51 protein-coding genes, 1 pseudogene and 1 riboswitch (1 of these 53 only partly in view) are annotated in these 57000 nt (G+C 62.2%); of the genes and pseudogenes, 29 read left to right on the forward strand and 23 right to left on the reverse strand.

Features of this window, described 5'->3' with window-relative positions:
- The 10 genes from ACODSJ_RS09220 to yccS all read left to right on the forward strand — a co-directional run.
- The coding region (locus tag ACODSJ_RS09220; protein ID WP_489101426.1) for an ATP-binding cassette domain-containing protein at nt 1–479 on the forward strand (479 nt) is incomplete at its 5' end.
- A 240-nt stretch (nt 480–719) separates the two neighbouring features.
- A complete protein-coding gene (gene betI / locus ACODSJ_RS09225; protein ID WP_489101427.1) occupies nt 720–1340 on the forward strand; it encodes a transcriptional regulator BetI in 621 nt (206 codons plus the stop codon).
- 81 nt (nt 1341–1421) lie between these two features.
- On the forward strand, nt 1422–2894 hold the full coding sequence (betB, locus tag ACODSJ_RS09230; RefSeq protein WP_489101428.1) for a betaine-aldehyde dehydrogenase: 1473 nt from the start codon (nt 1422–1424) through the stop codon (nt 2892–2894).
- 220 nt (nt 2895–3114) lie between these two features.
- Nucleotides 3115–4815 carry a choline dehydrogenase gene (gene betA / locus ACODSJ_RS09235; RefSeq protein ID WP_489101429.1) on the forward strand — a complete coding sequence of 567 codons (1701 nt, stop codon included), beginning with the start codon at nt 3115–3117 and terminating at the stop codon, nt 4813–4815.
- Between the two features lie 250 nt (nt 4816–5065).
- Entirely contained in the window at nt 5066–6508 is a 1443-nt protein-coding gene (locus ACODSJ_RS09240) for a TldD/PmbA family protein (RefSeq protein WP_489101430.1), read from the forward strand.
- Nucleotides 6508–7848, forward strand: a complete 1341-nt coding sequence (locus tag ACODSJ_RS09245; protein WP_489101431.1) for a TldD/PmbA family protein — start codon at nt 6508–6510, stop codon at nt 7846–7848. The genes ACODSJ_RS09240 and ACODSJ_RS09245 overlap by 1 nt, the downstream gene beginning before the upstream one ends.
- 68 nt (nt 7849–7916) lie before the next feature.
- Nucleotides 7917–9383, forward strand: coding sequence for a multidrug transporter subunit MdtD (gene mdtD, locus ACODSJ_RS09250; RefSeq protein WP_489101432.1), 1467 nt, complete (start codon nt 7917–7919; stop codon nt 9381–9383).
- Nucleotides 9384–9656: 273 nt separating this feature from the next.
- Nucleotides 9657–10994, forward strand: coding sequence for an ATP-dependent RNA helicase DbpA (gene dbpA / locus ACODSJ_RS09255; protein ID WP_489101555.1), 1338 nt, complete (start codon nt 9657–9659; stop codon nt 10992–10994).
- 193 nt (nt 10995–11187) lie between these two features.
- On the forward strand, nt 11188–12366 hold the full coding sequence (locus ACODSJ_RS09260; protein ID WP_489101433.1) for a BaiN/RdsA family NAD(P)/FAD-dependent oxidoreductase: 1179 nt from the start codon (nt 11188–11190) through the stop codon (nt 12364–12366).
- A gap of 247 nt (nt 12367–12613) precedes the next feature.
- Nucleotides 12614–14797 (forward strand): YccS family putative transporter, encoded by a 2184-nt coding sequence (yccS, locus tag ACODSJ_RS09265; protein WP_489101434.1) that lies wholly within the window; start codon nt 12614–12616, stop codon nt 14795–14797.
- 57 nt (nt 14798–14854) lie between these two features.
- Here yccS and ACODSJ_RS09270 read toward each other — a convergent pair whose 3' ends face one another.
- On the reverse strand, nt 14855–15592 hold the full coding sequence (locus ACODSJ_RS09270) for a substrate-binding periplasmic protein (protein ID WP_489101435.1): 738 nt from the start codon (nt 15590–15592) through the stop codon (nt 14855–14857).
- A 258-nt stretch (nt 15593–15850) separates the two neighbouring features.
- Here ACODSJ_RS09270 and ACODSJ_RS09275 point away from each other — a divergent pair, with 258 nt between their 5' ends.
- Nucleotides 15851–16303 (forward strand): GNAT family N-acetyltransferase, encoded by a 453-nt coding sequence (locus ACODSJ_RS09275; protein WP_489101436.1) that lies wholly within the window; start codon nt 15851–15853, stop codon nt 16301–16303.
- A gap of 55 nt (nt 16304–16358) precedes the next feature.
- Here ACODSJ_RS09275 and ACODSJ_RS09280 read toward each other — a convergent pair whose 3' ends face one another.
- From ACODSJ_RS09280 to ACODSJ_RS09290, 3 genes are read right to left on the reverse strand one after another with little or no spacing between them, the layout of a single operon-like run.
- The gene (locus tag ACODSJ_RS09280) at nt 16359–16655 is read right to left on the reverse strand and encodes a winged helix-turn-helix domain-containing protein (protein WP_489101437.1); all 297 of its coding nucleotides are present in this window, start codon (nt 16653–16655) and stop codon (nt 16359–16361) included.
- 4 nt (nt 16656–16659) lie between these two features.
- A complete protein-coding gene (locus ACODSJ_RS09285) occupies nt 16660–17163 on the reverse strand; it encodes a M48 metallopeptidase family protein (protein ID WP_489101438.1) in 504 nt (167 codons plus the stop codon).
- Nucleotides 17164–17205: 42 nt separating this feature from the next.
- Nucleotides 17206–19329, reverse strand: coding sequence for a putative bifunctional diguanylate cyclase/phosphodiesterase (locus tag ACODSJ_RS09290; protein ID WP_489101439.1), 2124 nt, complete (start codon nt 19327–19329; stop codon nt 17206–17208).
- A gap of 311 nt (nt 19330–19640) precedes the next feature.
- On the opposite strand from ACODSJ_RS09290, the gene ACODSJ_RS09295 reads away from it, so the two are divergent.
- The 5 genes from ACODSJ_RS09295 to ACODSJ_RS09315 all read left to right on the forward strand — a co-directional run bounded on the left by ACODSJ_RS09295 (nt 19641) and on the right by ACODSJ_RS09315 (nt 22797).
- Entirely contained in the window at nt 19641–20312 is a 672-nt protein-coding gene (locus ACODSJ_RS09295; RefSeq protein WP_489101440.1) for a polysaccharide lyase family 7 protein, read from the forward strand.
- A 301-nt stretch (nt 20313–20613) separates the two neighbouring features.
- Nucleotides 20614–21282 (forward strand): polysaccharide lyase family 7 protein, encoded by a 669-nt coding sequence (locus ACODSJ_RS09300; RefSeq protein WP_489101441.1) that lies wholly within the window; start codon nt 20614–20616, stop codon nt 21280–21282.
- Nucleotides 21283–21738: 456 nt separating this feature from the next.
- Nucleotides 21739–22023 (forward strand): fructose-bisphosphate aldolase, encoded by a 285-nt coding sequence (locus ACODSJ_RS09305; protein WP_489101442.1) that lies wholly within the window; start codon nt 21739–21741, stop codon nt 22021–22023.
- Between the two features lie 180 nt (nt 22024–22203).
- Nucleotides 22204–22482, forward strand: coding sequence for a ribbon-helix-helix domain-containing protein (locus ACODSJ_RS09310; RefSeq protein ID WP_489101443.1), 279 nt, complete (start codon nt 22204–22206; stop codon nt 22480–22482).
- Nucleotides 22483–22797 carry a type II toxin-antitoxin system RelE/ParE family toxin gene (locus ACODSJ_RS09315; RefSeq protein ID WP_489101444.1) on the forward strand — a complete coding sequence of 105 codons (315 nt, stop codon included), beginning with the start codon at nt 22483–22485 and terminating at the stop codon, nt 22795–22797.
- A gap of 172 nt (nt 22798–22969) precedes the next feature.
- Here the strand turns inward: ACODSJ_RS09315 and fba are convergent, their stop codons facing one another.
- The 6 genes from fba to tkt form a co-directional block, all read right to left on the reverse strand.
- The gene (gene fba / locus ACODSJ_RS09320) at nt 22970–24034 is read right to left on the reverse strand and encodes a class II fructose-bisphosphate aldolase (protein WP_003177554.1); all 1065 of its coding nucleotides are present in this window, start codon (nt 24032–24034) and stop codon (nt 22970–22972) included.
- Nucleotides 24035–24293: 259 nt separating this feature from the next.
- Nucleotides 24294–24629, reverse strand: a complete 336-nt coding sequence (locus ACODSJ_RS09325; protein WP_489101445.1) for an MliC family protein — start codon at nt 24627–24629, stop codon at nt 24294–24296.
- Between the two features lie 56 nt (nt 24630–24685).
- Nucleotides 24686–24907 carry a hypothetical protein gene (locus ACODSJ_RS09330; RefSeq protein ID WP_489101446.1) on the reverse strand — a complete coding sequence of 74 codons (222 nt, stop codon included), beginning with the start codon at nt 24905–24907 and terminating at the stop codon, nt 24686–24688.
- Between the two features lie 31 nt (nt 24908–24938).
- Complete coding sequence (locus ACODSJ_RS09335; RefSeq protein WP_489101447.1) at nt 24939–26102, reverse strand: phosphoglycerate kinase; 1164 nt, start codon at nt 26100–26102, stop codon at nt 24939–24941.
- A 24-nt stretch (nt 26103–26126) separates the two neighbouring features.
- A complete protein-coding gene (gene epd / locus ACODSJ_RS09340) occupies nt 26127–27197 on the reverse strand; it encodes an erythrose-4-phosphate dehydrogenase (RefSeq protein WP_489101448.1) in 1071 nt (356 codons plus the stop codon).
- Nucleotides 27198–27365: 168 nt separating this feature from the next.
- Nucleotides 27366–29363, reverse strand: a complete 1998-nt coding sequence (gene tkt / locus ACODSJ_RS09345) for a transketolase (protein WP_489101449.1) — start codon at nt 29361–29363, stop codon at nt 27366–27368.
- Between the two features lie 270 nt (nt 29364–29633).
- Here tkt and ACODSJ_RS09350 point away from each other — a divergent pair, with 270 nt between their 5' ends.
- Nucleotides 29634–30629 (forward strand): ArsR/SmtB family transcription factor, encoded by a 996-nt coding sequence (locus ACODSJ_RS09350; protein WP_489101450.1) that lies wholly within the window; start codon nt 29634–29636, stop codon nt 30627–30629.
- Between the two features lie 19 nt (nt 30630–30648).
- Nucleotides 30649–31839: a methionine adenosyltransferase gene (gene metK, locus ACODSJ_RS09355; protein ID WP_489101451.1), complete on the forward strand. Its 1191-nt coding sequence runs from the start codon at nt 30649–30651 to the stop codon at nt 31837–31839.
- Between the two features lie 198 nt (nt 31840–32037).
- Here metK and ACODSJ_RS09360 read toward each other — a convergent pair whose 3' ends face one another.
- Complete coding sequence (locus tag ACODSJ_RS09360; RefSeq protein WP_489101452.1) at nt 32038–32658, reverse strand: LysE family translocator; 621 nt, start codon at nt 32656–32658, stop codon at nt 32038–32040.
- A 206-nt stretch (nt 32659–32864) separates the two neighbouring features.
- Between ACODSJ_RS09360 and ligB the strand changes: the two genes are divergently transcribed.
- Both ligB and ACODSJ_RS09370 read left to right on the forward strand, forming a co-directional pair.
- Complete coding sequence (ligB, locus tag ACODSJ_RS09365; protein ID WP_489101453.1) at nt 32865–34535, forward strand: NAD-dependent DNA ligase LigB; 1671 nt, start codon at nt 32865–32867, stop codon at nt 34533–34535.
- Nucleotides 34536–34627: 92 nt separating this feature from the next.
- Complete coding sequence (locus ACODSJ_RS09370) at nt 34628–35023, forward strand: DUF1090 domain-containing protein (RefSeq protein ID WP_489101454.1); 396 nt, start codon at nt 34628–34630, stop codon at nt 35021–35023.
- Nucleotides 35024–35062: 39 nt separating this feature from the next.
- On the opposite strand, the gene ACODSJ_RS09375 is transcribed toward ACODSJ_RS09370, so the two are convergent.
- Nucleotides 35063–35512 (reverse strand): c-type cytochrome, encoded by a 450-nt coding sequence (locus ACODSJ_RS09375; RefSeq protein ID WP_489101455.1) that lies wholly within the window; start codon nt 35510–35512, stop codon nt 35063–35065.
- 125 nt (nt 35513–35637) lie between these two features.
- Here ACODSJ_RS09375 and mltA point away from each other — a divergent pair, with 125 nt between their 5' ends.
- Nucleotides 35638–36825, forward strand: a complete 1188-nt coding sequence (gene mltA, locus ACODSJ_RS09380) for a murein transglycosylase A (protein ID WP_489101456.1) — start codon at nt 35638–35640, stop codon at nt 36823–36825.
- Between the two features lie 66 nt (nt 36826–36891).
- Here the strand turns inward: mltA and ACODSJ_RS09385 are convergent, their stop codons facing one another.
- Together ACODSJ_RS09385 and ACODSJ_RS09390 are read right to left on the reverse strand one after the other, a co-directional pair.
- Nucleotides 36892–37275: an MAPEG family protein gene (locus ACODSJ_RS09385; protein WP_489101457.1), complete on the reverse strand. Its 384-nt coding sequence runs from the start codon at nt 37273–37275 to the stop codon at nt 36892–36894.
- Between the two features lie 51 nt (nt 37276–37326).
- The gene (locus ACODSJ_RS09390) at nt 37327–38160 is read right to left on the reverse strand and encodes an EamA family transporter (RefSeq protein WP_489101458.1); all 834 of its coding nucleotides are present in this window, start codon (nt 38158–38160) and stop codon (nt 37327–37329) included.
- A gap of 255 nt (nt 38161–38415) precedes the next feature.
- Here ACODSJ_RS09390 and ACODSJ_RS09395 point away from each other — a divergent pair, with 255 nt between their 5' ends.
- Nucleotides 38416–40377: a patatin-like phospholipase family protein gene (locus tag ACODSJ_RS09395; RefSeq protein ID WP_489101459.1), complete on the forward strand. Its 1962-nt coding sequence runs from the start codon at nt 38416–38418 to the stop codon at nt 40375–40377.
- 10 nt (nt 40378–40387) lie between these two features.
- Here ACODSJ_RS09395 and ACODSJ_RS09400 read toward each other — a convergent pair whose 3' ends face one another.
- Entirely contained in the window at nt 40388–40789 is a 402-nt protein-coding gene (locus tag ACODSJ_RS09400; protein ID WP_489101460.1) for an acyl-CoA thioesterase, read from the reverse strand.
- 193 nt (nt 40790–40982) lie between these two features.
- Nucleotides 40983–41089: riboswitch (S-adenosyl-L-homocysteine riboswitch) on the forward strand.
- Nucleotides 41090–41112: 23 nt separating this feature from the next.
- Between ACODSJ_RS09400 and ahcY the strand changes: the two genes are divergently transcribed.
- From ahcY to rhlE2, 4 genes and pseudogenes are all read left to right on the forward strand, one after another.
- The gene (gene ahcY / locus ACODSJ_RS09405; protein ID WP_489101461.1) at nt 41113–42522 is read left to right on the forward strand and encodes an adenosylhomocysteinase; all 1410 of its coding nucleotides are present in this window, start codon (nt 41113–41115) and stop codon (nt 42520–42522) included.
- 183 nt (nt 42523–42705) lie between these two features.
- Entirely contained in the window at nt 42706–43551 is an 846-nt protein-coding gene (metF, locus tag ACODSJ_RS09410; RefSeq protein ID WP_489101462.1) for a methylenetetrahydrofolate reductase [NAD(P)H], read from the forward strand.
- A gap of 183 nt (nt 43552–43734) precedes the next feature.
- Nucleotides 43735–44546, forward strand: a pseudogene (locus ACODSJ_RS09415) (substrate-binding periplasmic protein); the annotation flags it as partial.
- 231 nt (nt 44547–44777) lie between these two features.
- Nucleotides 44778–46628 (forward strand): RNA helicase RhlE2, encoded by a 1851-nt coding sequence (rhlE2, locus tag ACODSJ_RS09420; RefSeq protein ID WP_489101463.1) that lies wholly within the window; start codon nt 44778–44780, stop codon nt 46626–46628.
- Nucleotides 46629–46797: 169 nt separating this feature from the next.
- On the opposite strand, the gene ACODSJ_RS09425 is transcribed toward rhlE2, so the two are convergent.
- The 3 genes from ACODSJ_RS09425 to ACODSJ_RS09435 form a co-directional block, all read right to left on the reverse strand.
- Nucleotides 46798–47394, reverse strand: coding sequence for a YceI family protein (locus ACODSJ_RS09425; protein ID WP_489101464.1), 597 nt, complete (start codon nt 47392–47394; stop codon nt 46798–46800).
- Nucleotides 47395–47426: 32 nt separating this feature from the next.
- Nucleotides 47427–47978, reverse strand: a complete 552-nt coding sequence (locus ACODSJ_RS09430) for a cytochrome b (protein ID WP_489101465.1) — start codon at nt 47976–47978, stop codon at nt 47427–47429.
- A gap of 238 nt (nt 47979–48216) precedes the next feature.
- Nucleotides 48217–49968: a flavin monoamine oxidase family protein gene (locus ACODSJ_RS09435; RefSeq protein ID WP_489101466.1), complete on the reverse strand. Its 1752-nt coding sequence runs from the start codon at nt 49966–49968 to the stop codon at nt 48217–48219.
- A 247-nt stretch (nt 49969–50215) separates the two neighbouring features.
- Between ACODSJ_RS09435 and ACODSJ_RS09440 the strand changes: the two genes are divergently transcribed.
- Entirely contained in the window at nt 50216–51622 is a 1407-nt protein-coding gene (locus ACODSJ_RS09440) for an adenosylmethionine--8-amino-7-oxononanoate transaminase (protein WP_489101467.1), read from the forward strand.
- A gap of 122 nt (nt 51623–51744) precedes the next feature.
- The gene (locus tag ACODSJ_RS09445; RefSeq protein ID WP_489101468.1) at nt 51745–52464 is read left to right on the forward strand and encodes a 16S rRNA (uracil(1498)-N(3))-methyltransferase; all 720 of its coding nucleotides are present in this window, start codon (nt 51745–51747) and stop codon (nt 52462–52464) included.
- 52 nt (nt 52465–52516) lie between these two features.
- On the opposite strand, the gene trhA is transcribed toward ACODSJ_RS09445, so the two are convergent.
- Nucleotides 52517–53134, reverse strand: coding sequence for a PAQR family membrane homeostasis protein TrhA (trhA, locus tag ACODSJ_RS09450; RefSeq protein ID WP_489101469.1), 618 nt, complete (start codon nt 53132–53134; stop codon nt 52517–52519).
- Between the two features lie 268 nt (nt 53135–53402).
- Between trhA and ACODSJ_RS09455 the strand changes: the two genes are divergently transcribed.
- Nucleotides 53403–54317 carry a LysR family transcriptional regulator gene (locus tag ACODSJ_RS09455; protein WP_489101470.1) on the forward strand — a complete coding sequence of 305 codons (915 nt, stop codon included), beginning with the start codon at nt 53403–53405 and terminating at the stop codon, nt 54315–54317.
- 117 nt (nt 54318–54434) lie between these two features.
- On the opposite strand, the gene madM is transcribed toward ACODSJ_RS09455, so the two are convergent.
- The 4 genes from madM to ACODSJ_RS09475 form a co-directional block, all read right to left on the reverse strand.
- Complete coding sequence (gene madM / locus ACODSJ_RS09460) at nt 54435–55199, reverse strand: malonate transporter subunit MadM (RefSeq protein WP_489101471.1); 765 nt, start codon at nt 55197–55199, stop codon at nt 54435–54437.
- Between the two features lies 1 nt (nt 55200).
- The gene (gene madL, locus ACODSJ_RS09465; RefSeq protein ID WP_489101472.1) at nt 55201–55617 is read right to left on the reverse strand and encodes a malonate transporter subunit MadL; all 417 of its coding nucleotides are present in this window, start codon (nt 55615–55617) and stop codon (nt 55201–55203) included.
- A gap of 67 nt (nt 55618–55684) precedes the next feature.
- On the reverse strand, nt 55685–56602 hold the full coding sequence (gene mdcH / locus ACODSJ_RS09470; RefSeq protein WP_489101473.1) for a malonate decarboxylase subunit epsilon: 918 nt from the start codon (nt 56600–56602) through the stop codon (nt 55685–55687).
- Nucleotides 56599–57000, reverse strand: partial view of a malonate decarboxylase holo-ACP synthase gene (locus ACODSJ_RS09475; protein WP_489101474.1) — the 3' portion only. 222 nt of this gene lie beyond the right edge of the window; 402 of the gene's 624 nt are visible here — the last part of the coding sequence; its start codon lies beyond the right edge, outside the window; it ends in the stop codon at nt 56599–56601. Before ACODSJ_RS09475 ends, mdcH begins: the two co-directional genes overlap by 4 nt.

Raw genomic sequence — 57000 nt, forward strand, 5'->3', positions numbered from 1 at the left:
TGGGCAGCCGTATCGCGATCATGAAGGACGGCAAGATCATCCAGTACAGCAAGCCGGAAGAGATCGTACTGAACCCGGCGGACGACTATGTGCGCACCTTCGTAGCCCACACCAACCCGCTCAACGTGCTCTGCGGCCGCAGCCTGATGCGCACCCTGGACAACTGCAAGCGCATCAACGGTTCGGTGTGCCTGGACCCGGGCGGCGACTCGTGGCTCGACCTGGCCGAAGGCAACACCATCAAGGGCGCCCGGCAGAACGGCGCGGCACTGGACCTGCAGAACTGGGCACCGGGCCAGGCCGTCGAAGACTTGGGCCGTCGTCCAACCCTGGTGGATTCCAACATCGGCATGCGCGAAGCCTTGCAGATCCGCTACCAGACCGGCAACAAACTGGTGCTCCACGACAACCAGAAGGTCGTCGGGATCCTCGGCGACAGCGAGCTGTACCACGCATTGCTTGGCAAGAACCTGGGCTGATCCGCAACCCTGTGTGAGCGAGCCTGCTCGCGATAGCGTCGCCTCAGTCGACATCAGATTGACTGACCTACCGCCATCGCGAGCAGGCTCGCTCCCACAGGGTTTTACTTTGGGAAACAGGTGCTTTTAGGCCTTGGAATACGGCTCCTTTTTTATTGATTGAATGTTCAATTAAAACAAAATAGACTGCGTTCACGAAGCCGGCGCCTGTCTGCCGGAGGATCCAAGGAGATGTACCCGATGCCCAAGGTCGGTATGCAACCCATCCGCCGCCAGCAATTGATCGACGCCACGCTGCAAGCCGTCGACCAGGTCGGCATGGGGGACGCCAGCATTGCGCTGATTGCCCGTTTGGCCGGTGTTTCCAACGGCATCATCAGTCACTACTTCCAGGACAAGAACGGCCTGATCGCAGCGACGGCCCAGTACCTGATGACGGTCCTGAGCGAGAACATCACCGCGCGCCGCCTGGCCTTGGTGGACACGAGCCCGCGGGCTCACTTGAAGGTCATCATCGAAGGCAACTTCGACGCCAGCCAGGTCAGTGGCCCGGCAAGGAAAACCTGGTTGGCTTTCTGGGCCACCAGCATGCATCACCCGTCTTTGCACAGGTTGCAGCGGATCAACGATCACCGCCTGTATTCCAACCTGTGTTGCCAGTTCCGCCGCGTGTTGCCCCTGGACGAGGCACGCAACGCGGCACGGGGCCTGGCCGCCCTGATTGACGGTTTGTGGCTGCGCGGGGCGCTGTCGGGCGATGCGTTCGACACCACCCAGGCGCACCGCATCGCTTACGAATACATGGATTTCCAACTGGCCAAGGCAGGGGCGCCAGAGCACACAGAATCGCTCGACTCCTGAACCGCCACCGAGCCGCACAGTCAGCTATAGACGACACGCCCGGTGGCAAGCCAACCACTCAAATGCACTTGCGAGGACTTTATGGCCCGTTTCGAACTGCAAAAACTCTACATCGATGGCGCGTACACCGATGCCAGCGGCGACGCCACTTTCGAAGCCATCAACCCAGCCAACGGTGAAGTGCTCGCCCAGGTGCAGCGCGCGACGTTCGCCGACGTCGAGCGGGCTGTAGTCAGCGCCGAAAAAGGCCAGAAAGTCTGGGCTGCCATGACCGCCATGCAGCGTTCGCGCATCCTGCGTCGCGCCGTGGACATCCTGCGCGAACGCAACGACGAGTTGGCGGCCCTGGAAACCCTGGACACCGGCAAGGCCTACTCCGAAACCCGCTACGTCGACATCGTCACCGGCGCCGACGTGCTCGAATACTACGCCGGCCTGGTGCCCGCCATCGAAGGCGAGCAGATCCCGTTGCGCGACACCTCGTTCGTCTACACCCGCCGCGAGCCCCTGGGCGTTGTGGCCGGTATCGGCGCGTGGAACTACCCGATCCAGATCGCCCTGTGGAAATCCGCACCGGCCCTGGCGGCGGGTAACGCGATGATTTTCAAGCCCAGCGAAGTCACCTCGCTGACCACCCTGAAGCTGGCCGAGATCTACACCGAAGCCGGTGTTCCAGCAGGCGTCTTCAACGTGTTGACCGGCAGCGGCCGCGAAGTCGGCACCTGGCTGACCGAGCACCCGCGCATCGAAAAAGTGTCCTTCACCGGCGGCACCGACACCGGCAAGAAAGTCATGGCCAGCGCTTCGAGTTCTTCGCTCAAGGACGTGACCATGGAACTGGGCGGCAAGTCGCCGCTGATCATCTGCGACGACGCCGACCTGGATCGTGCCGCCGACACCGCGATGATGGCCAACTTCTACAGCTCCGGCCAGGTCTGCACCAACGGCACCCGCGTGTTCGTGCCGAGCCACCTCAAGGCGGCCTTCGAAGCCAAGATCGTCGAGCGCGTGGCGCGCATTCGCGTCGGCAATCCCCAGGACGAGAACACCAACTTCGGTCCGCTGGTCAGCTTCGCCCACATGGAAAGCGTGTTGGGCTACATCGAGAAAGGCAAGGCCGAAGGCGCACGACTGCTGTGCGGCGGCGCTCGCTTGACCGAGGGCGAATTCGCCAAGGGCGCGTTCGTGGCCCCGACTGTGTTCACCGACTGCACCGACGAGATGACCATCGTGCGCGAAGAAATCTTCGGCCCGGTGATGAGCATCCTCACCTATGAAACCGAAGAGCAAGTGATCCGCCGCGCCAACGACACCGACTTCGGCCTGGCCGCCGGCGTCGTGACCCGCGACCTGAACCGCGCCCACCGCATCATCCATCAGCTGGAAGCTGGTATCTGCTGGATCAACGCCTGGGGCGAGTCCGACGCCAAGATGCCGGTCGGCGGCTACAAGCAATCGGGCGTGGGCCGTGAGAACGGCATCAGCTCGCTGAACAACTTCACGCGCATCAAATCGGTACAGGTCGAGTTGGGCGAATACACGTCGGTGTTCTGATCTGAAATGAGGCCTTGAGTGAACGCCGTTGTGGCGAGGGAGCTTGCTCCCGCTGGGCCGCGAAGCGGCCCCACTTCAGGCACCCAGGCCATTCAGACAGAACATGGTCGCCGTGTTTACGACTGCTGCGCAGTCGAGCGCGAGCAAGCTCCCTCGCCACAGGGAATGCGGCACCCGGCAGACCACGACCTGAACCCAATTCAAAAAGAGGGTGCATTTCATGTCCCAAGAATTCGACTACATCATCATCGGTGCCGGCTCGGCCGGTAACACCCTGGCCACCCGCCTCACCGAAGACGAGGGCGTCACCGTCCTGCTTCTCGAAGCCGGCGGCCCGGACTATCGCCTGGATTTTCGCACGCAGATGCCCGCTGCCCTCGCCTTCCCGTTGCAGGGCCGGCGCTACAACTGGGCCTACGAGACCGACCCGGAGCCGCACATGGACGGCCGCCGCATGGAGTGTGGTCGCGGCAAGGGCCTGGGCGGTTCGTCGCTGATCAACGGCATGTGCTACATCCGCGGCAACGCCCTGGACTATGACAACTGGGCGAAACTGCCAGGCCTGGAAGACTGGACCTACCTCGACTGCCTGCCCTACTTTCGCAAGGCCGAAACCCGCGACATCGGCCCGAACGACTACCACGGCGGCGACGGTCCGGTCAGCGTGACCACGCCCAAGGCCGGCAATAACCCGCTGTTCCACGCCATGGTCGAAGCCGGTGTGCAGGCCGGTTACCCAAAAACCTGCGACCTCAACGGCTACCAGCAGGAAGGTTTCGGCCCGATGGACCGCACCGTCACGCCAAACGGTCGTCGCTCCAGCACCGCTCGCGGTTACCTGGACATCGCCAAGAAGCGCTCGACCCTGACCATCATCACCCACGCGCTGACCGACAAGATTCTCTTCGAAGGCAAGCGTGCGGTTGGCGTGCGCTACCTGGTGGGCGCCGCCGAGGAACGCGTCGAAGCCCGCGCCCGCAAGGAAGTGCTGCTGTGCTCCGGCGCCATCGCCTCGCCGCAAATCCTCCAGCGCTCTGGCGTCGGCCCGGCCAAGTTGTTGCAAAGCCTCGACATTCCGGTGGTCCACGACCTGCCGGGCGTCGGTGAAAACCTGCAGGATCACCTTGAGCTGTACCTGCAATACGCCTGCACCCAACCGGTCTCGCTGTACCCTTCGCTGCTCTGGTACAACCAGCCGGCCATCGGTGCCGAGTGGCTGTTCAACGGCACCGGGATTGGCGCCAGCAACCAGTTCGAGGCCGGCGGTTTCATCCGCACCCGCCCGGAATTCGAGTGGCCGAACATCCAGTATCACTTCCTGCCGGTGGCGATTAACTACAACGGCAGCAACGGTGTGAAAGAGCACGGATTCCAGGCGCACATGGGCTCCATGCGCTCGCCAAGCCGTGGCCGGATCCAGGCGAAATCCAAGGACCCGCGCCAGCACCCGAGCATCCTCTTCAACTACATGGCCACCGAGCAGGACTGGCAGGAGTTCCGTGACGGCATCCGCCTGACCCGCGAGATCATGCAGCAGCCGGCGCTCGATGCGTTCCGGGGGCGCGAGATCAGCCCGGGCATCGAGGTGCAGACCGACGCACAGTTGGACAAATTCATCCGCGAGCACGCCGAAACCGCGTTCCACCCGTCCTGCTCGTGCAAGATGGGCACCGATAACATGGCGGTGGTCGATGGCGAAGGCCGTGTGCATGGCATGCAGGGCCTGCGTGTGGTCGACGCCTCGATCATGCCGATCATCACCACCGGTAACCTGAACGCGCCGACGATCATGATGGCCGAAAAAATCGCCGACAAGATCCGCGGCCGCAAGCCCCTACCCCGCAGCACCGCGCCGTACTATGTGGCCGGCGATGCGTCGGTGAAGGGCAAGCCGCTGCGTGAAGTAGCGCCAACCGCGTAGTAAGACCGCGGCGCGACAATCGCGAGCAGGCTCGCTCCCACAGGGATCCCGTTGTGAGCACATATGTTGTGCCCAACACAGATCCCATGTGGGAGCGAGCCTGCTCCGGGCGGCGATCCGACGATGGCGTCCAGCCTGACACCCCAAATGCCCATCTGTCTTGATCCCTCCCCCGCCCAGGCCTACTCTAGAGCCGCCGCGTCAATGCGCCGCACCTGGCAGCAATCGCCACTCCAGACAAGGAGGTTCCATGTTCGACTTCCACCCCCAGCTCAAGCAGCGTTTTGCTGCCTTGCGCACGGGCGCCGAATTCTTTTCCCTGCGTTACGTGCGCGAGTCCGGCCAGCATCTGTCGGTACGCAAGAACGTCGCCGAGCCACCGAGCCTGGGCCGTGACGAAGGTGCGATGCTCACCGTGCGGGTCAATGGCGTCGAGGCCTATGCCTCCACCAACGACCTGTCCCAGGCCGGCCTGCAAGCGGCGCTGGAACGAGCGGAGCAGCAAGCCCGCCGTCTCAAGCCCCATGCGCTGCTGGATCTGCGCGAGCAAGCGGTGTCCAGCGACCGCGCCGATTACTTCTCGCCGCATTTCGACCAAGCCTTCCCTGCTCTGAGCGATTGCTATGAGTTGCTCGGCACCGAATCCGCCGCGGTGCCTGCGGACGAGCGCCTGGTGAACTGGCAGGCCAGTATCGGCCTGACCCAGGTCGAACAGATCTACCTCAACAGTGCCGGCGCCGAACTGCGCCAGGCCCAGCGCTTTGTCTACCCGGCACTGGAGGTCACCGCCTTCGATGGTCACGACAGCCAGACCCGCACCCTGGGCCGCGAGAACTTCGGCCAGCAGGGCGGCTTCGATGTCATCAGCCGCTGCGGCCTGATCGGTGCCGGACCGAAAATCGCCGACCAGGCCCTGCAACTGCTGCTGGCCCCGAACACCCCGCAAGGTCCGCGCGACCTGCTGCTGATGCCCGATCAGATGATGCTGCAGATCCATGAATCCATCGGCCATCCGCTGGAACTGGACCGCATCCTGGGGGACGAGCGCAATTACGCCGGCACCAGCTTCGTCAAGGCCAGCGACTTCGGGCACCTGCAATACGGCTCCAGCCTGTTGAACGTGACCTTCGATCCGGACATTCCCGAAGAACTGGCCAGCTACAGCCACGATGACGACGGCAGCGCCGCCCACAAACAGTTCCTGATCCGTGAAGGCTTGCTGCTGCGCCCATTGGGCGGCGCGCTGTCGCAGTTTCGCGCCGGGCTCGACGGCGTCGCCAACAGCCGCGCCTGTGGCTGGAACCGCCCGCCCATCGACCGCATGGCGAACCTGAACATCGAGCCGGGCGATCAATCCCTCGCCCAGTTGATCCAAGGCATCGAGCATGGCGTGCTGATGCGCACCAACCGTTCCTGGTCCATCGACGACGCCCGCAACAAATTCCAGTTCGGCTGCGAATGGGGCCAATTGATCGAAAACGGCGAGCTCAAGGGCGTGGTGAAGAACCCCAACTACCGGGGCATTTCCGCGCAATTCTGGAAGAGCCTGCGCGCGGTCGGCGATGCCAGTACCCGCCAGGTACTGGGCACGCCCAACTGCGGCAAGGGGGAGCCGAACCAGGTCATTCGCGTCGGGCACGCGTCGCCGGCCTGCGTATTCAGCAACGTTGATGTGTTTGGGGGGGATGCCTGATGAGCACCGTCAACGATAATCAAGCCGCAGCGTTCAAAGCCCTGGTCGACTGGCTGCGCGGTGCATTGCATGCGCCTGAACAGTTCACCCTCGGCTACGCCGCCGAATCCTCGGCCTTCGTGCGCTTCAACCACGCCAAGGTCCGCCAGGCCGGGCACGTGCAACAGGCCAACGTCAGTTTCAAACTGATCGACGACGGTCGTCACGCCGACTTGCAGATCACCTTGTCCGGCGACACCGAGACCGACCTGCAGCGCCTGCGCGAAGGCCTGCAACAGCTGCGTGAAACCCTGCCGCTGCTGCCCCGTGATCCGTATCTGCTGCTCAACCATAACCATTGGCAGAGCAGCAACGTGCAGGAGCATCCGCTGCCGGACACCGAGCAGGCCGTGGCTGAAATCATCCGCGCCGCCGAAGGCCTGGACCTGGTCGGTTTCTACGCCGCCGGGCCTATCAGCCGTGGTTTCGCCAGTTCTTCGGGAGCGTTCGGCTGGCACCAGGCCAACAGCTTCAACTTCGATTTCAGCCTGTTCCATGAGAACGGCCAGGCGGTCAAAGCCAGTTACGCCGGCCAGCAGTGGAGCAGCGACGGATTTGCCCGACGCTTCGAACAGGCCCGCCAGCAGCTGGAGTTCCTGGGGCGCCCGCTGCGCACGCTGGCGCCTGGCGAATACCGCGCCTACCTGGCGCCGGCTGCCCTGGAAGAGATCATGGGCATGCTCAGTTGGGGCGGGTTCTCGGCCCGGGCGATCGCCAGCAAGCAGAGCCCGCTGCAAAAGTTCTACGCCGACGAGGCCAGCTTCAGCCCGGCAGTGTGGTTGAGCGAGCAGGTCAGCGGCTCCTTGAGCCCGGCGTTTTCCGACGAAGGTTATCCCCGCGATGACCTGGCGCTGATCGCCAAGGGCACCGCCAACGCCCGACTGGTCAACTCACGCAGCGCGGCCGAGTACGGCCTCACCGCCAACGGTTCGAGCAGCTACGAATACCCCACGGCGCTGGTCATGAAAGAGGGGCAACTGGAGCAAGCCGAACTCCTCGAACGCCTCGGCACCGGGCTGTACATCAGTAACCTCTGGTACCTGAACTATTCCGACCAGCCGGCCGCGCGCCTGACGGGCATGACCCGCTTCGCCACGTTCTGGGTCGAGAACGGCCAGATCGTGGCGCCGGTCAGCACCATGCGCTTCGACGACAGTGCCTACAGCCTGCTGGGCTCGCAGCTCGAAGGCCTGACCCGGGAGCGGGAACTTCTGCTCTCGGCCAGCACCTACAGCCAACGCGCCACGGCCTCAATGCTGCTGCCGGGGGCACTGGTCAAGCGGTTGACCCTGACCCTGTAAAAGCATCGCGGGCAAGCCTTGCTCCCACAGGATGTGCGCCATACATGTGGGAGCAAGGCTTGCCCGCGATGAAGCCAACAGACACCCGAACACAAACAAGAGGCCCCATGCCCAACCGCGCACCGCTCGACGCCGTCACCGCTCGCTGGCTTCCGTGGGTGGTGGCGATTGCTTTCTTCATGCAATCGCTGGACGGAACCATCCTCAACACCGCGCTGCCCGCCATGGCCAGCGACCTGGCGGAAAACCCGCTGCGCATGCAGGGCGTGATCATCGCCTACATGCTCACCGTGGCCCTGCTGATCCCGGCCTCGGGCTGGATCGCCGATCGCTTCGGCACCAAGAAGATCTTCTTCGGGGCGATCCTGCTGTTCAGCTTCGGCTCGTTGCTGTGCGCCCTGTCCAGTTCGCTGAGCATGCTGGTGGGTGCACGGGTGATCCAGGGCCTGGGCGGTGCGCTGATGTTGCCGGTGGGCAGGCTGGTGGTGCTGCGCGCGTATCCGCGTTCGGAACTGGTGCGAATCATGGGCTTCATCACGATCCCCGGGCTGCTCGGCCCGCTGATCGGCCCGACCATGGGCGGTTGGATGGTGCAATACCTGACCTGGCACTGGATCTTCATCATCAACCTGCCCGTGGGTGTGATCGGCTGCTATGCCGTGTGGAAGTTCATCCCCGACCTGCGCGGCAGCGAGCGCACCCGCTTCGATGGCCTGGGCTTCTTGCTGTTCGGTGCGGCGATGGTGTTGATCACCATCGCCATGGAGGGCCTGGGTGAACTGCACCTGCCGCACCTGCGGGTGATGTTGCTGCTGTTCGGCGGCATGGCCTGCCTGGCGGCCTATTGGTTGCGGGCCGGACACGTCGAGAACGCGCTGTTCCCGCCTTCGCTGTTCAAGACCCGGACCTTCGCCGTGGGCATCCTCGGCAACCTGTTCGCTCGCCTGGGCAGCGGCGCCCTGCCGTTCCTGGTGCCGTTGCTGCTGCAAGTCGCCCTGGGCTATTCCCCGTCCCAGGCGGGGATGAGCATGCTGCCCCTGGCGGCCGCGGCGATGGTCGCCAAGTCCGTGGCCCGGCCGCTGATCGAGCGCCTGGGCTATCGCATCGTCCTGACCGGCAACACCCTGGCCCTGGGCCTGATGCTGGCGAGCATGGGCCTGGTCAGCGAACAGACACCGTACTGGCTGCTGCTGGCGCAACTGGCGGTGCTGGGGGCGATCAACTCGCTGCAATTCACCGCAATGAACACCGTGACCCTCATCGACCTCGACGACGCCAGCGCCAGCAGCGGCAACAGCCTGCTGTCGGTGGTCGCGCAACTGTCCCTGAGCCTCGGCGTGGCCTGCGCCGGCGCCCTGCTCGGCGGCTTCACTGCCCAAGTGGGCAACGACGGCGTGGAGACGGTGCTGGGGGCTTTCCAGCTGACGTTCGTGACGGTGGGGATCATGGCGATGCTGGCGGCGACGATTTTTTCGCAGCTGTCGAAGCAGGATGGGCGGCGGGACAAGCGGCCGGATGAGCATATCGAGCACTAGACCCCAATCTCAATGGCGAGCAAGGCATCTGTGGGAGCAAGGCTTGCCCGCGATGCAGGCAACGCGGTTTTCCTGAAGACCGCACTGCCTGCATCGCGAGCAAGCTTTGCTCCCACAAAAAAGAAACCAAGGCGAACGCTCTACCTTCACAGCTCGTCCAGATCTTTCGAGTAAGTGGCACGAGGCTGCTACACTGCGCGACATTTTGTTTTGCAGGCCTGTCCCGTGACCACCATTGCCACCGCTTTCAACACTTTGCCGCTGTCCGCCGCCATGCTGGCCAACCTCGAATCGCTCGGGTACGCCCAGATGACGCCGATCCAGGCGCAGAGCTTGCCGGTGATCCTCAAGGGCATGGACCTGATCGCCCAGGCCAAGACCGGCAGCGGCAAGACCGCCGCCTTCGGCATCGGCCTGCTGAACCCGATCAACCCACGTTTCTTCGGTTGCCAGGCCCTGGTGATGTGCCCGACCCGCGAACTGGCCGACCAGGTCGCCAAGGAAATCCGCCGCCTGGCCCGCGCCGAAGACAACATCAAGGTCCTGACCCTGTGCGGTGGCGTGTCCTTCGGCCCGCAGATCGCCTCGCTGGAACACGGCGCCCACATCATCGTCGGCACGCCGGGGCGCATCCAGCAGCACCTGCGCAAGGGTTCGCTGGTGCTCGACGGCCTCAACACACTGATCCTCGACGAAGCCGACCGCATGCTCGACATGGGCTTCTACGACGCCATCGAAGACATCATCCAGCAGACCCCGGAACGCCGCCAGACGCTGCTGTTCTCCGCCACCTACCCGGTGGGCATCAAGCAGTTGTCGTCCAAGTTCATGCGCAACCCACAGCAGGTCAAGGTCGAAGCACTGCATTGCGACACGCAGATCGAGCAGCGTTTCTACGAGATCGCCCCCGAGCAGCGCATGGACGCGGTGGGCAAGGTCCTGGCGCATTTCCGTCCAGCCTCCTGCGTGGCGTTCTGCTTCACCAAGCAACAGGTCCAGGAGACCGTCGATCATCTGGTGTCCAAGGGTATCTCGGCCGTCGGCCTGCACGGTGATCTGGAACAGCGTGACCGCGACCAGGTGCTGGCGATGTTCGCCAACCGCAGCACCTCGGTGCTGGTGGCCACCGACGTGGCGGCCCGCGGCCTGGACATCGACGCCCTGGACATGGTGATCAACGTCGAACTGGCACGGGACTCGGAAATTCACATCCACCGCGTCGGCCGTACCGGTCGTGCCGGTGAGAAAGGCCTCGCCATCAGCCTGGTGGCGCCGTCCGAAGCCCATCGCGCCCAGGCCATCGAGCAATTGCAGAAAGCGCCCCTGAACTGGGACCAGTTGGACACACTCAAGCCCCAGGCCGGCGGCCCGCTGCTGCCGGCCATGAGCACCCTGTGCATCGCCGCCGGACGCAAAGACAAAGTCCGCCCCGGCGACATCCTCGGCGCCCTGACCGGCGACGCTGGCATCCCGGGTACCCAGGTCGGCAAGATCGCGATCTTCGACTTCCAGGCCTACGTGGCGGTGGAGCGCGGCATTGCCAAGCAGGCGCTCAAGCGCTTGAACGAGGGCAAGATCAAGGGGCGTTCGTTGCGGGTGCGGATCCTCTGATCATTATTGACTCACCCTGTGGCGAGGGAGCTTGCTCCCGCTGGGCTGCGCAGCAGCCCTAAAAGCTATAAACGCGTTTCTTCAGACATTTCGCGTTCGTTGGTTTTGCGACCGCTTCGCGCTCGAGCGGGAGCAAGCTCCCTCGCCACAAGAGCAAATTCCTGCCGGCCCCAGACATTTAGAGGACACCGTTTTGCGCTCTACCGAAGTCGTGATCATTGGCGCTGGCGCCGCTGGGCTGATGTGCGGGCTGACTGCCGCCGGGCGTGGGCGACAGGTGATGTTGCTCGACCATGCCAACAAGGCCGGCAAGAAAATCCTCATGTCGGGCGGCGGGCGCTGCAATTTCACCAATATGTACACCGAGCCGGCCAACTTCCTCTCGCAGAACCCGCACTTTTGCAAATCGGCCCTGGCCCGCTACACCCAATGGGACTTCATCGCCCTGGTGGCCAAGCACGGCGTGCCGTATCACGAAAAAAAGCTCGGCCAGTTGTTCTGCGATAACAAGTCCAGCGACATCCTGGGCATCCTGCTGGATGAATGCGAGCAAGCCGGCGTCGATCTGCGCCTGGACACCTCGATCACCCACATCGAAAAGACCGAAGACGGCTACCTGCTGCAAACCACCCTCGGCACCGTAGCCTGCCAATCGCTGGTGATCGCCACTGGCGGGCTGTCGATCCCGACCTTGGGCGCCACCGGTTTCGGCTACCAAGTGGCCAAACAATTCGGCCATCAATTGCTGCCCACCCGCGCCGGGCTGGTGCCGTTCACCATTACCGACCAGCTCAAGGCCTTGTGCACCGAGCTCTCGGGCACCTCGGTCGATTGCCTGGTGAGCTGCAACGAGCAGAGTTTTCGCGAGAACATCCTGTTCACCCACCGCGGCCTGAGCGGTCCGGCGATCTTGCAGATCTCCTCGTTCTGGGAACCGGGGGACACGGTGCAGATCAACCTGCTGCCCGATCACGACGTGCCGCAATGGCTGGCACAACAACAGGCCGAACGCCCCAACAGTGAGCTCAAGACCCTGCTGGGGGAGCTGTTCACCAAGAAAATGGCCAACCTGCTGGCCGACACCTGGTTCGTCTCCAAGCCCATGAAGCAATACACCCACGCGGAGCTGGCAGACATCGCCGAAAAATTGGCGAACTGGAACGTCGTCCCGGCCGGCACCGAAGGCTACCGCACCGCCGAAGTCACCCTGGGCGGCGTCGACACCCGGGAAGTCTCCTCCAAGACCATGCAATCGCTGAAAAGCCCCGGGCTGTATTTCATCGGCGAAGTGCTGGACGTCACCGGCCACCTGGGCGGCTTCAACTTCCAGTGGGCGTGGGCATCGGGCTATGCCGCCGCGCAATACGTCTGACACACACCCCCCCTGTGGGAGCGGGCTGTGTGGGAGCAAGGCTTGCCCGCGATGAAAACGCCGCGGTCTCTTGAGGACCGCAGCGCCTGGATCGCGAGCAAGCTTTGCTCCCACACAGCCCGCTCCCACACAGGGTCGAGTAGCGGGGCTGCGGAACACTTTTTGCTGTCAGATGTGATCGCCGCCATTGCGTCGGCGTCATTACTGCCTCAATTTAGTGTCATCGCCCGTCAGGCCCGCGCATTTCATGTCATCGACCTCATTCAGCCAGTCTCTGCGTCGCCTTTGGGCGTTGGATAAGTTCAGCTACAGCGTACGGGTGTTCATCGCCCTGACCGGCAGCATGGCGCTGTGCTGGTACCTGGATCAGATGGTGCTGCTGATCCCCTTGTTCCTGGGGATTATCGCCAGCGCCCTGGCCGAGACCGACGACACCTGGCAAGGCCGCCTCAATGCGCTGGCCGTGACCCTGGTGTGCTTCACCATCGCCGCGCTGTCGGTGGAGTTGCTGTTCCCCTATCCCTGGCTGTTCATCATCGCCCTGGCCCTGGCGGCCTTCGGCCTGACCATGCTCGGCGCCCTGGGCGAACGTTATGGCGCGATTGCCTCGGCCACGCTGATTCTTTCGGTCTACACCGTGATCGGCGTGGACCAGCGCGGTGGCACGGTCAACGACTTCTGGCACGAGCCCGTGCTGCTGGTGGCCGGTGCCGCGTGGTACGGCTTGCTCTCGGTGCTTTGGCAGGCGCTGTTTTCCAACCAGCCGGTGCAGCAAAGCCTGGCGCGGTTGTTCCGCGAACTGGGGAGCTACCTGAAGCTCAAATCGACGCTGCTCGAGCCGATCCGCCAACTGGACATCGAAGCCCGACGCCTGGAGCTGGCCCAGCAGAACGGTCGCGTAGTGGCCGCCCTCAACGCGGCGAAGGAAATCATCCTGCACCGCGTGGGCAACGGCCGACCGGGCTCGAAAGTCAGCCGCTACCTCAAGCTCTACTTCCTCGCCCAGGACATCCACGAGCGCGCCAGTTCCTCCCACTACCCCTACAACGCATTGGCCGAAGCCTTCTTCCACAGCGACGTACTGTTTCGCTGCCAGCGCCTGTTGCGCCAGCAAGGCAAGGCCTGCCAGGCGCTTGGCGAATCGATCCAGATGCGCCAGCCATTCGTCTACGACGACAGCTTCGCCGAGGCGCTGAACGATCTGCACGCTTCCCTGGAACACTTGCGCATCCAGAGCAACCCAGCCTGGCGCGGCTTGCTGCGCTCACTGCGGGCCCTGTCGGTGAACCTGGCCACCATGGACCGCCTGCTCAGCGACGCGAGCAACCCCGATGCCCTGGCCGACGCCACCGACAGCAGCCTGCTGGACCGCTCGCCGCGCAACCTCAAGGACATCTGGCTGCGCCTGCGCACGCAGCTCACGCCGACCTCGCTGCTGTTCCGCCATGCCCTGCGCCTGCCCCTAGCCCTGAGCGTGGGTTACGCCCTGGTGCACGTGATCCACCCGTCCCAGGGTTACTGGATCATCCTCACCACGCTGTTCGTCTGCCAGCCAAGCTACGGCGCCACCCGGCGCAAACTCGGCCAGCGGATCGTCGGCACCGCCATCGGCCTGACGGTGGCCTGGGCGCTGTTCGACCTGTTCCCCAACCCGCTGGTGCAATCGTGCTTCGCCATCGCCGCCGGCGTGCTGTTCTTCACCAACCGCACAACGCGCTACACCTTGGCGACGGCGGCGATCACCGTCATGGTGCTGTTCTGCTTCAACCAGGTGGGCGACGGCTACGGGCTGCTGCTACCACGGCTGTTCGATACCTTGCTCGGCAGCCTGATCGCCGGGGTCGCGGTGTTCCTGTTCCTGCCAGACTGGCAAGGCCGCCGGTTGAACAAGGTGCTGGCCAACACGCTGACCTGCAACAGCATCTACCTGCGCCAGATCATGCAGCAGTACGCCGCCGGCAAAAGTGACGACCTGGCCTACCGCCTGGCCCGGCGCAACGCCCACAACGCCGACGCCGCGCTGTCCACCACGTTGGCGAACATGCTGATGGAGCCGGGGCATTTCCGTAAGGAGGCCGATGTCGGGTTCCGCTTCCTGGTGCTCTCCCATACCCTGCTCAGCTACCTGTCAGGCCTGGGCGCCCACCGGGGCACCGAACTGCCGGCGCAGGTGCGTGAGCAACTGATCGAGGGTGCGGGGGTGAAACTGGCCACGAGCATCGACGAAATCGCCCTGGGCCTGGCGAGCAAAGCGCCGATCGACATCCAGAGCGACGCGGAGGAAACCCTCGCCAGTGAGCTGGAGCAGATGCCCGATGAAATCGATGAAGGCCAGCGGCTGGTGCAGACGCAACTGGCGCTGATCTGTCGTCAGTTGGGGCCGTTGCGCACGTTGGCAGCGCATTTGATCAAGGACACCAGTGAGGCTTGAGGGCTGTGGTGTTCTCGAGGCCCTATCGCGAGCAGGCTCGCGATAGGGCCACAGGCGCTACATCCCATGCGCCTTCAACAACTGTTCATAACTCCCGTCCGCCTTCATCGCCGCAATCTCCCGATCGAACCCCGCCACAATCTGCTCATGCTCGGGGTTCTTCAGGCTGACCAGGATGTGCAGGCTGTTCTCGCCCAAGGGCTTGGGCACGAACTCCACGGCATTGCGCACCTTGGGGGATTCGCGGGCCAGGTAATAGCGCGCGACATACTCGTCTTCCAGCGTCAGCTTCACGCGGTCGGCCGCCAGCATCCGCACGGCCATCGCGAAGTTATGCACAGGGACTTTCTGCATTTGCTGGTCGTCATCGAATTCCTTGGTGTAGGCATAACCGCGCACCACGGCGATGGGATAGGCTCGCAATTGCTCCAGGCTGTCGAACTGGATCGTCTCGTCCTTGCGCTTGAGGAAGCACACGCGATTGAGCAGGTATTCGGCCGAGAACTGGCCTATGCGAGTGCGTTCCTCGGCATACCAGGCATTGACCAGCACGTCATAACGGCCCTCGCCGATGCCCAGCATCGCCCGGGCCCAGGGCACCTGTTCGAATTCACTGGCATAACCGGCACGGGCCAGGGCGGTGCTGACGATATCGGTCGCCAGGCCACCATTGACCAACGTGGAGTCGGTGAACGGCGGCCAACCATCGGCCACCAGCCGTAACTTCTGCGCACAGGCGTTGTGGCTCAACAACAGCAACCCGACCAAAGCAAGAGCTCGATGCAATCGCGGCATGCCAAACATCCTTGACGGGTTCATAGCCCGGTTGGTTTTTAGCCGTCACTCAAAAGACATCCTTGGGTGTCCGGTCCTAACATTAGCTCATTGAAACCGCTGCGCAGCCCTGGAACGAAGATTACACAAAGAGGACACGGCTGCGACAGCGGGGTGATGGCATTTTGTCTTTTCCAGACGATTCATCCGCCCGACCGAAAAGAGACTTCCACCCACAGCACGCTTAATATCGGCATCAGGTTCTCGAGGAAATTCAAAATGGACATCGAATGGGTCTGCAAACACCACAGTGACCTGAGCAAGGAGCAGCTGTACGCCATCCTCAAGTTGCGCGCCGAAGTATTCGTCGTCGAGCAGAACTGCGCCTACCAGGACGTTGACGGTCTCGATCTGGAAGGGGACACCTGCCATCTGATGGCCTGGCAGGACAATCACCTGGTGGCCTATCTGCGCCTGCTCGACCCGCACTCGCGCAACAGCGACGTGGTGATCGGCCGGGTGATCATCGCCCCCCAGGTCCGCGGCCAGGGGTTGGGTCACACCCTGATGGAACAAGCCCTCAAGCAGGCCGAACTGCATTGGCCCGGCACGCCGGTTTCATTGTCGGCCCAGGCGCATCTTCAGGGGTACTACGGACGGTATGGGTTTGCGGTGGTGGGTGTGGAATACCTGGAGGATGGGATTCCACACATTGGCATGCATCGGCCTTGAGGGCCTGCTCCGGGCGGCGTTCCGACGATGAGGCCAGCCCAGACACCCCCAATATTCAGGGATACTCAAGCACCGCCTTGATCCGCTGCAGATTCCCCTCGATCCACCCCCGATCGATCGCCCCCCAATCGCGAATCCGATACCGCCCGGCATGGTTACGGGCGCCCTCTTGCTGCTCGAACTCACAAACGATATCCAGGTCCGCCAGGGCCGCCACGGTGTCCTGGGCTGTGCGCCGTGGCATGCCGGTGGCTTCGGTGAGGGCCGGGACGTTGCAGGCCATGCCGCTGTCGATCAGGTAAGCCACGTACAAACGTCGGTAGAAACTGCTTTTGGTCTTGCTGACGTCCATTCAGTCATTCCTTGTGTTGTTGCAAGTCCCGCCAGGTCAGGTACACCCGCAGGTCGAATTCCAATTGGTGATAGCCGGGCAGCATGTGCTCACAGAGCTGGTAGAACGCCTTGTTGTGGTCCGATTCCTTGAAGTGCGCCAGCTCGTGCACCACGATCATCTTCAGGAACTGCGGGGCAGCGTCCTTGAACAGCGCGGCGATGCGAATTTCCTTCTTGGCCTTGAGCTTGCCGCCCTGCACTCGCGAAACCGTGCTGTGCAGGCCGAGGGCGCGATGGGTCAGGTCGAGGCGGTTGTCGAACAGCACCTTGTCGATGGCCGGTGCGTTGCGCAGGTATTGCTGCTTGAGTTCCAGCGCATAGCCGTACAAGGCCTTGTCGCTCTGGATCGAATGCCGCTGCGGATAACGCTGCTGCAGGTAATCGCCCAGCCGATCCTGGGCAATCAATTGCTGCACTTGGGCTTGCAGGGTGGCGGGATAGGCCTGGAGGTACTTAAGCGCGGTCATCGGGCAGCCACACAGTCACGAAAGGCTGCCAGTGTAGCGAATTCAGGCCTGCACCGCGCTCCAGTCAAAGGGCTTGGCAAAGGTGCCGGTATCGTCGGCCATCAACGGCCGCGCCACCAGGAAGCCTTGCACGTACTCACAGCCGTGGGCTTGCAGCCACTGATATTGCTCCAGAGTCTCCACGCCTTCGGCGATCACCCGCAAACCCAGTTGCGTACACAGGTCGATCACGGCGGCGGCCAACGCGGCATCCCGGGGTGAAGCCGGCAGGCGCGCGATCAAATGTCGGTCGAGCTTGAGCGTATCGAGTTCGAGGTCGCGCAGATGCGCCAATGAACACGGCCCCGAACCGAAATCATCCAGGGCCACCCGAACCCCAAGGTGACGCAAGAGTTGCAGTTGCTTCTGGGTTTCTTCGGGGTTGCGCATCAGCGCATCCTCGGTCACCTCGACCTCCAACTGCCGGGGCTGCAAGGCGTGGCGCTCCAATACCTGGCGCAACTCGGTCACCAGGTTGGGCATGCCGAACTGAGTGCTGCTCAGGCTCACCGCCAACACCAGGTCGTCGGAGAAAATCTGCTCCCATATTTTGCGCTGGGCCGCGCTGCGATGGTAAATCCAGCTGCCCAGTTGGCTGATCAACCGCGCCTCCTCCAGCAACGGCAGGAACAGCCCCGGCGGTACATCGCCGACGCTCGGATGCTGCCAGCGCAACAACGCCTCGAACCCACGGATCCTTCCGTCGAAGATGCCCACCTGGGGCTGATAGACCATGTTGAAGTCACGGTTCTCGATGGCCGAGCGCACGCTTTCTTCAAGCATCAGCCGCGAACGGGCCCGGCCGTTCATTTCATGATCGTAAAAGCGGTATTGCTGGCGGCCGGCACGCTTGGCCTCGTACATGGCAATGTCGGAGGCACGCAGCAGACCGTCGAGATTGGCACCGCAATCGGGATACGTCGCAATCCCGATACTGGCCCCCAGCGCCACGTCCATGCCTTCGATCTGCTGGCAGATCGCGACCCGCTCGATCAGCTTCTCGGCGATCTTGGCCGCTTGCTCGGGGAACTCCAGATCCAGCAACGCCGTGAATTCGTCACCGCCAAGGCGCGCCAGGATGTCGAACGGACGCAGGCAGGCCTTCAGCTGCTCCGACACCCAGCGTAACACCCGGTCACCGGCATCGTGGCCCAGGGAGTCATTGACGCGCTTGAAGCCGTCGAGGTCCAGGTACAGCAGCACCCAATTGCTTTCCAGCCGTTCGCTGCGCATCAGCAGGTTTTCCGCCGTCTGGTAAAAGCCCCGGCGGTTGAGCAAACCGGTCAGCGGGTCGGTGACGGCCTGGTATTCGAGTTGCTGGTGCAGGTGCCGTATCACCGACATGTCCTGCAAGGTCACCACCATGGCCTTCTGCTCCAACGGCAGCGGCGCAGAGGACAACGCCACCGACACCGGCTGGCCGGGCGCGGTCCGCAACACCGCATCGTGCAAGCGCAGGATCTCGCCACGGCGATAGGCCTGCAGGATCGTGGAGTCGGTCCAATCGGGGATGTGAGGGCTTTGCAGGTAATCCAGGAACGGCATCCCTTGCAACTGCTCGGCCGTGGCGTTGAGCAGGCGGCAGGTCGACGGGTTGGCGAAGCGGATCGAGCCGTCCTCATTCACCACGACAATCCCCTCGGCGGCGTTGTCCAGCACCGAGGCGTTGAAGGCCCTGGCGGCTTCCAGGTCATGGCTCAGGCGCTGCAAGGCCCGGCGATTACGCTGGTGCTCCAGCAACGCCTGGACCTTGGGCTTGAGGATTTGTGGATCGAAGGGTTTGAACAGGTAATCCACCGCGCCGTTGGCGTAGCCCTTGATCACCGCATCCTGGGATTGTTCGTTGGCGGTCAGGAAAATGATCGGTGTCAGCCGCGTGCGCTGGCTGCCGCGCATCAGGCGCGCCACCTCGAAACCGTCCATTTCAGGCATCTGAACGTCCAGCAGAACCAGGTCGATTTCATGCTCGAGCAGCAGGTTGAGGGCCTCGAAACCCGAGGACGCGGTCATCACCCGCCAATCCTGACGCTGCAACAACGCTCGCATGCTGAGCAGGTTTTCAGGGTAATCATCAACGATCAATAGGACGGAGCTTTGTTCATCAAGCTTAGGCTGCGCGCATTCCATGCTGCTTCTCTTATCGGGTCGCCCTGTCCGTTTTATGTACTGGAACGGACAAAATACTGTGATCTCACTCTAGACCGGGATTTTGAAAAGCAGTAGCTGTCATCAAGCCATCATCCGGACAAAGCCCGAAATAGCCGACTAACGGTCACCCCTCTCAGGCACAAAAGCTGCAACAGCCCTGACTGACGATCACTTGACGTCAATCATCCGCCGGACGGTGACCCATCCTGCGGGATCAGACCCTTCCAAATGCCCGGAGTAGAGCCTCCCGCTTTGGTTAGACATTTACACCCGTAACGCAGGATCTCACCATGATCGATCTCAATACCTGGAACTTGAGCGTCCCCGAAGGCACCCCGGCAGTCACCATCGAAACGCCTCGGCTGGCACAAGGATTCAAGGATCAATACTTCCATTCCGACACCGGCACGCTGTTCTTCTGGGCACCGGTGACCGGCACCAAGACCGCCAACGCGATCTATCCGCGCAGCGAACTGCGCGAGACCTACAGCGACGGCACCCTGCGCAACTGGCTGTACCCGGCGGCGGACAACATCCTGCGCGCGACCCTGGCGGTCAACCAGGTGCCCAGCAGCGGCAAGATCGTGATCGGCCAGATCCACACCAAGGACAGCACCAGCCCCATGGTGAAGCTGGAATACCAGTACAAGGCCTACAGCGCCACCGGCAACATCGTCGCCAAGGTGCGCATGCACCCCGACGATGAATCAGGCCAGGTCATCACCATCGCGACGGGCGTGACGCTCAATAGCAAGTTTTCGTACATGATCCACCTCAGCCCGGGCGGCGCATTGGGCATCACCGCAGCCGGCTACAACTGGCGGAGCAGCATCAATCCGGCCTGGAAGGTCAAGCCGTTGTACTTCAAGGCCGGCGTCTATGTGCAAGACAACACCGGCTATACCACCGAAGGGGGTCAAGTGACGTTCAGCCTCTTGGAGATCAACCACAACACACTCTGATCGGGGCCAATCGCCGCGGCAGCACGGATGGCTGCTGGTCCTTGTCTGGCGCATCCCGTGGGGGGAGCAGCCAAGGACATTGCGGGTTTTGTTCAAAGAAAATAGCCAATTAGTCGACCAACGGTCGTCCCTCTCGGGCACAAAATCCGTCGAGGCCACTCTGACGGACAGTTGACGCCAACCATCCGCCGATCAAGCACGGGAAATGTTCATCTCCCTGCCCCCTCAAGAACAACAAGAACGCGGGATAAGAACCTCCGGATGAGGCTTTGAGTTTTTTCACTCCGAGTAAGGATCACCCATGGTCGATTTAGCCACCTGGAACTTGAGCATCCCCGAGGGAAGCCCGCCCAAAACCATCGAAACGCCTCGATTGGTGGACGGTTTCCAAGACAAATATTTCAATTCCAAAGGCAGCACAGTGTACTTCTGGTCGCCGGTCACCGGTACCAAGACGGAAAATGCGATCTACCCCCGCAGCGAGTTACGCGAAACCTACCGCGACGGCACCCTGCGCAACTGGGTGTACCCCGACGCCGACAACCAGCTGCGGGCAACTCTCACGGTCAACCAGGTACCCAGCAGCGGCAAGGTGGTGATCGGCCAGATCCATGCCAAGGACAGCAGCAAACCCATGGTCAAGCTGGAGTACCAGTACAAGGACGACAGCGGTGTCGGCAACATCGTCGCCAAGGTGCGCATGCGTCCCGACGATACCAAGGGCCGGGTCATCACGGTCGCCACGGGGGTGCAGCTGAACCGGTCCTTCTCCTACCGCATTCATCTGGATCGCACCGGCGACCTGGGCATCACCGCCGCCGGCAATAGCTGGTACACCACCATCAGTGCGACCTGGCGCGACAAGCCGCTGTATTTCAAGGCGGGGGTGTATGTGCAAGACAACACGGGCTATACCAGCGAAGGTGGGAAGGTGACGTTCAGCGTGCTGGATATCGATCACAACACCTGAGATTTCGCTTCCGAAAATCTCGTAGGAATTTGCCCTTTGTGGCGAGGGGATTCATCCCCGCTGGGCTGCGAAGCAGCCCCCTCTTTTCGTCAGCCCTTGCGCATGCGCCGGTTTACGGCGGCTGCGCCACCGAGCGGGAGCAAGCTCCCTCGCCACAGGGGCTGTGGGCGTCCTACAGGTCGGTTTTGGCCTTGGAAATCTGCTCTATAGTTCGGTTCGTCTGCTGGCTTTGGTCAGTGGCGAGGGTTTCGCAGCCCTGGTGAGTTAGAATCACGACCGTCAAAAATCAGCATGGGCATATCCTGCCTGCGTTCGGTTTTCTATGGCGGCTGTGTGTGGGAGATCTTCGGGTCTGCCGGGTGCTAACTCCTCGGTCTGCGAACCCGCACATGGCTGCCACCTCATTTGTTTCGCAGCAAACGGTGGCAAATACCTTTCTTGAGTTAGAGGTTGTTTATGAAAGCCGAACAATTGCTTAGCCGTTTCACCCCGCTCACTGCAATCGCCACCACCCATCCCGTTCTGTTCATCGACCGCACGGTCCCACTGACCGAACTCCACGCCTGCGCCAGCGAACGCCTGCACGCCACGCTCGATTATTTGACGCTCATGGCCTGTGCTTCCCTGCGCGACTCGGCTGCCAGCGATTTCAATACCCTCACCAATGTTGCCCGCATCCTGGTCCAGGACGTGACTGACGTGTTCGGAGTCATCGAACAGCGCGGTCTCGACGACCAATAAAAATCCCTGTGGGAGCGAGCTTGCTCACGATGCGGCGGACCATCAGCATGGATGTCCACTGACACAGCGCGGGCAAGCTCCTCTAATCCCTCTGCAAAGTCATCGAGGATGACAGGAGGTCATGTGCATATTCTTTTGAGCAGAGTAGGATTGAATCCCATCGCATTCAGGAGGCCTATCATGCGTAGCACTCAACAGTTCAGCATCACGCTGCCCAACCAGATGGCTGACGTAGTAAAAGCCAAGGTCGCTGCCGGTGAGTACGCCACTGAAAGTGAGGTCATTCGTGATGGCCTCCGGGCACTGCTGGCTCGTGATCGTGCTTTGGAAAACTGGCTCGTAGGCCAAGTAGCCCCGGCTTACGACGCTTTGAAAGCCGACCCCTCGCGCGCACTTAACATTGATGAAGTGCGCGCCCGATTGGCGGCTGAGCACCAGAACGCCACTGTAAAATCGTAAATGGCCTATACCGTCGAGTTTGCACCGCAAGCCCTTGAGCAGTTAGCTGCGCTCTATCGCTACATTGCCACAGAGACTTCGCCGGAAATTGCCCATCGGTATACCGACGCCATCGTGACCTACTGTGAAGAGCTACAGACGTTCCCGCACAGAGGGAACCAAAGGGACGATATACGCCCGGGTTTGCGCATCACAAACTACCGTAAACGGACCGTGATCGCCTTTGCCGTTGAAGCCGAGCAGGTTTCCATTTTGGGTGTTTTTTACGGCGGACAAGACTTTGAGGTCTCTTTGCAGAGCGAACTGGAAGAGTGACGCGAGCTCGCTTCCACAAGAGGCGCACGTTTGCCTGGGCCGGCATTCCGACTCTTCCGCCGCCGTAAGAGCGGAACCCTAAGCAGCCGTTACCGAAGAAACGGGATATGTACACAATTCCCATGCATAAAAAAACCCGCATCACTGCGGGTTTTTTTATGACGCTTGAGGTTTAGTTAACCTTGGCGTTCAACTCACCTTTCAGGTAACGCTGGTACATAGCTTCCAGGGAGATCGGCTTGATCTTCGAAGCATTGCCGGCAGTGCCGAACGCCTCATAACGCGCAATACACACGTCACGCATGGCCGTCACGGTCGCGCCAAAGAATTTACGCGGGTCGAACTCGCTCGGGTTGGTCGCCATCAGGCGACGCATGGCACCGGTGGACGCCAGGCGCAGGTCGGTGTCGATGTTGACCTTGCGCACGCCGTACTTGATGCCTTCGACGATTTCTTCAACCGGCACGCCGTAGGTTTCCTTGATGTCGCCGCCGTACTGGTTGATGATCGCCAGCCACTCCTGCGGTACCGAGGAAGAACCGTGCATCACCAGGTGGGTGTTGGGGATGCGCTTGTGGATTTCCTTGATGCGGTCGATCGCCAGCACGTCGCCGGTAGGCGGCTTGGTGAACTTGTAGGCGCCGTGGCTGGTGCCGATGGCGATGGCCAGGGCGTCGACCTGGGTCTTCTTGACGAAGTCGGCGGCTTCTTCCGGGTCGGTCAGCATCTGGCTGTGATCCAGCACACCTTCGGCGCCGATGCCGTCTTCTTCACCGGCCATGCCGGTTTCCAGCGAACCCAGGCAACCCAGCTCACCCTCTACCGACACACCGCAGGCGTGGGCCATGGCGACGGTCTGCTGAGTAACGCGCACGTTGTACTCGTAGTCGGTCGGGGTCTTGCCGTCTTCGCCCAGGGAGCCGTCCATCATCACCGAGCTGAAGCCCAGCTGGATGGAACGCTGGCAGACGTCCGGGCTGGTGCCGTGGTCCTGGTGCATGCACACAGGGATGTGCGGGAATTCTTCAATCGCAGCCAGGATCAGGTGACGCAGGAACGGCGCGCCAGCGTATTTGCGGGCACCGGCCGAAGCCTGGACGATCACCGGAGAGTCAGTCTTGTCAGCGGCTTCCATGATGGCGCGCATCTGCTCAAGGTTGTTGACGTTAAAGGCTGGGACGCCGTAGCCGAACTCGGCTGCGTGGTCCAGCATCTGACGCATGCTGATAAGTGCCATGGGTGTATCTCTCCCGGTCGAGGGTCGTTAATCGTGCCAGCCTGCCGGAGCGGCGGCGGCTATTCAAGTCATTGCGGATCGGGGGTCGGCCCCGGCCTGCGTGTTCAATGAAACAAAATCTCGCTACCCATACGAAACCCTGTGGGAGCGAGCCTGCTCGCGATGAGGGTCTTACAGTCAACATCTCTGCCGCCTGAGACACCGCCATCGTCGGATCGCCGCCCGGAGCAGGCTCGCTCCCACATTGGATCTCAGTGAGTCATTCAGCCTTGCAGCCACGCCCAATCAAATCATTGGTGGCGACCCAGTACACCAGGCCTTCCTCACCGTTGACGTGAAACGCCAGCATGTCATCGCCGTACAACGAACCCGACGCGCCTGGCTCCTGTTTCAGGTGGTAAACCTGGTCAGCACCGCCCAGGCGCACGTCGACAGCCTTGCGAGCCGCATCGCTGTAGCGCCACAGCACTTTGGCCTCGCTGTCGCAAGTCCAGGTTGTCCAGCCTTGCGCGGCAGGTTCGGAAGAACGCAACAGGTCAAACTGCGCACACCCTGCCAGCAACGCCAGCAACGCAACGGCGATAAAGCCTTTCATCCACATTCCTCGGCTGACGGCACACGCTGCCAGCCCTGAGTTAAGAGTCAGACCCGTCAAGGGCATCCATGTTCCTTGTCCGGGGTTTGCGTCTCGTATTTGTCCAGGCCGTCCGGTCCGGAGCGCTTGTTGAGCACCGGGTTGGTTTCGGCCTGCCAGTCCGCCTGGTAGCAACCTGCCTGCGGCTCACTGGGCGCCGACTCCTGCGCAGTTTTCGGGGTACTCCCGCAAGCCGCCAGGCAGCCGGTCAACAACAAAAGCGCGAACGTCTTGACCATCAGAACACTCCTTTGCCCGGTCAACGCAGTCTCAGGCCTTGGCCCGGCTTTCCAGGACTTCCACGGCAGGCAGCACTTTGCCTTCGACGAATTCGAGGAACGCGCCGCCACCGGTAGAAATGTAGGAGATCTGCTCGGCCACGCCATATTTGTCGATGGCCGCCAGGGTGTCGCCACCGCCGGCGATGGAGAAGGCCGCACTCTGGGCGATCGCCTGGGCCAGCACCTTGGTGCCGTTGCCGAACTGGTCGAACTCGAACACACCCACCGGGCCGTTCCACAGGATCGTCTGGGAGGACTTCAGCAGTTCGGCAAAGTTGGCCGCGGTTTGCGGGCCGATGTCGAGGATCATGTCGTCTTCGGCCACGTCAGCGATCAGCTTGACGGTGGCCACGGCGCTTTGGGCAAATTCCTTGGCGACCACGACATCAACCGGCAACGGCACGCTGACCTTGGCGGCGATTTCCCGGGCGGTGCCCAACAGGTCCGGCTCGTACAGGGACTTGCCGACTGGATGGCCGGCAGCGGCCAGGAAGGTGTTGGCGATGCCGCCGCCGACGATCAACTGGTCGCAGATCTGGCTCAGGCTGTTCAACACGTCCAGCTTGGTGGACACCTTGGAGCCCGCGACGATGGCGGCCATCGGCTTGGCCGGGGCACCCAGGGCCTTGCCCAGTGCGTCCAGCTCGGCAGCCAGCAACGGGCCAGCAGCGGCGATCTTGGCGAACTTGGCCACGCCATGGGTCGAACCTTCGGCGCGGTGCGCGGTACCGAAAGCGTCCATCACGAACACATCGCACAAGGCGGCGTATTGCTGCGCCAACTCGTCGGCGTTCTTTTTCTCGCCCTTGTTGAAGCGCACGTTTTCGAACAGCACGACGTCGCCGGCCTTCACATCGACGCCGCCCAGGTAGTCAGCCACCAGCGGCACTTCACGACCCAGGGCACGGCTCAGGTAGTCGGCCACGGGCTTGAGGCTGTTTTCGGCCGAGAACTCGCCTTCGGTCGGACGACCCAGGTGGGAGCAGACCATCACGGCCGCGCCTTTTTCCAGGGCCAGCTTGATGGTCGGCAGCGAAGCCAGGATACGCGCGTCGCTGGTGACAACACCGTCCTTGACGGGGACGTTGAGGTCTTCGCGAATCAGTACGCGCTTACCTTGCAGATCGAGGTCGGACATCTTCAACACGGTCATGGGTCGCAATTCCTGAGTAACGGTTTAGAGAGCAGGCTTTTTGGAAATGGAAAGCGACGTCGCTGTTTGCAGGTAATGCTCAGCAACGTCCAGCATTCGGTTGGCAAAACCCCATTCGTTGTCGAACCAGGCCAGGATGTTCACAAGCCGCGGCCCGGAAACACGGGTCTGGCTGGCATCGACAATGGCCGAATGCGGGTCATGGTTAAAATCACAACTGGCATGAGGCAACTCGGTGTAGGCCAAGAGGCCTTTGAGCGGGCCGCTGGTGGCGGCTTCGCGCAGGATCCGGTTGATCTCGGCGGCGTCGGTATCGCTCACGGTCTGCATCGTTATATCGAGGCAGGACACGTTGACCGTCGGCACCCGCACGGCTTTGGCCTGAATTCTCCCGGCAAGTTCCGGTAGCAGCCGTTCAATACCGCGCGCCAGACCAGTGGACACCGGAATCACCGACTGGAACGCCGAACGGGTGCGGCGCAAGTCTTCATGGTGGTAGGCGTCGATCACCGGCTGATCGTTCATCGCCGAGTGGATCGTGGTGATCGACACGTACTCCAGGCCGACGGCCTGGTCCAGCAGGCGCAACAGCGGCACGCCGCAGTTGGTGGTGCACGACGCGTTGGACACCAGCAGCTCTTCGCCGGTCAGGCAATCCTGGTTCACGCCGTAGACGATGGTGGCGTCCACATCCGCTTCACTGGCCATCGGCTGGGAAAACAGCACCCGCGGCGCGCCGGCGGCGAGGAAACGCTGGCCGTCTTCACGGGTGTGGTAGGCACCGGAACATTCAAGCACCAGGTCGACGCCCAGGGACGCCCAATCGATGCCTTCGGGGGTGGCACTGCGCAGGACCTTCACGCAGTCGCCATTGATATGCAGACAATCGCCCTCGACCCGCACTTCGCCGGGAAACCGGCCGTGGGTGGAGTCAAAGCGTGTCAGGTATTCGACACTGGCCATGTCGGCCAGATCGTTGATGGCCACGATTTCGAAACCGGCCCGTGCCCCTCGCTCGAACAACGCACGCAAGACGCAACGACCAATCCGGCCGTAGCCGTTGAGTGCAACTTTGTAGGGACGCGGTTGGGGCATGGTGGGTCTCTGACCTGGTTGATTCCATGAAGATGGCGCTGAACATTCCATTGTCATCGCGGGCAAGCCTTGCTCCCACAGGTTGGCATTTCCCTGTGGGGGCGTGCACATCCTGTGGGAGCAAGGCTTGCCCGCGATAGCGTCAGAACAGGCAATACATTCCCTGAATCAGTCTTCCAGCAGTTCTTCAGCCTGCCCCAGGATGTTTTCCAGGGTGAAGCCGAACTCTTCGAACAGGGCGGCGGCAGGTGCCGATTCGCCGTAGGTGGTCATGCCGATCACGCGGCCTTCCAGGCCCACGTACTTGTACCAGTAGTCGGCATGGGCAGCCTCGATGGCGATCCGGGCGCTGACTTGCAGCGGCAATACCGACTGCTTGTAGCCGGCGTCCTGGGCATCGAACACGCTGATGCACGGCATGGACACGACACGCACGTTGTGGCCCTGCTCGGTCAGCTTGTCGTAGGCCTGCACGGCCAGGCCGACTTCGGAACCGGTGGCGATCAGGATCAGCTCAGGCTCGCCGACGCAATCCTTGAGCACATAGCCACCGCGGGCGATGTCGTCGATCTGGCCGGCGTCACGGGCCTGATGCGGCAGGTTCTGGCGGGAGAAGATCAGCGCCGAAGGACCGTCGTTACGCTCGATGGCGAATTTCCAGGCCACGGCCGATTCCACGGCGTCGCATGGGCGCCAGGTGTCCAGGTTCGGCGTGCAGCGCAGGCTCGCCAGTTGCTCGATCGGCTGGTGAGTCGGGCCGTCTTCGCCCAGGCCGATGGAGTCGTGGGTGAACACATACAGCACGCGTTTTTTCATCAGCGCCGACATGCGCACTGCGTTGCGGGCGTACTCCATGAACATCAGGAAGGTCGCGCCGTAAGGCACCAGGCCGCCGTGCAGGGCCACGCCGTTCATGATCGCGCTCATGCCGAACTCGCGAACGCCGTAGTACATGTAGTTGCCGCTGGCATCTTCGGCGCTCACACCCTTGCAACCTTTCCACAGGGTCAGGTTGGAACCGGCCAGGTCGGCCGAACCGCCCAGCAGTTCCGGCAGCAGCGGACCGAAGGCGTTCAGGGTGTTCTGGCTGGCCTTGCGGCTGGCGATGGTTTCGCCCTTGGCCGCGACTTCGGCGATGTAGGCCGAGGCTTTTTCGGCGAAATCGGCCGGCAGTTCGCCGCTCAGGCGACGCACCAGTTCGTTGGCCAGCTCAGGGAATTCGGCGGAGTAAGCGGCGAAACGCTGGTCCCAGTCGGCTTCAAGCGCACGACCTTTTTCCTTGGCATCCCACTCGGCATAAATGTTGGCCGGGATTTCGAACGGACCATGCTCCCACTTCAGCGCGGCGCGAGTCAGGGCGATTTCCTCGGCACCCAATGGCGCACCGTGGCAGTCTTCCTTGCCTTGCTTGTTCGGCGAGCCGAAACCGATGGTGGTCTTGCAGCAGATCAGGGTCGGCTGGGTGCTCTTGCGGGCGGTCTCGATGGCGGTCTTGATTTCTTCCGGATCGTGGCCGTCGACGTTGCGAATCACCAGCCAGTTGTAGGCTTCGAAGCGCTTGGGCGTGTCATCGGTGAACCAGCCTTCGACTTCGCCGTCGATGGAGATGCCGTTGTCATCGTAGAAAGCGACCAGCTTGTCCAAGCCCAGGGTGCCGGCCAGGGACGCGACTTCATGGGAAATGCCTTCCATCATGCAGCCATCACCCAGGAACACGTAGGTGTGGTGATCCACGACGTTGTGGCCCGGACGGTTGAACTGCGCCGCCAGCACTTTTTCCGCCAGGGCAAAGCCCACGGCGTTGGCCAGACCTTGGCCCAGCGGGCCGGTGGTGGTTTCCACGCCTGGGGTGTAGCCGTATTCCGGGTGGCCCGGGGTGCGACTGTGCAGTTGGCGGAAGTTCTTCAGGTCATCGATCGACAGGTCATAGCCGGTCAGGTGCAGCAGCGAATAGATCAACATCGAGCCATGGCCGTTGGACAGCACGAAGCGGTCACGGTCGGCGAACGACGGGTTGCTCGGGCTGTGCTTGAGGTAATCGCGCCAAAGCACCTCGGCAATATCCGCCATACCCATAGGGGCACCGGGATGGCCGCTGTTGGCTTTCTGCACGGCATCCATGCTGAGGGCACGAATGGCATTGGCACGCTCACGACGGCTGGGCATCGCTGATCTCCTGCGGGTATTGAATCGAAAGTGAATAAAACGAAATTGAAAAAGGCGTGCATTTTCCCTCACCCACCCGCCTGGGGCAATGACAGATAATCATCCGGAAGGGTTTTTTGCGGTGGATCAAGGGCGCCTTCGCCCGATGAAACCTTTCCGCCCGCGGTTTGTGATGTCGACACGCCTGGAAAGTGCCGCCCATCAATCAATATCAAAATTTTTTGATATTGAACTTGCGGTGTTCCGCCCCCCTCACTAGACTGCCGCTCTATGAACTTACCTGCGCCCACGCTGCGTCACGACGATTGCGATGACCTGGCGGCCCTTTGCAAGGCCGGCGGCGATCCTTTGCGGCTCAATGTGCTGCGCGCCCTGGCCAATGATTCGTTCGGCGTACTGGAACTGGCGCAGATCTTCGATATCGGCCAGTCCGGCATGAGTCACCACCTCAAGGTACTGGCCCAGGCCGACCTGGTGGCGACCCGTCGGGAAGGCAATGCCATTTTCTACCGCCGCGCCCTGCCCCATACCGATCTTCCGGGCGGCCGGCTGCACGCAGCGCTCCTGGACGAAGTCGATCAGTTGAGCCTGCCGGCGGCCGTACAGGCACGTATCGCCCAGGTGCACCGGCAACGAGCCGCCGCCAGCCAGGACTTCTTCGCGCGGGTGGCGGAGAAATTCCGCGCCCAGCAAGACCTGATCGCAGGGCTGCCGCAGTACCGAGAAAGCGTGGTGGCGCTGCTGGACAAGCTAGGCTTCGAACCCGATGCCACCGCCATCGAAGTCGGCCCCGGCGACGGCGCGTTCCTGCCGGAACTGGCACGACGCTTCAGCCAGGTGACGGCCTTGGACAACAGCCCGGCGATGCTCGAACTGGCCCGCCAGGTGTGCGAACGCGAAGCACTGGCCAACGTCAGCCTGCAATTGGCCGATGCCTTGAACGGCATGAATCACCAGGCCGATTGCGTGGTATTGAACATGGTGCTTCATCATTTCGCCGCTCCGGCTGATGCACTCAAACACATGGCCGGCCTGTTGCAACCGGGCGGCAGCCTGCTGGTGACGGAGTTATGCAGCCACAACCAGAGCTGGGCCAGAGAAGCCTGCGGGGATCTCTGGCTGGGCTTTGAACAGGACGACTTGGCCCGTTGGGCCACCGCTGCGGGTCTCGCACCCGGAGAAAGCCTCTATTTAGGCTTACGCAATGGTTTCCAGATCCAGGTTCGCCATTTTCAGCGACCGACTGGCGACACTCACCAACGGTAACTTGCAGGAAAACATCGAGATGAGCGAATACTCCCTTTTCACCTCCGAGTCCGTGTCTGAAGGGCATCCGGACAAAATCGCCGACCAGATTTCTGATGCGGTGCTGGACGCCATCATTGCTGAAGACAAGTTCGCCCGCGTGGCGTGCGAGACACTGGTGAAAACGGGCGTGGCGATCATCGCCGGCGAAGTCACCACCTCGGCCTGGGTCGACCTGGAACAGATCGTCCGCGACGTGATCCTGGGCATTGGCTACAACAGCTCCGACGTTGGTTTCGACGGCGCGACCTGCGGCGTGATGAACATCATCGGCAAGCAGTCTCCCGACATCAACCAAGGCGTCGATCGTGCCAAGCCTGAAGACCAGGGCGCAGGCGACCAGGGCCTGATGTTCGGCTACGCCAGCAACGAAACCGACGTGCTGATGCCAGCACCGATCACCTTCTCCCACCAACTGGTTCAACGCCAGGCCGAAGCCCGCAAATCCGGCTTGCTGCCTTGGCTGCGCCCGGACGCCAAGTCCCAGGTGACGTGCCGTTACGAAGGCGGCAAGGTGGTCGGCATCGACGCCGTCGTCCTGTCGACCCAGCACAACCCCGACGTGTCCTACAAAGACCTGCGCGAAGGCGTGATGGAGCTGATCGTCAAGCACGTGTTGCCTGCCGAGCTGCTGTCCAAGGACACCCAGTTCCACATCAACCCGACCGGCCAGTTCATCATCGGTGGCCCGGTGGGCGACTGCGGCCTGACCGGTCGCAAGATCATCGTCGACAGCTACGGCGGCATGGCCCGTCACGGCGGCGGCGCGTTCTCCGGCAAGGACCCATCCAAGGTTGACCGTTCGGCGGCCTACGCCGGTCGCTATGTCGCCAAGAACATCGTTGCCGCTGGCCTGGCCGAGCGTTGCGAGATCCAGGTTTCCTACGCCATCGGCGTCGCCCAGCCTACGTCGATCTCGCTGAACACCTTCGGCACTGGCAAGATCAGCGATGACAAGATCATCAACCTGGTTCGTGAAGTGTTCGACCTGCGTCCTTACGCCATCACCACCATGCTCGACCTGCTGCACCCGATGTACCAGGACACCGCAGCCTATGGTCACTTCGGTCGTACGCCACAAACCAAGACGGTCGCCGGCGACACCTTCACCACCTTCACCTGGGAAAAAACCGACCGCGCCGACGCCCTGCGCGCCGCTGCCGGCCTGTAATACCCGCGTGTAAAGAAAAGCCCCTGGCGACTGGGTCGCCAGGGGCTTTTTTATGCTCGCCATTGTGGTGATGGACTGGGTGGGAGCAAAGCTTGCTCGCGATGCAGGCGCCTCGGTTCCTTGAGAGTCCGCGTCAACTTTATCGCGGGCGAGCCTTGCTCCCACAGAAGCTCCCCCAACCAGGGGGGGGCAATGAATCTAAGCTCGTCGTGCCACCAGCAAAAACGAAGCCGCACTGGCCAGCAGCCCTGCACACATGCGATTGAACAGGCGCTTGCCACTGGGCCGGGCGAACAACCGCCGCGCATAAATGCCCATGTAGCAATACAGCCCGATGGCGATGCACTCCAGCGCCAGGAACAAGCCGCCCAGTACCGCGAATTGCTGTGCGACGGTGCCTGTCCGGTCGACGAATTGCGGCAGGAACGCCGTAAACAGCAGGATCGCCTTCGGATTCCCGATCGCCACCCAGAACTCCTGGCGCGCCAGACTGCTGCGGCTCATCGACGCGACCGCAGCCTCGTCACCCACCTCAGGCTGGGCGCGCCACAGTTGCACGGCCAGATAGAACAGGTAACCGGCACCGAGCAGCTTGATCCCCAGGAACAACAACTCCGAGGTATGCAGCACGGCAGTGAGCCCCACTGCGGCCAAGGCAATCATGATCGCAAACGCCAGCAGCCGACCGGCGCCGCCGCTGGACGCCCGGACGAAGCCGTAGCGCGAGGCGTTGCTGATGGACAGCAGGTTGTTGGGCCCCGGCGCCATGTTCAGCGCGAAGCAGGCCGGAATGAAAACAGCAAGGGTCGGCAGGTCCATCCGCAGGCTCCTGGTACGGGACGGTCGGAGGCCCATTCTGCACCGACCAGGGCACGGTTCAAGGGACAGTTACACGGCTAAATCGTACCGGACTGTACCGCCGCGACTTTGCCATCAGGCCCCGTAAAATCCGGTAACGCTCCAGGCCGCGCGACTGGCGCAACGGTGACTAGCCTTCAGGGACTCAACTTGGCAAGGATGCTTCGATGTCACCGTTTTTGTATGTACTCGCGCTTGTTCTCATCGCACCGACCGTCAGTGCGGCGCCCTGCCCCTCCTGGCCCACCGAGCGTGCCCAGGCAGAAATCGCGGCCTTGCAACAGCAAGTCGACGCCTGGGACGACAGCTATCATCGTCTAGGCCAATCCGAGGTGGCCGACGCGCTTTACGACCAATCCCGCGCGCAACTGGGCCAATGGCGCCGCTGCTTCAACCTCGAAGCGCCAGACGATCCCCTGCGCACGGCCGGCGGCAAGGTGCAACACCCTGTTGCTCAAACCGGGCTGGACAAGCTCAAGGATGTTGACGCGGTGCAGGCGTGGCTGCAGGGGCGAAAAGATGTCTGGGTCCAGCCGAAAATCGACGGTGTGGCGGTGACGCTGGTCTATCGCGAGGGGCGCCTGTATCAGGCGATCAGCCGTGGCGACGGCATTCATGGGCACGACTGGACCTTGAACGCGCGCAAAATCAAGGCCATCCCCCAGCAACTGCGCCGGCCTTCGGACCTGGTGGTCCAAGGCGAGCTGTACTGGCAGCTGAACACCCATGTCCAGGCCAGCAGCGGCAGCCTTAACGCCCGGGGCACCGTGGCCGGCCTGATGGCGCGTTCGAACCTGACGGCGCAGGAGGCGGCCGACATCGGCCTGTTTGTCTGGGACTGGCCCGAAGGACCACAAACCCTGCCCGAACGAGAGCGCGAGCTGGCGGACCTGGGCTTCGCCGCCCCCGGCAGCTTCAGCCAGCCAGTCCACAGCCTCGCCGATGCCCAGCACTGGCGCGACCATTGGTACCGAACGCCGCTGCCATTCGCCAGTGACGGAATCGTCCTGCGCCAGAGTCGCCGCCCCCCTGCGGCTCGCTGGCAGGCCCGGGCGCCCTTCTGGAGCGTGGCCTGGAAATACCCCTATGCCCAGGCGTTGGCCGAGGTGCGCAAGGTGCATTTCAAGGTCGGTCGAACCGGACGCATCACGCCCATCCTGGAGCTGGAACCCACGATGCTCGACGATCGACGCATCCGCAGGGTGAGCGTCAGCTCCCTTGAACGCTGGGCAACCCTGGACATCCGCCCCGGCGACCAGGTCGCCATCAGCCTGGCCGGACTGACCATTCCACGCCTCGACGCCGTTGTGCTGCGCAGCACCGAGCGCCCGGACGTCAGCGCCCCGGCGACGGCGGATTACCACTTCTTGAGTTGCTGGCAACCGACACCCGGTTGCGAAAGCCAGTTCCTGGCACGAATGACCTGGCTCAGCGGCAAGCAAGGGCTGGCCCTGCCCCATGTGGGGCCGGGCACCTGGCAGAAGCTTCTAGCCGCCGGGCGGCTCGACACAATGCTGGATTGGTTGACCCTCGATGCCGCCGAGCTTGCTACCATTGCCGGCTTCGGCGAGCGCAGCAGCGTCCGCCTGCTCGACAGTCTGCACAGCGCCCGGCAACGCCCTTTCCGGCAATGGCTCAAGGCCCTGGGCTTGCCACCCACGGGTGAAGCCCGGCTGGACGGGCCTTGGCAGGTACTGGCCGAGCGCAGTACCGAACAGTGGCAAGCCGAAGCCGGCATAGGACCGGGACGCGCCGCGCAATTGAGCGCGTTCTTTCGCGACCCGCAGGTGCTGGCTTTGAGTGAACAGTTACGCGCCGCCGGGGTCGATGGTTTTTGACGCAAGCCCCGCGCAGTTGAACCCAAGGGGCGAACATGCGTTCCAACAGCGCATCTGCACCGACCGCTCGCGAGTCATTTTACGGAGTTGCTATGAATTTCCTGTCCCCCGCTGCCCTGCTGATCCTGTGCAGTGTCATGGCCACACCTTTGCTGGCGGATGAGCAGGCGCCGGAGCTCACCGGCTGCGCAGCCAAGCGCCAAGGCATCATCAACCAGATCGAACTGGCCAAGTCCCGTGGCAACCCGGACCAGCAGGCAGGTCTTGAAACCGCACTGAACGACGTCACCAGCCATTGCACCGACGCCTCCTTGCGCAAGGAACGTGAAAACAAGGTGCTCGATGCCAAGCATGAAGTCAGCCGGCGTCAGGCCGACCTGGAAAAAGCCATGAAGAAGGGCGATGCGGAGCGGATCAACAAGCGCAAGGACAAGCTGGCAGCTTCCCGCAAGGAATTGCAGGAAGCGGTGGAGGAATTGGACAAATAAGCGGCAAGCTCGAAACTTGCCGTGTGCAGTGGCTCTGGATCAATGGTCCCGGAACTCTTTATGACAGGCACTGCAGGCATCCTCGACCTTCTGCACCGCCGGCCCCAGGTTGCTTGCCTGGTAGGGTTGGACCTTGCTGACGGTCACCAACTCGCCAGTGGCCGCCTCAAGGCTTCGAGCCAGCTCCTGGAAGCGTGCCTGTTTTTGCCAGACTTCATCCCGGGCGCTGGTGTGGCTTTCTTCGCGCACTTGCGGGAAATGCTTCCACGGCTCATGGGACAGTTGGTCCAGTTGCACCGCACCTTCGGCGAAACGTGTTCCGTCGAACGGAACGCGGCCACGCAGCATGCCGCCCAACTCTTCGTTGGTCTTGAGCATCTGCTTGAAGATCGCCTTGCGCTGGCCCAAGGGAGAATTGGGATCGACACCGCCGCAGGCGGAAAGCATCAGGCAGGCCAGCACTGCCATGGAAAGTCGTTTTACAAACATCTTGGCCTCGGGGCAGGAAACGGCGGTTAGTATCCTCGGATCGTCGGAAAAGACCAATGGCCCTATCAACAATACGGATTGTTCAAACACCTGACTGCGTTTGAATGATCGCGAAGGAAATTTTCATGAACAGCCGCTCCAAGCCTTGGTACACAGGCCTTGCATTGACCCTACCGCTGATTGCCCTGCTGGCCGGCTGCAACCTGGGGGACAAGACCGAGAAGCCTGAAACCCACGCCGTCGCCACTTATGTCAACGCGCCATGGGACGCCCTGCCATCGGTTTCCGATGAAGACTTGCTGGCCGGCTTCGCTTCTTGGCGTAGCGCGTGCGTCCGGCTCAAGGCTGACGCCACCTGGGGCCCGACCTGCGCGGCCGCAGCCAGCGTGCCGCAGAACCCGACGGATATCCGCCATTTCCTGAAGCAGAACCTGGACGTCTATGGCCTGCGCTCGGGGGACAACAGCCCCAACGGCCTGATCACCGGCTACTACGAGCCGGTCTATCCCGGCAGCCTCACCCAGACCAGCCGCGCGAACATTCCGGTGTATGGCGTGCCGGACGACATGATCATCGTCTCGCTGGAGAGCATCTACCCCGAGCTCAAGGGCAAGCGCCTGCGCGGTCGTCTCGAAGGTCGGGTACTCAAGCCCTACGACGACGCTGCCAGCATCGAAACCAACGGGGTGAAGGCGCCCGTGATCGCCTGGTTGACGGACCCGATGAACCTGCAATTCCTGCAAATCCAGGGTTCGGGCCGGATTCGACTCGATGACGGCCGGCAGTTGCGCATCGGCTATGCCGATCAGAACGGCCACCCTTACCGTCCCATCGGGCGCTGGCTGGTCGAACAGGGCGAGCTGAAAAAAGAAGACGTAACCATGGGTGCCATCAGCGCCTGGGCCAAAGCCAACCCGAATCGGATCCCCGAGTTGCTTGGCAGCAACCCCAGCTATGTGTTCTTCAACCGCAACCCCGACAGCAATGAAGGCCCGCGTGGTTCGCTGAACGTGCCCCTGACCGCCGGCTACAGCGTGGCGGTGGATCGCAAGGTGATCCCCCTGGGCAGCCTGCTCTGGCTCTCCACCACGCGTCCCGATGGCAGCCCCTTGAATCGCCCCGTTGCCGCCCAGGACACGGGCGGCGCCATCGCCGGCGAGGTACGGGCCGACCTGTTCTGGGGCACGGGTGAAGTGGCCGGGCAACTGGCCGGGGACATGAAGCAACAGGGACAGATCTGGATGCTTTGGCCCAAGGGCATGGCGTTGCCGCAAGTGCCGCAGGTGAGCAATGCCGTTACCGCCAATCCCTGAGGGAATGCGGTGACTGTGCCTGCTCCCGATGAGGGCGGCACAGTCACCAAAACTCAACAGCCAGGCTCAGATCGAAACAAAGAAGAAACTCGCGATCAACCCCAGCCCCACGAGCCACACCAGCGAACGCAGGATCGCCCAATCCGCCAGGTAGCAAATGATGTACAGCAGGCGACTGGTGATGAACAACACCGCCAGCACGTTGATGGTCACCAGCTCGGCGTTGCCGGCCAGGTGCGCGACGATCACCGCGGCGGCGAAAAATGGCGAGATCTCAAAGCTGTTCAGGTGTGCGGCATAGGCACGCCGGGGAACGCCGTCGAGGGATTCGAGGAAATCGCGGGGGTCGTGGTTGTCGCGCAACCTGAATCTCCCGCCGATCTTGGCGATTGCAATGCATGCATAAGGCAGCAAAAAGGCAATCAAAATACACCACAGGGCAACCGTCATGACGCAGTTCCTTCTTTGAGTTTCATGGGGAATCGAGAATCCGGGCGCCGGTCAGAACTTCATCACCAGCATGCCAATCAGCACCAGCCCGCAGGCTAAGAGCCGCGGCAAGCCGAAAGGTTCTCTGAGGTAGCGCATGCCGAACAGCACCACCAGGATCACACTGATCTCGCGCAGCGCCGCCGCCTCGGCGATCGAACCCAGCTGCATGGCCCACAGCACCAGAGCGTAGCTCAGCAGTACACAGAATCCGACCGCAAATCCCAGCGACCATTGCTCACGCCAGAACAACATGAACGCCGGCCGCTTGCCCAGCAGCGCCAGCAGCGGGAACGGCCAGGCACTGAGCAGCGTGACCCAGACCAGGTAATCCAGCGGATGGGGCCAGCGGCGCAGGGCATGACCGTCAATGAAGGTGTAGCCGCCGATGCACAGCCCGATCAGCGCCACCACCGGCAACATCGACCAGGGCAACCGCTCGCCACCACCGCCTCGCCACAACAGGCAAAGCATGCCGAAGGGGATCAGCAGGATCCCAACGACCTGCTGCGTCGTCAGCGCCTCGCCGGCAAAGACAAACGTCAGCGCCAACACCACCAGCGGAGAGAGGCCGCGCATCAGCGGATAGACCAGGCCCAGGTCGCCCACCCGATAAGCCTGGATCAGCAGATACCGGTACAACAACTCAAGCGCCGCCGACGCCACGATCCACGGCCAGATCCCTGGCGGTGGAAACGCCACGAAACCCAGGGCCAACGCGGCGAAGAGCAAGGCTACGCTGTCCATGCACGCCACCACCAGCAAACGCTCGCCGCTGAACTTGATCAGCGTATTCCATGCCGCATGCAGCACGGCGGCGATCAGTACCAAGGCCGTTGCCAGCACTCCGAGCTCCCTATTGTCGAGAAAACTGCCCGCACCGCCAGCGAATAGGCGACGCGCTCAGCAAGACTTTATTCCCATCCATGTGGGCCGTTTTACCTGCCTTCCCAAAGTCGCGTTCCAGAGCGCTTTCCTGGAAGTCCGCCGAGCGCTGCTTGCAGCCGGAGGATGTTTGTCCAATTGAGTCACAACGCCTTAAGCCCACAGAACTTGCTTACAGTTCGGTCCCTCACTCCTGGGTACACGGAACGAACCGGAATGCCAACCATCTCGTCGCACACCTTCCCTCTTCGCGCTTTTGAACATATGGGCCAGACCGCAAGAACAACGAGCCCTGAAGAGGGCCGCCGATTGATCGCCGACGCGACAGACCGATCGATATCCATCATTCGATATGAGGACGGCAGCGTCAAAGTCAGTCTGAATCGTCCCCCCATCACAGATCTGATCCTGAGTGGCGGTGGCGCCAAGGGAGTGGCCTATTCCGGGTTCGTCGATACGCTCGAAGCCACAGGCGTCATGGAACAGGTCCGGACGATTTCAGGTTCCTCCGCAGGGGCCATATCCGCCGCGTTACTGGCCAGCGGCATGGATCACGCGGGTTTCGACAGGATCTCTGACGACATCTCCCTCATTTCCCTGCTCAATAGCGCCGAGCCTGACGCCTCATCCAGGCAGGACGGATGGTCGAAGTTGGGCGAGAAGCTGAAAAAAATCCCGCTGGCGCAATTGCTGTGTGATCTGCTGCCGCGCCTGGGTTCCAAGGGGATGCCGCTGGAGGATCTGATCCGCAAGGAATCCTGCGCGGCGCTTCTGGAACGTTGCAATGAACACAGGAATCTCTACGAGAATGGACAGAGGAAGGCTCTTTCCGAGAAGGCGCAACTAACGGTTGCCCACGTGGAAGAGACACAGCGCGTCACGTTTCGCGACCTAGCCATCCTGAGCGCCGAGATCCCGCAGATCAAGACCGTGGAAATCACCGGCACCGCCATGTTCGAGGAAGGTTCGCAATTGGTGGTCTTCAGCGCAGACCTGACGCCGGAGATGGACATTGCCGTGGCGGCGCATATTTCCGCGTCGCTGCCAGTCGTCTTCAGCAAACCGACCCAACAGGAACTGCCCTTCCAACAGAACGACGAGCACCGCACTGAGACCACGGCATTTGCCGATGGTGGCATCCTGAACAACACGCCAATAACGGCTCTCTACAACCCGCGCCCCTCCATGAGTCCGATTCCGCAGGGTGAGCATTTGATCCTGGTGTTCGACGCTGAGGACTCGGGCGGACAAAGCCCGCGAGGTACGGGCCTGTCGGCGCTGACCGACAGATTCCTCAAGGCACCCCATACGGCTCTTTCTGCGCTGAATGCCGAAAAAATGAAGCACTTTGCCGACCAGATCGTCACCGTACCGCTGAAAACCGCTAAAGGCGACTTTCGTGGGCTGCTGAATGGGACGGTCAACTTCAGCATGTCCAGGGACATCAAGAATCATCTCCAGGAAGAACTGCGCGAGGTTGTCCAAAACCATCTGGACAAGCGTAACGCCACGCCGCAAGCCTTCCGGTTTGCCTCGATCGAAGACGCTCTGCTGGCATTGAGCGACGAAGCGCTCGCACAGCTAGGTCCAGCGCTGGAGCACGACGAAACCTGTGCCGAGGTGATCGACTTCAGGCAACAGGCGCAACAGGCCTTGGCGCAACTGAAACAAGCGATCCGGGAGGTCAACGAAACATCCACCCGGCTTGAGCCAAGCCCACCCATGCGCGAGGCCATCTGGGCCCTCGATCAGCTGGCCGATCAGCCCGTCACACTGCAATGGTTGGCAAAATGTCTCAATCACGGCAATGACCCGGACTTCATGCAGTTTCTGCAAGCAGCCGCCCGCTGGGACGAAGGCGTGTCCACCGGCGTCTGCGAGGTGATCCACCACGCCATCGAGGAAATGAACCTGCGCGACCTTGCCACGCGCGCCGATAACGTCCTGCGCTACGTGCTCTACCCCTCGCTGTTTCGCGGCGGCCAACCAGAATCGAACATCAAGCTGATCAACGGAGCCATCAGGGATCTGAACGAAGTACGCAACCCAAAGGCGTTCAACGATGTACTCGATCGGGTCATCGCGAACTACAAGTCGCGCTACACGGGGCTGCCTGATCCTGAGTCAACAACCCGCAACAGTCTGCTCGCCATGCAGTATCCAAAACAGAAAGCCTGATACGCCGATCTCACTCGACGACGTCATCCTTGAACTGATCCTTGACGTACTTGATCTCGGTCCGTCCGTGTGGCGCGGGCAGGCCGTCTTCGCCGAGGTTGACGAAAACCATCTTGTCCACGGTGAGGATGCTCTTGCGGGTGATTTTGTTGCGCACTTCGCAGGTCAGGGTGATGGAGGTGCGACCGAATTCGGTGGCGGTGATGCCCAGCTCGATGATGTCGCCCTGGCGCGAGGCACTGACGAAGTTGATTTCCGAGATGTACTTGGTGACCACACGCTGGTTGCCGAGTTGGACAATGGCGTAGATCGCCGCCTCCTCGTCGATCCAGCGCAGCAGGCTGCCGCCGAACAGCGTGCCGTTGGGGTTGAGGTCTTCGGGCTTGACCCATTTGCGGGTGTGGAAATTCATGTTCACTCCTGAGCATCTGGCCGATCGATACGTTCATCATGGCAGACTGGACAGCCAGGCTCTACGTCGCGGCCCTGATAACAGTCATCGGCAATTTCGATTTGCCGACAACAAACCCTTTTGGAAGATCCGATTAGCCCGCTATAATCGCCACCGTTTTACTTCGGTCCACGCTTTGGACCGTTCCCGCCACCTGTCCGAGGGGCGCTGCAGCAGGCTCGACCTGTCAGGCTCGGATGGGGCGTTGTTTGTACGGGATTTCCCGCACGGACACTAAACGCACAACGGCGCCCATTCGCATACATTACGAATGGAGGCTCTTCATGAGCGCTGTCATCACGCCTGCAGATTTTACCGACTACAAAGTTGCCGACCTGTCCCTGGCTGCCTGGGGCCGTCGCGAAATCATCATCGCCGAATCCGAAATGCCTGCCCTGATGGGCCTGCGTCGCAAGTACGCTGGCGAACAACCGCTCAAGGGCGCGAAGATCCTCGGCTGCATCCACATGACCATCCAGACCGCCGTGCTGATCGAGACCCTGGTCGCCCTGGGCGCCGAAGTACGCTGGTCGTCCTGCAACATCTTCTCGACCCAGGACCAGGCCGCCGCCGCCATCGCCGCTGCTGGTATCCCTGTCTTCGCCTGGAAAGGCGAGACCGAGCAAGAGTACGAGTGGTGCCTGGAGCAAACCATCCTCAAGGATGGCCAGCCATGGGACACCAACATGATCCTCGACGACGGCGGTGACCTGACCGAGCTGCTGCACAAGAAATACCCGGCGGTACTGGACAAGGTCCACGGCGTGACCGAAGAGACCACCACTGGCGTGCACCGCCTGCTGGACATGCTGGCCAAGGGCGAACTGAAGATCCCGGCCATCAACGTCAACGACTCGGTGACCAAGAGCAAGAACGACAACAAGTACGGCTGCCGTCACAGCCTCAACGACGCGATCAAGCGCGGCACCGACCACCTGTTGTCGGGCAAGCAGGCGCTGGTGATCGGCTACGGTGACGTGGGCAAGGGTTCGGCCCAATCCCTGCGTCAGGAAGGCATGATCGTCAAGGTCTCCGAAGTCGACCCGATCTGCGCCATGCAAGCCTGCATGGACGGTTTCGAACTGGTTTCGCCGTTCATCGACGGGATCAACAACGGCACCGAAGCGAGCATCGACAAAGCGCTGCTGGGCAAGATCGACCTGATCGTGACCACCACCGGCAACGTCAATGTCTGCGACGCCAACATGCTCAAGGCGCTGAAAAAGCGTGCCGTGGTCTGCAACATCGGTCACTTCGACAATGAAATCGACACTGCTTTCATGCGCAAGAACTGGGCCTGGGAAGAGGTCAAGCCGCAAGTTCACAAGGTTCACCGCACCGGTGCTGGCAGCTTCGACCCTCAGAACGACGACTACCTGATCCTGCTGGCCGAAGGCCGCCTGGTTAACCTGGGCAACGCCACCGGCCACCCAAGCCGCATCATGGACGGCTCGTTCGCCAACCAGGTCCTGGCCCAGATCTTCCTGTTCGGCCAGAAATACGCCGACCTGTCGCCGGCCCAGAAAGCCGAGCGCCTGACCGTGGAAGTACTGCCCAAGAAACTCGACGAAGAAGTGGCCCTGGAAATGGTCCGCGGTTTCGGCGGCGTGGTCACCCAGCTGACCAAGCAACAGGCTGACTACATCGGCGTCACCGTCGAAGGCCCGTTCAAGCCGCACGCTTACCGCTACTGATAGAGCCAGCCTCCCCTGTGGGTGAGGGTTTTGTGGGAGCGAGCCTGCTCGCGATGCAGACACCTTGATCTGACTGTCAGACCGAGGTGATGCCAATCGCGAGCTGGCTCGCTCCCACATGGGCCCGCTCCCACATTACGATGCGCAAGGCTTCCCGGCTTACGAGTTTCCAAGGATATGACCATGTCCCAAGACCGTCGCTACAGCTTCGAATTCTTCCCGACGAAGACCGATGCTGGACATGAAAAGCTGATCGCCACTGCCCGCCAGCTGGCCACCTACAACCCCGATTTCTTCTCCTGCACCTACGGCGCCGGCGGTTCGACCCGTGACCGCACCTTGAACACCGTGTTGCAGCTCGAAAGCGAAGTCAAAATCCCCGCCGCGCCGCACCTGTCCTGCGTCGGCGACAGCAAGGACGACTTGCGCAGCCTGCTGACCGAATACAAGGCGGCGGGCATCACGCGAATCGTTGCCCTGCGCGGTGACCTGCCGTCGGGCATGGGCATGGCCAGCGGCGAGCTGCGCCACGCCAATGAACTGGTGAGCTTCATTCGTGAAGAGACCGGCGAGCACTTCCACATCGAAGTCGCGGCCTACCCGGAAATGCACCCCCAGGCGCGCAATTTCGAAGACGACCTGCTCAACTTCGTGCGCAAGGCCAAGGCCGGCGCCAACAGCGCGATCACCCAGTACTTCTTCAACGCCGACAGCTACTTCTACTTCGTCGAACGTGTACGCAAGCTGGGTGTCGACATTCCTGTCGTACCGGGGATCATGCCGATCACCAACTACAGCAAGCTGGCGCGTTTTTCCGATGCATGCGGTGCAGAAATCCCACGCTGGATCCGCAAGCAACTTGAAGCCTACGGCGACGATGCAACGAGCATCCAACGCTTTGGCGAAGACGTCGTCACGCAAATGTGCGAACGTTTGCTGCAAGGTGGCGCACCAGGGCTGCATTTCTATACCTTGAACCAGGCCGAACCTAGCCTGGCGGTATGGAACAACCTCAAGCTGCCGCGTTAGACAATCTAATGGGTGACGCAAAGGCCTTGGCACATACCAAGGCCTTTTTTTGGTCTCGTCCTGAATAGGGTTTACACGTCCCGACCGTTTTCAGGAAGAACCAATGGATTCAGACAAAAGGCAACCAACCCCCGAACCAGAGCGCTCTAGCTATTTGATGAGTTCCCGTCGTAACCTCAGGCCATGCCCATCATCACCCAGCTACTCACTGTCGTCGTTCTCCTCTGCCTGAGCCTGGCGGCTCGGGCGGAGAAGTTGCGCATCGTCACCGAACCCTGGGCGCCCTACGTCTACGAAGAGAATGGCAAGGTATTGGGCCTGGACTACGAAACCACGGCCATCGTCTTCAAACGCCTGGGCATCGACGTTGAATGGCAGTTCCTGCCATGGAAACGATGCCTGGCCATGCTGGAACAAGGCCTGGCCGACGGCGCGCTGGATATTTTTCACAGCAACGAGCGCGACTCCCTGCTGCTTTACCCCAGCGAACCGCTCTCGGATGTGGAATTCGTGATGTTCTATGCCAACGCCCGCCCCCATCCGTTTCGTACGCTCGAAGACCTGTCCGGCCTGACCGTCGGTACATCCCCGGGCTATCTGTATGGCTCGGCGTTCACGGACTCGACGCTGTTCGAGCGCGAGACGGCGCCCACCCACGAGGCCAATTTCGGCAAGTTGCAGTTGGGGCGGATCGACCTGCTCATCACGGATCGCCGGGTGGGTCGGCACGTGCTCCGGCAAATGCAACTGGGCGGGCAGATCACCGAAAACCCCACGGTCGTGAGCCGACAGAGCCAGTACCTGGCCGTCAGGCGCAGGGCCGGGATGGATTTGCTGGTGCAACGCTTCAGTGCCGAACTCAAGCGTTTCAAGCGCGAACAGGCCTATACCGACCTGATCGCCCGCTATGACGCAGCCCCAACCGCACGGGGTGCGCCGCCAGCCCCGTTGCAACGCTGAAACAAACCGTTGAGCAGCAGGAACGCAGCGCACAGCGTTTGCTCTGTTATACTCGCGCCTTCCCGCCAGGCTCACGCCCGGACGCCCGGTCTTGCAAAAGGCAGCCCGACACCGCTACAGCGCAGCTTTCCAGCCCGCGCGAGCGTGTCCGGACCCGCCTTTGAGACCCGGCAGGACCGGACGGGATGACGTCTTTTGGTTGAACGTCATTCGCGCCCGGCAAGATTATCCCATTGGGCCAAGCCCTCACTAAAACAGGATTACTCATGTCCTTTGCTTCCCTCGGTCTCTCCGAGGCTTTAGTCGGCGCCATCGAAGCCGCCGGCTATACCGAGCCTACCCCGGTGCAACAGCGGGCCATTCCCGCCGTGTTGCAAGGTCGCGACCTGATGGTTGCGGCGCAGACAGGTACGGGTAAAACCGGCGGCTTCGCCCTCCCGATCCTGGAGCGACTGTTCCCCAACGGTCACCCGGACAAATCCCAGCGTCACGGCCCGCGCCAACCGCGCGTACTGGTCCTGACCCCGACCCGCGAACTGGCCGCCCAGGTGCACGAGAGCTTCAAGATCTACGCTCGCGACCTGAAGTTCGTCAGTGCCTGCATTTTCGGCGGCGTCGGCATGAACCCCCAGGTCCAGGCCATGGCCCGCGGTGTCGATGTCCTGGTGGCTTGCCCCGGTCGCCTGCTGGACCTGGCTGGCCAGGGCAGCGTCGATTTGTCCCACGTTGAAATCCTCGTGCTGGACGAAGCCGACCGCATGCTCGACATGGGTTTTGTCCATGACGTGAAGAAAGTGCTGGCACGGCTGCCAGCCAAGCGCCAGAACCTGCTGTTTTCGGCGACGTTTTCCAAGGACATCACCGACCTGGCCGGCAAACTGCTGCACAACCCAGAGCGCATCGAAGTCACGCCACCGAACACCACGGTCGAGCGCATCGAACAGCGCGTGTTCCGCCTGGCCGCCAGCCACAAGCGCGCCCTGCTGGCACACCTGATTACCGCGGGTGCCTGGGAACAGGTGCTGGTATTCACCCGCACCAAGCACGGCGCCAACCGCCTGGCCGAATACCTGGACAAGCACGGCCTGCCAGCCGTGGCGATCCATGGCAACAAGAGCCAGAACGCCCGCACCAAGGCCCTCGCTGACTTCAAGGCCGGCGAAGTGCGCATCCTGGTCGCCACCGACATCGCCGCCCGCGGCCTGGACATCGATCAGTTGCCCCACGTGGTCAACTTCGAACTGCCAAACGTCGATGAAGACTACGTGCACCGTATCGGCCGTACCGGCCGCGCCGGTCGTTCGGGCGAGGCGATCTCGCTGGTCGCGCCGGACGAGGAAAAGCTGCTCAAGAGCATCGAGCGCATGACCAAGCAGAAGATCCCCGACGGCAACCTGATGGGTTTCGATGCCAGCACGATAGAAGCCGAAAAACCGGAAGTCCGCGAACGTCCGGACGTGCGCAACCCGCGTAACGCTCGCGGCCCACGTGGCGAAGGCTCGAACAGCGGCAGCGGCCGCAAGGACAAAGGCAAGGACAAGGGCAAGGAAAAAGCTGCTGCCAACGGCCGCGGCGAACGCCCTGCCCGCGAGCAAAAGCCCCGTGAAGGCACCCCGGCCCGCGAAGCGCAGCGTCAGGCCCCTCGCGCGCCTGCCGATCGTGCTCCGGACGAATTCCTGGACGACGATATCGATAACTTCGGTAACCGCGTCGACTACGTACCGCAACAAAAACCGGCCCAAGGTCGCGGCCGCCGTCCGGGCGCGCCAGCCCAAGGTGCGGGTGCAGGTACTGCGCGCGGTCAGTCCCAGGGACGCCAGAACGGTCCTCGCAACAACAGTGGCTCGTCCGCGGCCAATCCACCTGCCAAGCGCAGCGGCCCACGCAACGGCAGTGCACGCGACGGCCAGGCCCGCCGCGAAGATTCGCGCCCCCGCCGCCCGGCCCGCGACGATCAGTCTCGTCAGGAACCGGCGGTGCAAAACCCTCGTGGCAACCAGCCGAAGATCATGCACAAGGAATCGAAAGTCGATCGTTTCCCGACGCCTGAGCAACTGGACCAACTGCCAAGCCGCCCTCGCGGCGAAAAGCCTGCGCTGCTGACACGCAACCGCTGAGTTTTTCCAAGTCTTAAAAATGCCCCGGGTTTCGCGACCCGGGGCATTTTTATTCAGGCGCCACTAACCTGAATGTGGGAGCGGGCTGAGCTGTTTGTTCGATTTTCACGTGGCAATAAAAAACGCCCCTGGCCGCAAGACCAGGGGCGTTTTTTGTCAGGCGCGAAAGTTACTTCGCTTTGACACCTTCAAACGAGATGTACAGTTCAACGGCGTCAGATTGCGGACCCAGGTCCATCATCTTGCCGAAGTCGGAGCGCTTGATGCTGGTGGTGCCCTCGAAGCCGGCACGGTAGCCGCCCCATGGATCCTTACCCTCACCCAGGAAGGTGGCCTTGACCACGATCGGCTTGGTAACACCGTGCAGGGTCAGGTCGCCCGTCACATCGGCAGTGTCCTTGCCCTCGGCGTTCTTGCCAGTAGGCTTGACGCTGGTGGAGACGAACTTGGCGTCGGCGAACTTGCCTACGTCCAGGAAGTCTTTGCTGGCGATGTGCTTGTCGCGCTCGGCGTGGTTGGTGAACACGCTGGCGGTACGTACGTTGAACTCGATCTTACTGGCTTCAGGCTTGGCGGCATCGAAGCTGAACTTGCCGTCGATGTCCTTGAAGGTCCCGGTGATGTAGCTGTAGCCCAGGTGGCTGATCTTGAAGTCGACGAAGGCGTGCTGGCCTTCCTTGTCGACCACATAGTCGGCGGCCATGGCCTGGCCGGCCGACAACAGAGCAGAACCGATTGCCAAGGCGGCGAGCGTCTTTTTCAACATGCTTTCTATTCCTTTGGAGTCGAGGTTGAACATCAGGCTTGGCGTCCCAGCATGCGCTTGAGGGTCGCGTCACGGTCAATAAAGTGGTGTTTCAATGCAGCCAACGCATGAAGGCCGGAGAAAATGACCAGCGCCCATGCAAGGTAAAGGTGAATCTCGCCGGCGACGTCTGCCTGGTCGGGCAGTCCGGACACCAGCGCCGGTACTTCGAACAAACCAAACACCGGAATCCCGACACCGTCTGCGGTGGAAATCAGGTAACCGGCCACCATCACGGCGAACAACCCGAGATACAGCGCACCGTGACCCAACTTGGCGCTGACACGGGTCATGCGCCCATAGGTCTCCAGGGTGGGCGGCGGTGGGCTGACAAAGCGCCAGACCACTCGCAACACCATGACTGCCAACAGCACCAGGCCGATGCTCTTGTGCAAATCCGGCGCGTCTTTGCGCCAACTGCTGTAGTAGTCCAGCCCCACCATCCACAGGCCCAGGGCGAACAACCCATACACCGCCAGCGCTACGCCCCAGTGCATAACGAGGCTGACCCTGCCATAGCGAGAAGAAGAGTTGCGTAGCTGCATGACTCATATCCTGTAAAAACTGCGACCAAGACTAGCGAGTTATCTATCGATTTAAAGCGGAAATTTTCGCTTTGAAATATCGAGAAATACGATCATCAGTCTGGGAGGGGCGGGTTAAGAAAAGATTAAAGCGAGCGCGTTGCGTGGCATTAGCGTTGTCAGAGCTGGCCTCATCGTCGGATGAACAGGCAAAAAAAAGCGCGGCTGACGCGCCGCGCTTCTTTTCTGCTACCTAGCCTTACTGAGCCTTGGGCTCAGTGGCCGTTGGCGTCGCTGCCGGCTTTTTCGCCGGTGCAGCTTTTTTCACCGGTGCCTTTTTAGCCGGGGCCTTGGCCGCCGGCTTCTTGGCTGCGGGTTTGGCCGCCGATTTTTTCGCGGGCTCGACTTTCGCCGGAGCCGCAGGAGCAGGCGGTTCCACTGGAGCGGGGGCAGGCGTCGGTGCGGGGGCAGGAGCCGGCGCAGGCGCTACCGGCTCAGGTGCCTTGACCGGCTCCGGCTTCTTGTCGTCATCCGAGCCACCAAACAGGCGCGTAAAGAAGTTGCCCTTCTTCGCCGCGACCGCACCGGCCGCTGCTGCCGTTGCCGCTGGAACGACCTTGGCCGGTTCGAACGACTTGCCTGCTGCCAGGTCCTGCACTTGGCTGGCCGCGCGCTGGCCCGTGCGCAATGCACCTTCCAGGGTGCCCGGGTACAGGGTGTCGGTGTGTTCGCCGGCAAAGGCTACGCGTTGCAATGGTTTTTCCCACAGGCGCCAGAATTTGCTGATCTGGCCCGGGCCAAAGGCCAGGTAGGCGCCGCCTGTGGACGGGTCGGTGCTGTAGCGACGGATTTCGTAACCGGTGAAGGCGCCGCGTGCCTGTGGATAAAAGGCGTGGAGACGGATCAGCACCTGATCGACCATCTGCTTGTCGCCGAAGGCCTGCATCACCCGGGCGTTATCGCCCGACAGGTTGATGACCACGTTGGCGCCGCCCTTCAAGGCCGGTTCGATCCACATCATGCCCAGGCCGGTGTTGCTGTAGATCTCACCCGACATGCGCGCCTTGCTGTCCCAGACCGGGGTCTTGAACTTGAGCATGATCTGGTCGCGCCAGCCGTAGTTGGTGCCTTTGATCGCCGCTTGGTGCTGGGCATCGAGCGCCGGCGTCAGCTGGATCTTGTTCAGGGCCCGCAGTGGCACGGCCAGCACGACGTAGTCGGCCTGATAGCCAACGCTGCCGACCTTGACCGTCACACCGTCCTTGTCCTGGGAGATGGCCGAGACCGGCGAGTTGGTCTTGATGGTTTTCAGTTGCTTGACGAAAGCCTGGGCCAACACCGGGCTACCGCCCACCAGACGCGAAGCCCGCAGGTCGCGGTCGGAGATGCCGCGGTAAACCCGGTTCTGCTGTGCGAAATACAACAGCGACAGGCGCGAAGGTTCGTCGTAGTGGGTACGAATCTGCTGGTTCACCAACTGACGCGCGGTGTCCGGCAGTTGCAGGCGGTCGAGCCAGTTGGAGACGGTGATCTGGTCCAAGGCATGCAGTGCAGGGGTCGCCGCTGGGTTCTGCGGGTCCTCGATGGAGCGCGCCAGTTCATCCAGGGTGGTTTCATAGCGCTTGAGGGCTTCAGCGGTGGCCGGCTGCTTGGTCGCCAGGTCCGCGGCGGTGAAGTAGCTGCCATCGATCAGGTAGCTGGGCGTGCGCACGAATTCCGGGGCCGGCGTGGTGCTCAGCTTGAAGGTCGAAACGTACTTATTCAGCACCGGCTGGGTCTTTTCATTGCCGATCCACTCGCTGGTGGCCATGCCCGAACGACCGCCCAGGTCCGGCCTGGCTTCCAGCAGGGTCACACCCCAGCCCTTGTTCTGCAGCTCATAGGCCGCTGTCAGTCCCGCCAGGCCGCCACCGATGACGATCGCCGTCGGTTGCTTGTCCTTGGCCAGCGCCGAAACGCTGAACAGCCCTATCATCACCAGCGCACACGCGCGCAGCCAACCAGCAGACATTCAACGAACTCCGGATTAAAACGTAGGAAATTTCAGTTTTCGAGCCAGGCGGCTCGCGGTTTTTCGGGCCAGTCGGCCCCAGGAACGGCGAAGAATACGTCAGCCATCAAAACGCCGCCAGAGACGTCTATCGCCTGCCTCAAAGTAGCAGGAACGACACAATGGGTTGTCCGCGTGGCCGCCATTGCATAGGCTTGCGCGATTGTTTTGCCCGCGCCCGCCGCGAGCCGCCTCGAGGAGACTGTACATGGGCCTGAATAACCAGTGGATGCAACGCGACCTCGCGGTGCTGTGGCACCCTTGCACGCAAATGAAAGATCACGAACAACTGCCGCTGATTCCCATCAAGCGCGGCGAAGGCGTGTGGCTGGAAGACTTCGAGGGCAAGCGTTACCTCGATGCCGTCAGCTCCTGGTGGGTCAACGTGTTCGGTCACGCCAACCCACGGATCAACCAGCGGATCAAGGACCAGGTCGATCAGCTGGAACACGTCATCCTCGCCGGTTTCAGCCACCAGCCGGTGATCGAGCTGTCCGAGCGCCTGGTGAACATGACGCCCGAAGGCCTGACGCGGTGCTTCTACGCCGATAACGGCTCGTCCTGCATCGAAGTGGCGATGAAGATGAGCTTTCACTACTGGGTCAATCGCGGGCGCCCGGCCAAGAAGCGCTTCGTCACCCTGGGCAACAGCTACCACGGCGAAACCATCGCGGCGATGTCGGTCGGCGATGTGCCGCTGTTCACCGAAACCTACAAGGCCTTGCTGCTGGACACCCTCAAGGTGCCGAGCCCCGACTGCTACCACCGCCCCGAAGGCATGGGTTGGGAAGAACATTCGCGCACTATGTTCGTCGCCATGGAGCAGACGTTGGCCGAGCACCACGACACGGTGGCGGCGGTGATCGTCGAGCCGTTGATCCAGGGCGCAGGTGGCATGCGCATGTATCACCCGGTGTACCTGAAGCTGCTGCGCGAGGCGTGCGACCGCTATGGCGTGCACCTGATCCACGATGAAATCGCTGTCGGCTTCGGTCGCACCGGGACGATGTTCGCTTGTGAACAGGCCGGCATCACGCCGGACTTCCTCTGCCTGTCCAAGGCCCTGACCGGCGGCTACCTGCCGCTGGCGGCCTGCCTGACCACCGACGACGTCTACAGCGCGTTCTACGACGACTACCCGACCCTGCGCGCGTTCCTGCATTCCCACAGCTACACCGGCAACCCGCTGGCCTGCGCGGCGGCCCTGGCGACGCTGGATATTTTCGAAGAAGACAACGTCATCGAAAACAACAAGGCCCTGGCCCAGCGCATGGCCAGTGCCACCGCGCACCTGGCCGACCACCCGAACGTGGCCGAAGTGCGCCAGACCGGCATGGTCCTGGCCATCGAGATGGTCAAGGACAAGGCCAGCAAGACCGCTTATCCCTGGCAGGAACGGCGCGGCCTGAGCGTGTTCCAGCATGCGCTGGAGCGTGGCGCGCTGTTGCGGCCGTTGGGCAGCGTGGTGTATTTCCTGCCGCCGTATGTGATTACGCCCGAGCAGATCGATTTCCTCGCCGAAGTGGCCAGCGAAGGCATCGACATCGCCACCCGTGACACCGTCAGCGTGGCGGTGCCGAAGGACTTTCATCCAGGGTTTCGCGATCCGGGCTGAGCCTGGGCCACCGCCATCGCGGGCAAGCCTTGCTCCCACAATTGATTCCCTGTGGGAGCAAGGCTTGCCCGCGATGAGGCCATCAGCGTCAACCGCGATCCTTTTTCTAGCAGAGATTGAACATGAGACTGTCCCGCTTCTTCATCGACACCCCCCTGAGCCTCGGCGACCACGAGTTGCCCGAAGCCCAGGCCCATTACATCGGCCGTGTGCTGCGCATGGCCGAGGGCGATGCGGTGCAGGTGTTCGACGGTTCAGGCCAGGAATTTCGCGGCACCCTGGCCGAAGTCGGCAAGAAACGCGTGCGGGTGCAGCTCGATGAGCAATTCGCCGGCCAGGCTGAATCACCGCTGCACATTCACCTCGGCCAAGGCCTGTCCCGGGGCGAGCGCATGGATTGGGCGATCCAGAAAGCCACGGAGCTGGGCGTCAACGAGATCACACCAATTTTCAGCGAGCGCTGCGAAGTGCGACTCAAGGACGAACGCGCCGACAAACGCCTGCTGCACTGGCGCCAGGTGGCGATCAGCGCCTGCGAGCAGTGCGGGCGCTCCACCGTGCCGGTGATCCACCCGCCACTGTTGCTGGCTGATTGGCTGAAGCAGGCCGAAGCCGAGCTGAAGCTGGTGCTACACCCGGTGGCCGAGCCGCTGGTGAGCCATGCCCGGCCGTCGAGCCTGGCCTTCTTGATCGGCCCCGAGGGCGGGCTGTCGGATGCCGAAGTCGAGCAGGCCAAGACCGCCGGTTACCACGCCGCCCGCCTCGGCCCCCGCGTGCTGCGCACCGAAACCGCGCCGGTGGTGGCGCTGGCGGTGGCGCAGCAGTTGTGGGGGGATTTCTAAGCCCCTGCGACCACTGAAGATCCATTGTGGGAGCGCTCCAGTATTCAGGGGGTCAGAGCACGTAGAACAAAATCGCCACGAAGTGCAGCAGGCTGCCGGCGATGACGAACAGGTGCCAGATGCCATGGGCGTGGCGCAGGCGATTGTCGAGGGCGAAAAAGAGGATGCCGACGGTGTACAACACCCCACCCGAGGCCAGCCAGGCAAACCCGGCAGTGCCCAGGGCCGCCAGCAGCGGCTTGACCGCCACCAGCACGATCCAGCCCATCACGGCGTAGATCACGATGGACAGGATGCGCGCTTCGGAGCGCGGCTTGATCTCCTGCAAGATCCCGATCAGCGCCAGCCCCCAGACAATCCCGAACAGTGTCCAACCCCAGGGCCCGCGCAAGGTCACCAGGCAGAACGGCGTGTAGCTGCCGGCGATCAGCAGGTAGATCGAAAAGTGATCGACCTTCTGCATGATCGCTTTCTTGCGCCCGCGCACGCTGTGATAAACCGTCGAGGCGCTGTAGAGCACCAGCAAGGTAAAACCGTAGATCGCCACGCTGACGATCTTCCAAGGGTCGCCGGCCATCCCGGCAATCACCAACAACCACACTGCACCAATAAAAGCCGCCACCGCCCCGACCAGGTGAGTCCAGGCGTTGAGTCGTTCCCCGTGGTACATCGATTCCTTACCCCCACATTTCCAAACATGTGCCAAGGCTCAACCCTGGCGCGCCAAAGTGCAATGGTTTGCTGCCAGGCCTGTCCACACAAAACCTGGGCAAACAACTCACCTGTGGCGAGGGAGCTTGCTCCCGCTGGCTGCGCATCGGCCCAAAAAAATAGCGGCCGCAGCGCGCCCGAGCGGGAGCAAGCTCCCTCGCCACAATAAACCGCGTCGCGACAAAGACTTGAGGCACAATCGGCCCATACGAATATGAGCCCGCCCTATGCTGATCGACGAAGAACTGACCCTGAAAAAGCTCGAGGTGTTCCTGGCGTTCATGCGCACCGGCAACCTGGCGCGGGCGGCGGCCGAGTTGCAGACCAGCAACGTCAGCGTTCACCGGGCCATCCATTCGCTGGAAAACGCCCTACGCTGTCCGCTGTTCAAGCACGAAGGCCGCAACCTCACGCCGCTGGAAAGCGCCTACGTGCTGGAAGAGCGGGCGCAGAAGCTGATCCAGGACGTGGTCGACAGCGTGCGCCTGACCCGCGAAGCCGCCGGCTTCTGGGCCGAGCGCTTCAAATTGGGTTCGCTGTACTCGTTGACGGTCAAGACCGTGCCGCAGTTGATCATGGGCCTGAAGATCCGGCGCAGCGAACTCAACATCGACCTGATCATGGGCTCCAACATCGATCTGCTGTACAAGCTCAAGAACATGGAAGTCGATGCGATCCTGGTGTCGCTGGACGACAGCGTCAACGACCCGGACTGTGAGCAGATCGCATTGTTTTCCGATGACATCTTCCTCGCCACGCCCGCCGATTCACCTTTCGCCCAACGCAGCGAAGTCGACCTGGCCGAAGTCCGCGACGAGACGTTCATCACCCTGACCCAAGGTTTTGCCACGCACCAGGACGGTATCCGAGTGTTCAAGCAGGCAGGGTTCGAGCCGAAGGTGGCGATGCAGGTCAACGACATCTTCACCCTGCTGAGCATGGTCAGCTCCGGGGTCGGCTATGCCTTGTTGCCAGGAAGGATTGCAGCGGTTTATGAAAACCGCGTGAAACTGATCCCATTGCAGGAAAAGTACCGGTTGCAGCAACACATCGGCGTGGTGTTCCTCAAGGCCAAGGAGCGCGACCCGAATCTGTTGGCGTTGCTGGCTGAGTGTCGGATGTATGCCAATCGCCAGGCTTGAAACGTAACCCTGTGGCGAGGGAGCTTGCTCCCGCTGGGTGGCGCCACCCCAAAAATCTTTGTGAGCGCTACGCGCTCAAGCGGGAGCAAGCTCCCTCGCCACAGAAGCGGTTATCCACTAACCGACAATTCCCCGCACAATGAAGTACAACAACGAAGGCCCCAGCAAGCAACCCAGCCCGGTGTGGAACGTGGCAGTCAGCGCGCCGTAGGGCACCAGCCGCCGATCCGTCGCGGCCAGCCCTGCCGTCACACCGCTCACGGTCCCGGCGAGGCCGCCGAACACCATCGCCGAGCGTGGGTTGTCCAGCCCCATCCAACGCGCCGCCACGGGTGTGCCGACCATCACCAGGATCGCCTTGATCAACCCGGTGGCAATCGACAACGCCATCACATCGGACGTCGCCCCAATCGCCGCCCCGGTCACAGGCCCGACGATGTAGGTCACCGCACCCGCGCCAATGGTGGTCATGCTCACCGCGTCGCGATAGCCGAATACCCAGGCGATGCTCGCCCCGACAATGAACGGCAGGATCGTGCCCAACAGCAACGCGATGGCACCAATCATCCCGGCTTTCTTCGCCTCGGTGGCCTGCACCTCGAAGGCCGTGGCGACGATGGCGAAATCGCGCAGCATCGCCCCGCCCATCAGGCCGATGCCGGAGAACAGCGACAGGTCCGCCAGGCCTTTCTGTCCGCCGGTCATGGTCCCGCCGACCCAGGCCAGCACCAGGCCGATGACGATGGCGATGGCCGAGCCGTGGACCCGTCCGAACGTCAGGCGCTTGGACAGCACCACCGACACCCACATGATCACGCCCACGAAGGCGAACGCCGTGATCAAGCCGTTGTGTTCCAGGCCTTGCTCAATGAGATTCCACATGTCAGCGACCTCCTACCGGGGTGCCGACGGACGTGATGTCCGCCGGTTCATCGGGCAAGGGATCGCCCTTGTGGGTACGGCTGATCAGTGCAATGGTCGCGCCGCACAGCACCACCGAGCCGATGGCCGCCAGCACCGCCACCGGTCCGCCGTGCAGGGCCGTGACGACGTTCTGTTGCGCGGCCATCGCCACCACCACAGGGATGTACATCGCGCCCCAGAACGCGACGCCCCTTTCGCAATCCAGGGTCATGCCGCCACGCTTGTGCATCCATAAACGCGCGCAAATCAGCAGGATCATCGCGATGCCGACCCCGCCAACGTTGGATTTCACGCCCAACAACACGCCGAGCATGTCGCCCAGGATCACTCCCGTCAGCGTACAGATCGCCAACAGTGCCACGCCGTAAATAATCATTGTTGTAGTCCTCAAAGTGCATCGTCGAAGTTGTTGTTTTTGTGCTTCGCAAGCCTGAGTCGGTGGTTTAGTGGCGGCCTCCCTCCTCTGCGAGCAACGCTTGCAGGGTGTCGAGCCGCGCACCGTCGAAAGCCATGACGGTTCCCTGCTCGAACACCCGGCGCGCCAGGGCGGTCAGCACCGCACCGGGGGGCAGTTCGATCTGTAGCCGCACGCCGCGCTCGTAGGCGCTTTGCACGGTGCCTCGCCAATCGACGACGCGGCACATGTTGAACGCCAGGTCGTCGCGCAAGGCCTCGGGCTTGGTCACCGGCCGTGCGCGGCTGCCGCTCAGGTAACCCAAGGCCGGTGCCTGCACCGGCACCTTGGCAAACGCCTGGGCCAAGACCTGCGCTGGCGCCTCCAGCAACGGGCAGTGGGACGGCACGCTCACCGCTAGGCGACAGGCCTTGGCGGCGCCCTGGCTGCGCGCTTTCGCGGCAACGGTCGCCATCGCCTCGTCACTGCCGGCGATGACCACCTGGTTATCGGCATTGATGTTCGCCAGGTAGACCGGCGTCGTCTCGCTGTGCACCTGGGCAAGCAGGGTTTCCACGGCGGCCAGGTCCAGGCCGATGATGGCGGTCATGCCGTAGCCTTGGGGATACGCCTGCTGCATCAACTCGCCCCGCAGGCTGACCAGCCGCAACGCGTCGGCAAAACCCAGCGCACCGGCCACCACCGCTGCCGGATACGCACCGATGGACAGGCCCGCGACATAGTCCGGTGCCGGGGCCTGCTCCAACAATCGACGGGCCGCCGCCACACCGGCGATCAACAGGCACACCTGCACCGCACGGGTCGATTGCAAGGCCTCGGCACTGTCCAACTGCTGCACGTCTTCGCCGAGTACGTCAGCCGCCTCGGTCAACACCTGCGGCGATACGCCACGGAGCATGCCCGGTCGTTGCGCGCCCTGGCCGGGGAACACCAGCAAGCTGCTCACGCCACATGCTCCAGCGCAGGCTGCCACGGATCACTCACCAAGTGGGCCTGTTGATTGTCCTTGAGCAGCACCCGCCGCGCCGGGCCGGCCCACTCCCTCAGCGCGACAGCGCCGAAGGGCGTTTGCAATTGCATGTCCACGACGCACACCGAGGCGTCCAAGCGGGCCAGCAGCTCCCTGGCTTGAAGGCGATCCAGAGGATCAGGGGTGCGCAGGATCAGGTCCAGATCGCTGCGAGCGTGCAGTGCTTCAATGCCGCTGGCCAGTTCGAACCCGGCGCTGCCGCTCACGCCCCAGGTCCAGCCGCTGGCGTCCAGCAGCGGCCGCAGGTGGGACAACGCCTGCAACGCCGGCAGCGCCCGGTTCGACTCGACGTGGCACAGATCCTCCGGACGCAA

The sequence above is a fragment of the Pseudomonas sp. FG6 genome, from assembly GCF_057809015.1.

Excerpts from the sequence above, each read along its gene's own strand:
- betI (WP_489101427.1), top strand. The coding sequence starts at position 720 with ATGCCCAAGGTCGGTATGCAACCCATCCGCCGCCAGCAATTGATCGAC.
- betB (WP_489101428.1), top strand. The coding sequence starts at position 1,422 with ATGGCCCGTTTCGAACTGCAAAAACTCTACATCGATGGCGCGTACACC.
- betA (WP_489101429.1), top strand. The coding sequence starts at position 3,115 with ATGTCCCAAGAATTCGACTACATCATCATCGGTGCCGGCTCGGCCGGT.
- ACODSJ_RS09240 (WP_489101430.1), top strand. The coding sequence starts at position 5,066 with ATGTTCGACTTCCACCCCCAGCTCAAGCAGCGTTTTGCTGCCTTGCGC.
- ACODSJ_RS09245 (WP_489101431.1), top strand. The coding sequence starts at position 6,508 with ATGAGCACCGTCAACGATAATCAAGCCGCAGCGTTCAAAGCCCTGGTC.
- mdtD (WP_489101432.1), top strand. The coding sequence starts at position 7,917 with ATGAAGCCAACAGACACCCGAACACAAACAAGAGGCCCCATGCCCAAC.
- dbpA (WP_489101555.1), top strand. The coding sequence starts at position 9,657 with ATGCTGGCCAACCTCGAATCGCTCGGGTACGCCCAGATGACGCCGATC.
- yccS (WP_489101434.1), top strand. The coding sequence starts at position 12,614 with ATGTCATCGACCTCATTCAGCCAGTCTCTGCGTCGCCTTTGGGCGTTG.
- ACODSJ_RS09270 (WP_489101435.1), bottom strand. The coding sequence starts at position 15,592 with ATGCCGCGATTGCATCGAGCTCTTGCTTTGGTCGGGTTGCTGTTGTTG.
- ACODSJ_RS09275 (WP_489101436.1), top strand. The coding sequence starts at position 15,851 with ATGGACATCGAATGGGTCTGCAAACACCACAGTGACCTGAGCAAGGAG.
- ACODSJ_RS09280 (WP_489101437.1), bottom strand. The coding sequence starts at position 16,655 with ATGGACGTCAGCAAGACCAAAAGCAGTTTCTACCGACGTTTGTACGTG.
- ACODSJ_RS09285 (WP_489101438.1), bottom strand. The coding sequence starts at position 17,163 with ATGACCGCGCTTAAGTACCTCCAGGCCTATCCCGCCACCCTGCAAGCC.
- ACODSJ_RS09290 (WP_489101439.1), bottom strand. The coding sequence starts at position 19,329 with ATGGAATGCGCGCAGCCTAAGCTTGATGAACAAAGCTCCGTCCTATTG.
- ACODSJ_RS09295 (WP_489101440.1), top strand. The coding sequence starts at position 19,641 with ATGATCGATCTCAATACCTGGAACTTGAGCGTCCCCGAAGGCACCCCG.
- ACODSJ_RS09300 (WP_489101441.1), top strand. The coding sequence starts at position 20,614 with ATGGTCGATTTAGCCACCTGGAACTTGAGCATCCCCGAGGGAAGCCCG.
- ACODSJ_RS09305 (WP_489101442.1), top strand. The coding sequence starts at position 21,739 with ATGAAAGCCGAACAATTGCTTAGCCGTTTCACCCCGCTCACTGCAATC.
- ACODSJ_RS09310 (WP_489101443.1), top strand. The coding sequence starts at position 22,204 with ATGCGTAGCACTCAACAGTTCAGCATCACGCTGCCCAACCAGATGGCT.
- ACODSJ_RS09315 (WP_489101444.1), top strand. The coding sequence starts at position 22,483 with ATGGCCTATACCGTCGAGTTTGCACCGCAAGCCCTTGAGCAGTTAGCT.
- fba (WP_003177554.1), bottom strand. The coding sequence starts at position 24,034 with ATGGCACTTATCAGCATGCGTCAGATGCTGGACCACGCAGCCGAGTTC.
- ACODSJ_RS09325 (WP_489101445.1), bottom strand. The coding sequence starts at position 24,629 with ATGAAAGGCTTTATCGCCGTTGCGTTGCTGGCGTTGCTGGCAGGGTGT.
- ACODSJ_RS09330 (WP_489101446.1), bottom strand. The coding sequence starts at position 24,907 with ATGGTCAAGACGTTCGCGCTTTTGTTGTTGACCGGCTGCCTGGCGGCT.
- ACODSJ_RS09335 (WP_489101447.1), bottom strand. The coding sequence starts at position 26,102 with ATGACCGTGTTGAAGATGTCCGACCTCGATCTGCAAGGTAAGCGCGTA.
- epd (WP_489101448.1), bottom strand. The coding sequence starts at position 27,197 with ATGCCCCAACCGCGTCCCTACAAAGTTGCACTCAACGGCTACGGCCGG.
- tkt (WP_489101449.1), bottom strand. The coding sequence starts at position 29,363 with ATGCCCAGCCGTCGTGAGCGTGCCAATGCCATTCGTGCCCTCAGCATG.
- ACODSJ_RS09350 (WP_489101450.1), top strand. The coding sequence starts at position 29,634 with ATGAACTTACCTGCGCCCACGCTGCGTCACGACGATTGCGATGACCTG.
- metK (WP_489101451.1), top strand. The coding sequence starts at position 30,649 with ATGAGCGAATACTCCCTTTTCACCTCCGAGTCCGTGTCTGAAGGGCAT.
- ACODSJ_RS09360 (WP_489101452.1), bottom strand. The coding sequence starts at position 32,658 with ATGGACCTGCCGACCCTTGCTGTTTTCATTCCGGCCTGCTTCGCGCTG.
- ligB (WP_489101453.1), top strand. The coding sequence starts at position 32,865 with ATGTCACCGTTTTTGTATGTACTCGCGCTTGTTCTCATCGCACCGACC.
- ACODSJ_RS09370 (WP_489101454.1), top strand. The coding sequence starts at position 34,628 with ATGAATTTCCTGTCCCCCGCTGCCCTGCTGATCCTGTGCAGTGTCATG.
- ACODSJ_RS09375 (WP_489101455.1), bottom strand. The coding sequence starts at position 35,512 with ATGTTTGTAAAACGACTTTCCATGGCAGTGCTGGCCTGCCTGATGCTT.
- mltA (WP_489101456.1), top strand. The coding sequence starts at position 35,638 with ATGAACAGCCGCTCCAAGCCTTGGTACACAGGCCTTGCATTGACCCTA.
- ACODSJ_RS09385 (WP_489101457.1), bottom strand. The coding sequence starts at position 37,275 with ATGACGGTTGCCCTGTGGTGTATTTTGATTGCCTTTTTGCTGCCTTAT.
- ACODSJ_RS09395 (WP_489101459.1), top strand. The coding sequence starts at position 38,416 with ATGCCAACCATCTCGTCGCACACCTTCCCTCTTCGCGCTTTTGAACAT.
- ACODSJ_RS09400 (WP_489101460.1), bottom strand. The coding sequence starts at position 40,789 with ATGAATTTCCACACCCGCAAATGGGTCAAGCCCGAAGACCTCAACCCC.
- ahcY (WP_489101461.1), top strand. The coding sequence starts at position 41,113 with ATGAGCGCTGTCATCACGCCTGCAGATTTTACCGACTACAAAGTTGCC.
- metF (WP_489101462.1), top strand. The coding sequence starts at position 42,706 with ATGTCCCAAGACCGTCGCTACAGCTTCGAATTCTTCCCGACGAAGACC.
- rhlE2 (WP_489101463.1), top strand. The coding sequence starts at position 44,778 with ATGTCCTTTGCTTCCCTCGGTCTCTCCGAGGCTTTAGTCGGCGCCATC.
- ACODSJ_RS09425 (WP_489101464.1), bottom strand. The coding sequence starts at position 47,394 with ATGTTGAAAAAGACGCTCGCCGCCTTGGCAATCGGTTCTGCTCTGTTG.
- ACODSJ_RS09430 (WP_489101465.1), bottom strand. The coding sequence starts at position 47,978 with ATGCAGCTACGCAACTCTTCTTCTCGCTATGGCAGGGTCAGCCTCGTT.
- ACODSJ_RS09435 (WP_489101466.1), bottom strand. The coding sequence starts at position 49,968 with ATGTCTGCTGGTTGGCTGCGCGCGTGTGCGCTGGTGATGATAGGGCTG.
- ACODSJ_RS09440 (WP_489101467.1), top strand. The coding sequence starts at position 50,216 with ATGGGCCTGAATAACCAGTGGATGCAACGCGACCTCGCGGTGCTGTGG.
- ACODSJ_RS09445 (WP_489101468.1), top strand. The coding sequence starts at position 51,745 with ATGAGACTGTCCCGCTTCTTCATCGACACCCCCCTGAGCCTCGGCGAC.
- trhA (WP_489101469.1), bottom strand. The coding sequence starts at position 53,134 with ATGTACCACGGGGAACGACTCAACGCCTGGACTCACCTGGTCGGGGCG.
- ACODSJ_RS09455 (WP_489101470.1), top strand. The coding sequence starts at position 53,403 with ATGCTGATCGACGAAGAACTGACCCTGAAAAAGCTCGAGGTGTTCCTG.
- madM (WP_489101471.1), bottom strand. The coding sequence starts at position 55,199 with ATGTGGAATCTCATTGAGCAAGGCCTGGAACACAACGGCTTGATCACG.
- madL (WP_489101472.1), bottom strand. The coding sequence starts at position 55,617 with ATGATTATTTACGGCGTGGCACTGTTGGCGATCTGTACGCTGACGGGA.